This is a genomic window from Brevibacterium sp. MGP-B1, assembly GCF_057766545.1.
In genome coordinates, this window is record NZ_CM173407.1 from 1,717,689 (window position 1) to 1,775,359 (window position 57,671).

Sequence of the window (57,671 nt, forward strand, 5' to 3'; positions counted from 1 at the left end):
TGGTTAGCTGGCAAGATGCCTTCGTGTGATCTTACGGTTTCGCCTTAACTCACTTTGTGATGGCGTTGAAGCCCGACTTCTCTGCCCACAGTTATTTCCACCTTGCGATCTCGTGATCGGTTGGAATGGGTACACTCGGACCCTCCCCGGGTGCCTCGTATCTGTAGGCATATGAGTCGTCTCGTCTGCGAAATGAGAGCCTCAGCCCGTCCTGTTGAGGATTCTGCTCGTCGGCGGATAAGTTGATTCTCGATCTTTTGTCTCGTGACCGAGCAAGCAGACTAGGTGCACATTACTAGTCATGAGACGCCCGTATCGCCCCTTTATAAAGTAGGATAGTTGGCCTCGTTGGGCGTCCTCGAAACTGCTCCAAAAGCGTCTTGAAGCTGTGTCCCTCCACGTAGACATGAGCTGGTCCTATTCCGACACCCGCTTTACCGTGCCGACGAGGAACACGTACGACAGCACGCCGACGATCGTGACTGCAGCCATGTAGACGAACGCAGGAGCGAAGTCGATGTCGGTGACGAGGAAGCCGATGACGATCGGTGTCGCGATTGACGAGAGGTTGCCGATGAAGTTGAACATTCCTCCGGTCAGGCCCAGCAGTCGTTCTGGTGCCAACGCAGACACCAGTGACCAAGTGATCGACGCGAAACCGTTGCCGAAGAACGCAATCGACATGAACACGATGACCCAAGCTGACGAATCCGTGTAGTTCGCACCGAGCATGAACACGGTCATTGCCATCCCGATGATGATCGGCAACTTCCGTGCCATACCCAGAGACAGGCCCTTCTTAACCATGAGGTCCGAAACCGTTCCGGAAAGAAGCACCCCAACTAGGGCGGCGATAAATGGCAACGAGGCCATGAAGCCCGACTCGATGTAGTCCATTCCTCGGTAGTCGACGAGGTAGGTCGGGAACCAAGTAAGGAAGAACCACAAGGTCGAGGTCAGACAGAACTGGCCGAGGTAGATGCCCCACAGTTTCCGACGAGTCAGTACGACCTTGACGTCGGACCATTTGAGCTTCGGCTTTGCCTCCTTCTTCACCCCGCTCGCGACATCGACGAGTCCCCCGCCTGAGGCGATGAGGTCGATCTCGGCCTGATTGACGCCGGCCTTGTCACGCGGCTCCCGGTAGACGAACCACCAGATCGCGGCCCAGATGATGCCGACGACACCGGTGAGGATGAACACCCAGTGCCAGGTGAGCACCGTCTGCAGCCAGGAGAGCACCGGAGTGAGCAGCGCTAAGCCAATGAACTGACCGGACGTATAGAAGGCGATGACTCGACCACGCTCACGCTCCGGGAACCAGGCGGTCGCGACCTTGTTGTTGATCGGGTACGCGGGTGCTTCAAAGCCGCCGACCATGAGCCGCAGAATGATGAGTGCGACGAAGCCTCCAGACATTCCCATGAATAGAGTTGCGAGCGACCACAGCACGAGGCACGACGCATAGAGCACTCGCGGTCGGACTCGATCGACGAGCCATCCACCAGGCAGCTGCATCGCAGCGTAGGTCCAACCGAACGCCGAGAGCAGCAGCCCCTGCTGCCCCGTGGTGAGATCGAATTCCTGAGACAGCGCCGGCATCGCGATGGACAGGTTCGCCCGGTCCATGTAGTTGATGACGACGGTGATGAAAAGGAGAACCGCGATGATGTAGCGGATTCGGGTCGGCTTGGTGACCGCTAGATTGTCGAGCTTCGTCATTATTCTCTCCTCACCATTCCGCGAAGGAGCCGTCGGCGTGTCGCCAGATCGGGTTGCGCCACCGGTGGCCCTCAGCCGAGCGTTCGATGACGTATTCCTCGTTGACCTCGATGCCCAGGCCAGGTCCGGTCGGGATCGTGATCATGCCGTCGTCGTAGTCGAAGACCGAGGCATCGGTGACGTAGTCGAGCAGATCGTTGCTCGTGTTGTAGTGGATGCCCAGGCTCTGCTCCTGAATGAAGGCGTTGTAGCTGCCAGCGTCGACCTGTAGGCAGGCGGCAAGCGCAATTGGGCCCAGCGGGCAGTGCAGCGCGAGAGCCACATCGTAGGCTTCGGCCATCATCGCGATCTTCCGCGTCTCGGTGATGCCACCGGCGTGGGAAACATCGGGCTGGATGATGTCCACGGCACCGGAGGCGATGACTTCGCGGAAGTCCCACCGGGAGAACAGTCGCTCCCCCAGTGCGATCGGCGTCGGCGTGTTCGCCATGACGTCTCGCAGCGAACCGAAGTGTTCGGACAGCACGGGTTCTTCGATGAAGAGGAGTCGATACGGCTCGAGTTCCTTGATGAGGACCTTCGCCATTGGTTTGTGCACGCGTCCGTGGAAGTCGATGCCGATGCCGAAGTGAGCACCCGTGGTTTCGCGAACCGCCTGGACGTTCTCGAGGACCTGATCGACCTTGGTGTAGGAGTCGATGAACTGCAGCTCCTCGGTCGCGTTCATCTTCACGGCAGTGAAGCCGCGGTTCTTCGTCTCCAGCGCAGCCGCCGCCGTATCGCCGGGACGGTCACCGCCGATCCATGAATACGTGCGGATCCGGTCGCGGACCTTTCCGCCGAGCAGCTGATGAACCGGCTCGCCAAGCGCCTTGCCCTTGATGTCCCACAGCGCCTGATCGATGCCGGAGATCGCGCTCATGAGAATCGGCCCGCCACGGTAGAAGCCACCGCGGTACATGATCGTCCACAGGTCCTCGATGTTCGCAGGATCCTTGCCGATGAGCAGGTCGGAGAGCTCGTCGACGGCGGCGGCCACGGTGGCGGCCTTGCCCTCGATGATCGGCTCTCCCCAACCGACGATCCCCTCATCGGTTTCGATCTTGAGGAACAGCCACCTCGGCGGCACGGTAAACGTCGTCATCGACGTGATCTTCATTGTTCTTACCTTTCGTTCGGTGATCGTCGTTGATGTCAGAAGGATTGAGCCCACGCCGAGGCGATCGCTTGGGCCCGGGTGCGGACGTCGTCGGAGCGGTCGCCTCGGCGATAAAGGGAGGAGCCGAGTCCCAGGCCGGCTGCGCCAGCCATTCGCCACTCGGCTGCATTGTCGGCGCCGACTCCCCCGACGGGGAAGAGTTCGGTGCCGCTGGGAAGAACTTCGCGCCAAGCTTTCATTCCGCCGATACCCACCGCCGAGGATGGGAAGAGCTTCACCTTGGTGGCGCCGGCTTTGACTGCGGCGAACGCTTCGGTCGGGGTCGCTGCACCTGGGTATGGGGTGAGCCCAAGCTCGAGTGCGGTCGTGATGACGTCGCGGTCGGTGTCGGGGGCGACGATGATGCGGGCACCGGCCTGTTCGCACTCGTGGACCTGGTCGGCGGTGAGCACCGTGCCGGCTCCGATCTCCACTGTGTCTCCGAACTGCTCGACCAGCGCTGTAATCGAGGCGAGTGGGTCGGGCGAGTTGAGTGGCACCTCGATGGCGGAGAAACCTGCGTCGACGATGCCTTCGGCGATGTCGAGGACTTCGTCGGAGCGGACCCCGCGGAGGATGCCGATGAGGCCGGCGGGAACTGAGTCAGGCATGGGAGTTCTCCTTAATCGGCACGAGGCCGGAGTGTTCAGCGATGCGGAAGAGTCCGGTGGCTGCCGCGCGTGGATCCGCGACGACAGTTTCCCGGCCCAGTCGGTTGAGTGCGCGTGAGTAGCGGTGGGTGAGGTTTGTCGATCCGCAGATGATGATGGGCTCCGCGGATTCCGTGTTCGGTGTCAGCTGGCTGGCGACCTCCGAGCCGATGAGCATTCCTGACAGGTAGTCGTTGACCTCATCGGCGAGCAGGCGCCCGTCGAGGGCCCAGGTGCGGGCGGAGAAGAGCGACGAAGTGAGGGCGGCGGGGTCATCAGCACCGATCTGATTTCCCCAGTCAAAGGCCTCGAGGTGAAAGTCCTCGGTGGGTTCAGCCAATCGAGCGAGGATCGATGAGGAGCTCAGCAGGCCGAAGATTTCGCCGCTCATCGAGGTGGAGAAGTCAGTGACACGGGTTCCTTCACAGGCCACCCATTTGGTGTGGGTACCAGGCAGGACAACCGTGCGCTGTTCTGTGAGTTCGGGAGTGAGCAGTCCGAGCAGCTGGGTCTCTTCACCGCGGATGACATCGGGAGCCTCATTCTCGCTCGCGGTCTTCTGCAGGCCGGGGACGATGCGGAGGTCGAAGGTGTCGAGTTCAACTGTCGTGAGGTGCTTGCCGAGATCTCCCAGATCGGTCGGCAGGTCGAGGTAGCCCGCCTCGGCGATTCCTTGGGTTGAACCGATCATGCCGCTGGCCAGGACCGGGAGTTGGCCGAATTCTGCGAGCCAGTCACCGATGGTGGATTGTGCGATGCGGGAGAAGTCGGCGCGCGGGTCGGTGGAATCGGGACCGACGGCCATGATCCCGTCCGGTCCCTTACGTTCGGCGAGGATCTCTCCGCCGTTGCCGATGAGGAACGCTCGTAGTGAGCTTGTCCCCCAGTCGAGGCCGATCATCTGCGGGGCCTCGGGTGGTGCCAGTTTTGCCATAGAAGTCACTATGGAGAGTCGTTCCACCTTGTGCCACCAATGTCCCTATATGTGGGATTAGTGACATACTGGTGGAATGACCGAGAACCTTGCCACACGCTCGAGTGAACCCATCCCCCAGGGCACGCAGACCCTGGCGAGAGGACTGCAGATCATCAGCGCGGTGGCACATGGCTCGACGACTTTGAAAGCCGTAGTCGATACGACGGGTCTCGGCAGGTCGAGTGCGCACCGCATGATTCAGCTGTTGGTGCAGATGGGCTATCTGCGTCATGGGTCGCCTGGGGAATTTCGGCTGGGACCCACTCTCATCGAGTATGGGTTTACCGCTCTCAACCAAGACCCGCTGCCGGTGGTCGCCAGAGAAAGTCTCGAGGCTCTGGCCGAACGGACGCAGGACACCATCCATCTCTCGGTCGAGGATGGAGAGTCGGTGCTCTACCTCCACAAGATTCCGGGCACGCGTGGGGCGGAGATGCGGTCGCGCATCGGCCACCGGATGCCCTTGACCCGGACTGGCGTCGGGAAGGCGTTGTTGCTGGGACAGGAGGATCGGTGGGAGCGGCTGTTCATTGCGGAGAATCCTGAGGCAGATTCAGCGGCGGTGGAGTCGTTCGTCAAACGGATGAACGGCTATACGCGCGATGGAGCCTCGTTCGACCTGGAAGAGAATGAACCAGGCATACGGTGCGTGGCTGCACCAATCCGGGACGGCAGCGGGGAGATCGTCGCCGGCATCTCGCTGTCGGCGACGCGTCCGTTCATGCCGAAGGATCGGATGCAGGCGTTGGTTCCGGTGATGAAGTCTGCGGCGAGGGAAATCTCGGTGAAGCTGGGGTATCGGCAGGGCTAGTTGACAGTTGATCTGAATCCCAGTTGTGGTGCTCGTGCCACACCATTCTCTCGAGCTTGGTCGATCAGCCTTCATCCAGCGAGGCGAGGATACGCTCAGCCGGTCGAAGATGCTCAGAGAGAATCCGTTTGAACTCACCTTCGTCGAAACTGCGCCACGCATCTATCATTGCGACGTGGTGCTCGTCGTACTTCCTTATGAGGTCTGGAAAACGCATCCCGGTCTCGATGCTCACCCGTTGTTGCCTCGATCTGAGAAACTCATAAGTCTCAGACAGAACCGAGTTTCCTGCGGCGCTGACGATTGAATAGTGGAACATCCAATCCGTCTGAGAAGCAGCTACTCGCAGTTCTGGGTCGAGAGGCGACTCATGTTGGGCAGCAGTAGTTCGCAACCGGTCTTCCAACGCGGATAGGGCTTCGTCAGTCACCGAAATCTTGGTCTCGCAAAGTAGTTCAATACTTCGCCCTTCAATCAGTCGGCGCACTTCATAGACCTCGAGAAGTTCTTGGGCCCCGATGCCTCTGACCTGTGCTCCATGGCGAGGGGTAAGAGTGATGTACTTCTCTGCCGCGAGTTGGTTGAAAGCCTCTCGCACCGGAGTCCGAGAGACACCGACAGCTTCGCATACCGTCGATTCCTCGATGTAATCATGACCGTGGTACACACCAGAAACGATGGCATTTCGGACCCAGTCGAATGCAAGCGAACGCGCCAGCGGCCTCTTTGCCTCCACCAGGTTCTCCCTTCATTCCCGTCATCTCGCAGCTAGTCTTGATAGATTCTAAGCCCTAGAATGAACTCGCTGTTATCGCGAGTTCACCTCAGCAAACTCTTGTCTCCTCTTCTTCTGTGCTACCGGGTCCGGTACTGGCGCAGACAGCACAAGTCGACGGGTGTACTCATGCTCGGACCGGTTAAGGACATCCGACGCGCTTCCGAATTCAACCAGACGACCGGCTCTGAGTACCGCGATGCGGTCGGCGAGTTCTTCCACTACGCCAAGGTCATGAGTGATGAACAGACACGAGAACCCGAGTTCATTCTGCAGTTCTTTGAAGAGATCGAGAACCGTCGCCTGTACCGAAACATCGAGTGCTGAAGTCGGCTCGTCCGCAATGAGCAGACGTGGCGAGAGGATGAGAGCCCGGGCGATGCCGATGCGTTGGCGTTGCCCACCCGACAGCTCGTGTGGGTACCGTTCCACCCATGAGCTGGGAACCCGGACTCTTTCAAGCATTTCCTCCACCCGTCGACGAATCTCCACTGAGCTCATTTGCTTGTGCAGCTTCAACGGTTTCGCGACGATTTCTCCAAGAGTCTGTCTCGGGTTCAGCGACGAAGCAGGATCTTGGAAGACCATGCTGAACTCACGTCGTTTTGGCCTGAGCTTCCGTGAAGACAATGAGGTGATATCAGTTCCGCACACCGACACGCTCCCGGAACTTGGCTTCAGCAACCCCATGGCACAACGGCCGAGTGTGGACTTTCCGGAGCCTGATTCACCGACCAATCCGACGACTTCACCTTGCATCACATCGATCGAGACATCCTCGACAGCTTTGAAGTCTTCGGCTCCCGCTCTGCCAGGGTAGGTGATCTCGACCTTGTCGAAACGCAACACACTCGATTCTGGGGACGCTTCTGCGGAGCTGCTTACGTCTGCAGATTGAGATGTTTCCTCATGTTGACCTTTTCCTAAGTGAGGTACTGACCTGAGGAGGTTCTGAGTGTATTCCGCTTTCGGAGCACCAAAGAGGTCCCCCACCAACGCCTCCTCCACAATTCGTCCGTCGCGCATGACAATCACGCGATCCGCAAGGTCGGCGACCACACCCATATCGTGGGTAATGAACAGAACCGATGCGTTCAACCTTGCGCCGAGATCTCGGAGCAGTTCAAGGATTTCGGCCTGCACAGTGACATCGAGCGCGGTAGTCGGCTCGTCCGCGATGAGTAGATCCGGATCGCAACTGACTGCCATAGCAATGACTATTCGTTGCAACTGACCACCAGATAGTTGGTGAGGATAGTGATGGATCCGACGCTCGGGTTCGGGAAGCCGCACCAGATGAAGAAGTTCGAGCGCTCGGCGCTGGGCGTCGTTCTTACTCATTCGACTGTGAGCACGAATGGCCTCAACGATCTGTTCGCCGATCGTGTACACCGGGTCCAGCGCGGTCATCGGTTCCTGAAAGATCATCGCGATCTTCCGGCCACGCAGCTGTCGCAATTGGTCGGAACTGAGTTCGAGAAGGTTCACTCCGTCGAACTCAATTCTCCCGTGCACCCGAGCATTGGGAGGAAGCAGACCCAGAATAGCCATCGAGGACACCGACTTTCCGGAACCGGATTCGCCGACGATCGCGAGTACCTCACCTCGCTTGATCGCGTACGACACGTTGTCGACGGCTGCCGACCCCTTACCTGACATCTCGAAGCTAACTGAGAGATCGTCCACCTTCAGCAGAGGTTCAAGTTCCGACACTTCATTCGCCTCAGGCATCTTGTCTCCGTGGGATCACTTCGAACCTGCGGTTATGAAGACCAGGATTGAGCGAACGAGTGCGGGAGACGAGATCGATATCGATGTCCACCGTCCCGAAGGAGTTCCCTGTACCCAAGTCGGTTAATTGCAGGCCCATCGGGTCAAAGGCGGCGGAACGACCAATGGAACGTTCTCCGGCTTCCCCGCTGCCGACGATGAAGAAGCTGTTCTCGATGGCTCTTGCTCTTAGCAGGGTCAACCAATGCTCTTCTTTGAGAGCACCTTTGACCCATGCCGTGGGAACCGTCACCAGCAGACTTCCCTTATCCGCCAAAACTCGGAAAATCTCAGGAAATCGCAAGTCATAACAGGTTGCCAAACCGATCCGCACACCGTCGACATCAATGGTGACCGGCTCGACAGGGCCGGCGATCACCTTGTCCGACTCCTTGTCGGAAAAGGCATCATAAAGATGGATCTTGTCATAGGTGGCAACGATTTCGCCCCCGGACGCGACGAATAGCGTGTTCTTTACCTTAGTCTCGTCTCCAGGGGTAAACGCACCGGCGACGATTGTCACTCCGGTCTCAGATGAAGCTTTCGCCAGCGCGCTTCCGAAACTTCCGTCTGGATCTTCGACTCGTCCAACCAATGATTCGTGTTTGTCTGGAAGCCGGATCATCGCCGCCTCGGGGCAGACCATGAGCGTCGCTCCTTCGGCCGCTGCGCGGTGAGCATCGGCGACAATATGCGCGGTGTTCTCAGCAATCGTGGGACTGGCTGCAAATTGTGAAATTGCGACCTTCATGTCATATCTCCTTCAGTTCGTCGCCGTATTACGGTCATATTCCCGGACGTACTCGGCACAGAAGCCCATCACTCTGCGAATCCATTCAGCTCCGGTAGCCTTGTCGGCAACGCTGACATCTCCGGTGACTCCGTTCTTACTGACTTCAGAGAAGTCCCAGTAGACAGTGCCCGGTACGGTATAGTCTCCGATCTTCGCGTCGGCATAGCTCAACGGTGTCCAACCCGACTCGCTGTTCAAACCGCCGGATTCCGCCTTCGACATGTCGACCTGCTCGGGGAATATCGCAAGCATCGCAGACAGCTCAGGCTCAGCACCGTGCCCATAGACCGCTGCTGCATCGTCGTAGACGTCTCGCATCAAGCCGTAGCCCAATTGCCATGGGTAGACGTGACCGATGAGTACACCAAGGTCCCTCCGACAATCAACCGCCGCCCCCGAAACTGGGCCGACGTTTCCACCGTTGTTATCGACGAGAACGATTCGTTTGAAACCTGACTGCACAAGCGATTCGATGATGTCTCGGACTACCGCTTTCAGCGTCTCGGCGCTAAGGGAAAGATTTCCCGCGAACCCGCGAAACGTCGGTGAATGGCCGTAATGCAAGGCCGGCGCCACTAAGGTGTCGACTTGACCATCAGTGAGCTCCGCAATCTTGTAGGCGGCCCATTCTGCAACTATGGAGTCTTCGTGCACCGGAAGATGCGGCCCATGCTGTTCGATGGCTCCAATGGGTACGAGTATGACCGGATTACGATCTGCAGCTTCTGCGACCTCGGTCCAGCTCAAGCGGCCCAAGCTCTTGGAGTTGTCAATCATATGAGTTCCTTTCAATTGGTTATCGTGAGTGGGTATTGAAGGTCAGCGAGCGAAAGCGCGCCGAGGATCGAGAACGTCCCTGAGCCCGTCACCAAGAACATTGACTGCGAGGACGATTGCGATGAGCAGCAATGATGGATAGATCAGCATCGTGGGCTGTACTTCGAGGAAGTCTCGGCCGGAAGCAATCATCGTGCCCAAGGAAGCGAGAGGCGGTTGAGCCCCCAATCCAAGGAAGCTCAGTCCCGCTTCGACCTGAATTGCGAAGCTGAGGCTCAAACTCGCTTGGACAATCACGGTTGACATCACGTTCGGCAGGACCGTCCGGGTGATGATGCTTGCAGTCGTCGTGCCGTTGACGCGTTCCGCGTCGACGTACTGCGCGGATCTGATCGCTACGGATTGCGCATAGACGACCCGAGTGAATCGGGGAACATAGAGAACGCCGATGACGATGACAACGTTGATGAGATCCGGACCGAGGATGGCGACAGCTGCGATCGCCAAGATGACGGCCGGAAAGCTGAGAAGAATGTCCGACCCTCTCATAATGATCGTCGACGTCCATCCACCGAGGAATCCTGCCAACAGACCCAGTCCGACCCCCGCCACCAGGGCGATGACGACCGCTCCGACGGCGACAAGCATTGATGTGCGCGTTGCGATAATCAACCGCGCGAGAACGTCTCGTCCGAAGTCGTCAGTGCCGAGCAGGCCGTCCTGAGACAGAGGAATGCCGACCTGCTCCCGATAGGTGATCGGATAGATCAATGGCCCGAGGAGAACGACGAGCACGACGAGGATGAAGAAGACTCCGCTGATGCATGTGCGGGGGTTCTTAATGAGCCGGCGGACGATTCCGCGGGAGACCGGGCCGGTCTTCTCCACAAACTCTGTTGAGGCGAGGGCGAGATTATCGGCCATTTCAGAAGCTCTCCGTTCTCGGATCGAGAAGACGAATGACAATGTCAGCGACCAGGTTGACCACGATGACGAAGACCGATGCGCTGAGTACGACAGCTTGTATGACCGGATAGTCGCGGTCGGTCACCGCCTGCATGAGCATGGAGCTCATCCCTGGCCAACCAAATATGGTTTCGATGAGAACCGTCGACCCGATAAGCGTTGCCAACTCGACGCTGGTGATCGACACGACAGGCACCAGCGCATTTCTCAAGGCGTGATTGGTGATGACTTTTCGTTCGATCACGCCTTTCGCCCTGACTGTGCGTACAAAGTCCGCGCTGAGGGTCTCCAGCATCGCCGATCGAGTCATGCGCATAATCACCGCCGTCGACGTCGCTGCGAGCGCAACGACAGGAAGGATGATGAGCTGGAGGTGACCAACTGGGTCCGCGAAAAAGCCCACATATCTCTGAGGGGGCAGAATCGGCAGCCACACCGAGAACACAAGCAGCAACAACGTACCGGTGACGAATACCGGCAGCGATATGCCGAGAACCGATCCGCCGGTGATGATGTGATCTAGTGCACGGTCATTGCGAATGGCCGCAATCCGGCCGAGAACCACTCCGACAATGATGGAAACAAGAATCGCGAGGACAATGATTTCAAGTGAGTTGCCGAATCGAACGATCAGGTCTGGGGCAACGGGCCGACCGCTGATCAGCGACACTCCTAAGTCACCTGTCAGAAGATTCTTCCAGTAGTTGAGGAACTGAATAGGGAACGCTTCGTCCAGGCCCATGGTCGACCGCATAGCCGCTACTTGATCATCTGTGGCGTTCTCACCGAGCACAGCCCGAGCCGCGTCACCCGGAATCAGTCGAATGAGCAGGAACACGATCGTCGCGACGATCACGAGCTGGATTACGGCGAGTCCGATTCTTCTGACTACGAAATTGGTCATCGCTCTTCCTCCAGCCAAACTCCACGCAAGCTGACCTGGGTCCATGCCCCCTTGGGCGGATGAGAGAAGCCACGCACGTATTTGTGGGAAGCTTCGCCTTGGATCCGACGGAGCGTATACGTCAGAGGCATCTCATCGAGCACTCGTTTCTCGACCTCCATGAAGAGTTCATTGGAGAGGCTCGTGTTCTTGGAACGCCTTGCTTCCGCAAGGAGGTCGTCGGTGCGCTTGTCATTGAAGTCCATGAACTTCGCCCACCGGCTGCCTGAAGCTACAACCTCGCTCAATGCAGCGGGATGCCCGAATTTCAGCGAGGTTCCCCAGGCGAAACTCGGATACTTCTTCGCTTCCACCGTCTCTTGGAAGGAGAGCCATTCTTGGCGAGTCAGCCGAGGGTTGACTACAGATTCTTGGAGAGATGGCAGCATCGCTTCAGCCGGCCTCGAAATGACTGAGTAGCTGCTTGTAGTGATGATGCTCAGATCGAGGTCATCTCGACCAGCCTTTCGAAGGAGGTGTGAAGCACGTTCAGGGTCGTATTCGACCGCGCCTTCGAGCTGTGAGGCATATGGTGCAACTTCGTCAGGAACAAGGCCACCGGTGATCGGTCGACCGTGCCCTAAGAAAGCGGTTTCTAGCGCAGCTTCACGATCAATACTGCATGCGACTGCCTGCCGCACTCGTTTGTCGTCGAACGGTGGCCTTGACGTGACGAACCCGAGAACTCCAAAGCCGAAGACGCTATCCGAATAGACCTCGAGCTGTGAATTGTTCTCTATCACATCGACGTGAGTCGAGGGGATGTAGTCGACCATGTCTACAGTCGCGGTGCGCAGTGCAGTCACTCGCGCGTAGTCGTCTTCCATCGGCGTGAACTCGATAGCGTTGAGATAAGGCAACTCGGGGACGAAGTAGTCGTCGAATCGTTCAATGACGATGCTCACGCCAGGAACCCTCTCGACAAAGGTAAAGGGACCTGTCCCCATCACCTCCAGGAGTGGATCAGCGCCCGATTCGATCCATTGTTTGGAGATCACGTTGGCGCAGGGGTCAGCTAATGCGAACGGGAACGCCCTGTCAGGTTCTTTGAGAGTGAAGACGATCGTGTCCGAGCTCGATGCATCTACACGTTCAACGGAGCGAAACAACGGTGCGGCAGTTGACGAGGTATCAGGATCGATGATCCTACGCATGGAGAAGACCACGTCACTCGCCGTCATCTTCGATCCATCGTGAAATCGGACATCCGTCCGGATCTTCACTCGATATGCGGTGTCCCCTGCCCAGCCATGTTCAAGAGCGAGATCCGGAACGATCTCTCCATCAGGGTCGTATTGGAGCAGTCCGTTATAGAGCATCTGCCGAATCACATCGGAAGCCGCGCCCGAGCTTACGTGCGGCTCGAAGTTCACCGGTTCCGTTGATAGGCCGTAGTGGAGGACTCCGCCTCGATTTGGCTCACCGTTTCCGGTGGAGATGTCGTTCCACGAGTCTGGATAGTTGGCGACTGCGCCGCAACCGGCAAGGGCAAATCCCATACCCGCTGTTCCCGCTGCGGTGAGCACGCTTCTTCTTGTAAGGAATTCTCTGATCATTGAGACTCCGTCGTATGCGTCGTTGCACTGCGAATACGTCGAGTATACATGGCGCATTCTTAGCGAAACAAGACCCCGCCGACATCTCTTGCTCTGGAGGCATCGCCACCAGCCCAGTCAGAGCACATACCCGCAGACCAGACGCTCACCCGCGTTGACTCCGACACCTGGTTTTCCGAAAGTCTGGCTCTGTGAAACTATGAAAGCCTGGAAAGCGGACACGGAGTAGTGGTGTTATGACAGACGAACCTGGGCCTAAAAAGTCCAAAGCTCGCCCCAGCATCAAAGACGTTGCTGCGCTGGCCGGAGTGTCATGGCGGACAGTTTCCAACGTCATCAATGGGCATCGGTACCTGAGGCCTGAGACCAAGGCCAAAGTTGAAGAGGCGATCGCCGAACTGGGCTACAAGCCGCAGACAGCAGCACGACAGCTGCGGACAGGACGCAGCAACCTCATCACACTCGCGATCCCATACATCGATCACCCTTACTTCGCCAGCCTGGCACACGCCGTTGTCGAAGCGGCCAAGTCGTATGACTACACCGTGCTGATAGACGAAACTCGCGGGCTGCCGGAGAAGGAAGAACAGGTAGCGCAAGGGTATAAGAACAGCCACGCGGACGGCATCATCTTCAGCCCCCTGACCCTGCCTGTCGACTCGATCCTGGCCGCCCGTGACGAAACGCCACTCGTCTTGCTCGGCGAGCACACACTCGACCCTCGAATCGACCATGTCACCGCGGACAACGTCGAATCGACCCGTGAAGCCACCGAACACCTCATCTCACTCGGTCATCGCCGAATCGCCTTCCTCGGATACCTCACTGAAGGCACGCTCGGCACCGGCGATCTCCGCATCGAAGGCTACCGTCGAGCCCTGGCAGCTGCCGGGATCGACGAAGACCCGGATCTCATCATCGGCGCCGCCCCACAGTCCGATCCCACCCAAACGGTCAGCGCGGAGCGCGACTACTCGCGCGAAGAGGGTTACGCCCGCGCACGGCAGATTCTTCTGCTGCGGAAGACGGCGCCGATCGATGCAGTTGTATGCGCCAACGACCTACTGGCAATCGGCCTGCTCCGAGCATTCAGAGAAGCCAGTGTGCAGGTGCCTGACGACATTGCTGTCACGGGATGGGACAACACCCCGGAAGGCGGATTCTCGGCACCGAGACTCACCACAATTGCCCCCGATATGAATGCGATCGCGCGGTTCGCTGTCGAGGCGGTACATCAACGCATCCTGGGCTCGACAGAAGCTCCTGCAGGACGTGTAGCCCCGCACCGCTTAATGATCCGCGAGTCAACAGTGGGCGACCGGCCCTAACCACCCCCACCGAGCTTCTGCTCATTGTCTCCAGTCTTCGTGGCTTCACTATTGCAACGTTGCAATACGGGCGACGATCTGCTTTGATTTCTCTACAGAGCACCTTCGGAAGTCCGCACTATCGCCGAATCTGCTCACACCTGCCTGCTTGTCATCTCAACTGACGACGCCCTCAGATGGACCGGCAAGCAGCACCACCGCCAAATAGGCCGTAGACAGCGAGAGCTGCGACGCCTGGAATGATCAAGGAAGCTCATACCTGTGAACACCACCGCAAATCCGGTCACACATCGGGACCCCGAGAAGCCGGGACGCATCGAAAAGCTCGGCTATGGAATGGCAGGCGGCGCCAATAACGTCGTCTGGACCGGAATATCGACCTTCCTCGTCTACTTCTATACCGACGTCGTCGGCATCGCCGCCGGCCTGATCGGCACGATCTTCCTCTTCTCCCGCATCGTCGACGGCGCCAGCGACGTGGTCATGGGCGTCGTCCTCGACAAGACCCGGACTCGCTTCGGCAAGGCTCGGCCGTGGCTGCTCTGGCTGGCGCTGCCATTCGCAGTGGTTGCGACCGCGCTCTTCGCGGTCCCCGACGCCAACAGCACCACCCAGATCATCTACATCATTGTCACCTACAACATCGCACTGCTCGTCTACACCGCGGTCGAGATCCCACACGGCACCCTCGGTGCCCTCATGACCTACGACCAGCACCAGCGTTCGGTGCTCAACGTGGCGAAGATGATCGGTGCCTATGTCGCCATCATCGCCATCACAAACATCACCCTGCCGATCGTCGACTTCTTCGGCGGCGGCCAGTCCGGCTGGATCTACACTTTCGTGATCTTCGGACTCGTCGCAGCCGCCATCTACTTCTTCACCTTCTGGTCGACGAAAGAACGCACTGACCCTGTCGGAACAAAGCAGGACAAGGACCGTCCGAGCGTCAAGGCCAGTCTGATCTCGCTCGCGCGCAACAAGTACTGGTTCATCGCGACCCTGGTCCTGCTGCTCATGTACATCTACAACGCCATCACCGCCGGCGTCGCAATCTACTACTCCGAGTACGTGCTCGGCTCACCAGCCTTGGTCGGCGTGGTCGCGACGGCTCTCACACTCGCAACCTTGGGCGGAATGCTCCTCGTCGTACCCATCACTCGACGCTTTGGAAAGCGCAACACAGCAATCGTCGGCTGCCTGATCGCGGTCGTCGGCTCACTCATCATCTTCGCTGTTCCCGACAGCACCGCAGTCGTGGTCATCGGACAGGTCGTCCGCGGAATCGGCAAGGCCGCAATCATGGGAGTCATCTTCGCCATGCTCGCCGACACCATGGAATACGGGGAATGGAAAACGGGCATCCGCATCGAAGGTCTCATCTACAGCGGCGCCAGCATGGGGATCAAAATCGGCACCGGACTCGGCAGTGCACTCATCGGGTGGGGTTTGGCGGCCAGCGGGTACCTCGGCGGTCAGGAGACTCAATCAGCAGAATCCATCTCAATGATCTCGAACCTCTTCATCTGGGTCCCAACGCTCGTCAGCGTCCTCATGGCAGTGCTCCTGTACTTCTTCAAACTCGACAAACAGTATCCGCAGATCCTCGAGGAGCTGCGGGCCATGAAAGAACGTCAGGCCTGACCGCCGAGAGCACGCCGGCCCCCGTTGAGGACCCCATCGACTCAGCACACCAAACCACGAAATCAAAGGAACCAAATGGAGAAAGAACTTCACCAGCCCGTCGACATGTGCCTCAAGAACGGGACACTCAACGAAGCTGCAATCGGGTGGAGTCGGTTCCCGGTGCACAACGCCAACCTCAAGGGCTGGGGCCGCAGGAAGCGGTTCGACTACTGGTGCATCGTGTCACCGGAGATGATTCTCGCATTCTCCATCTCAGACACGGACTATAAGGCCGCTACCTCTCTGTTCTTCTTCGACAGAAAGACCCAGACCGAGACAACCGCGAGCTCAATGGACTGGTTCAGGTCCAATCCGTCCTCGCGCGCACCGTGGGGCTCACAGCAGATTCGCTCCGGGGACAAAGACGTCGATATCTCGATTACCTTCGGCGATCAGATCATCGCGCTGAATGTCGCCACTGCGAACGTCAACGCCGAGGTGGAAGTCATCGTTCCAGACGACCACCAGTCGATGGGCGTCCTTGTTCCATGGAACAGTCGACGCTTCCAATACACACGCAAGGACAACTGCCTGAGCGCCAGGGGGCGAGTTCGGGCCAACGGAGTCACCTATCGCCTCGATGAGTCCACAACAACAGCGACCATGGACCATGGCCGCGGCAAATGGCCCTACGACACCCTATGGAACTGGGCCTCCGGCAGCGGCACGACATACGGGGAAGAGATCGGGCTGCAGTTCGGCGCCAAATGGACTGCCGGAACTCCGTCGACCGAAAATGCGCTGCGGCTGGGCGGCCAGATCGAAAAGATGAGCGAAGAGCTCGAGTGGACTTACAACACCGGCGACTGGATGGCCCCGTGGACGATCAAGGGCGAACGAGTCGACCTCACCTTCATCCCCGAATACCATCGGCACTCGGAATTCGACAAGAAGGTCGTCAGCAGTCGCGAGGAACAGGTATTCGGCCATTTCTCCGGCACGGTCTGGTCCCTGGCGGGACGTGAGTATCGGGTGGAGAACATCTTCGGATGGGCCGAGGAGGTCCATAGGCGGTGGTGATGTTGGGCCCTCTACGCTGAGTTCTGTACCCCGAGGAACTCTCGCAGCATCGGCAGCTCACGCCTCGCCTGCGACAGCCCCATCCGGTGAGCCGCAGCGAGTCGTGAGAGGTCGCGCGTACTGTTGTCAACGGGCATACGGTCCGGAGCGAAAACGTGCGCCTTCCCCTCCGCTTCGAGTTCGAAGATGCGTTCGCGAGTCTCGTTGTACCGCTTCCAGCGAGTCAGCAACGCGTCGGCCAGTGCAGGATACTTCCGGAAGATGCCCCGGAACACCGCAGGGAATCGTTGCGGTGCTTTCTTGTACCTGCGCTCCTGCGTGAGGACGATGACGAACTTCTCAAAGCCCTCGCGCCGAGCTTGACTCAACGCGATTCCGCCGTCCTCCCCCATCGCTCCATCGACGTACACGCGCCCATCAAGGTGTACTGGTGGCATAACAATCGGCATCGTCGATGACGCCTGCACGCGGATCATCAGATCGTCGATGTTTGGGGTGTCTTTCTTCGACCACACCGCTTCCTCGCCGGTCACCGCATCGAACGCGATGATCCGCATGTCGCCGGTGCTTGCCTCGTAGGTGCCCCAATCGAACGGCAGTGCTTCGTCGGGTGCACCGGCACGTTGGTAGATGTACTCGCCATGGAACATCCCTTTGCCGCGAGCGAAGTACCGCCACCCGCCGAATTCTTCTTCCTTGGCGAACTCGACGAACGATCGACGCACTCTCCACTTATCGCCGGACAGGTAGTTCACTGCAGTGGATGCTCCGGCACTGATGCCAGCGACCCAATCAAACGACAGGCCTTCGTTGAGCAAGGTGACTGCCATGGCGCTGGTGAGCGACGCTCGCATCCCACCGCCTTCGAAGATGAGTGCGGTATCGCTGATTTGCTTAGTTGCGCAGTTGCGCGCTGCTGGAGTGGAACCTCTCATTTTCCCATCTTATCCAGGAGACTACTAGCCAACCTAGCTTCAGCGCATCGCCCCATCAAGAAGTTGCGCCGCAGTCTCCACTGACCCGTGCTCAATTGGCAACAACTATCAATCAATCCCGGCACGAACGGCGGACGCGGCAAGATTCACTTCACAACCCGGCTGGCAAGAAGTATTGTGAGAGCGAGATGATTAGGATGCAATACACGACACAAAGGTGTACAAATGACAGCTGAAGCCTTTCTCAATTTTCTTGATAAGAATATAGTCACAATACTCTTTGCTATCGCCTGGTTCGTCTTAGGCATACTGGGCCAAAAGCTCGGCGATAAAATTAGCCGCCCGCCCAACTTCGACCATAAAGCCTAGGACAATCAATGGATGCCATTTGGACTGAGATCGTAATCGGCCTTCCGGGCTTGCTTGCAGGAGTTTTCATCGCTCCTGCCTTTGGGCGCATTTCAGGCTCACCCGGCCAATCAGCCAGCTCACTTCCAAGCATCGTACGGAACGCAAAGAGCAAGTATCCCGCCAAAATCAGACGCAAGCAAGTGCGGGCCAACCGCACCACTACAGGTAGCGGATCCGACACTCTTATAGCGTGGATAATTGGCACCGCAATCGTTGTATCATTGTATATTGAGCACCGCGAGCGAGTCTTAATCGTTCTCTTTGCGATAGCAACTGCAATTTCGGCAATCGCAGCCATATCAATTTTACTCATGTCGAGAAAGAGAGTAGTCGCAGGAAACCGCGGGGTCTATCTGGCTCTACTTGCCCTCTTCCTCGCAACAGGTGTCGGATTCTTGCTCGTCGTATTACTATGGAACCCACCCTTCGCCACCGAGCAATATATTAAGTTCCTAGAAACTGGCAAGGACGGCGGGATCGAAGGACTTCTTTTTGTTGCATATCAAATACTTGGCGGACTTTCATATTTAATAGTTGCCTTCTTCTGCATTTCATTTTCAATATGCCTAGTCAGCTCAGTGAATCTTCATGTTCGCGCCGCTGGAATGTGGCTTTGGAGTATATCGTTCCGGGCAACGTCGGGAGCCTGGTCACCGGTGGTCGCATTCATAACAATAATTTGCTCGCTTATTTCAATTGCCATGTCGAGCGGATTTGCTTTTACCATGCTGCAAAATCTTACAAAATAAATTTGGTGTGCTTTATGGCAAATACTGCTCAAGCGAAACGACACGCCCCCAGGAGGGCCATAGACGCAAGAATAACTATCCCAACCCTTCCCACGTCATCCTCTGTCGAAGCGCCGGGGCGAGGACCAGGGCAGCGATGACGCTACCGGCCAAGAGCATCCATGCGCCGAAGTACGTGAAGAGTTTGAGTTCTGGCGCCAGCGCCGGGCCGAAGTCCGCGGCCATGAGAATGACCCCACCAAGGATGAGCGCGGTCGAGACGATGACCTGGATGAACTGTTCGACGGTGGAAACAAGCAGATTCTTGATAGTCGCAATGTTCAGTCCGCTCGTTCCGACGTCGAGCGTGCCGTCCTGCAGGTGGCCGGCGATGCGGGAGATCTGTCCGGGCAGCTCGGCGATCTGTGGTGCGGTCGCTGCCGCGTAGAGCGTCATCTCGTGTCGGTCTACTCCCAGTCCCCCGACCTCTCGCAGCAGTGTCTTGCCGTTCTGAGTCACGAGCGCCAGCAGGTTGAGTTCGGGCACCAGCCGGGTGATCGATCCTTCGAGGGTGCTGATGGCACGGAATGCCGTCGCCACGGAGGCCGGCATCGGGAAACCGAAGTCGACGACGAAATCGATGAGTTCGCCGAACAGCGCCGCCGAGGTCGAGCCCGGTGCCCCGTCTCCGTATTTGAGCATGATCTGCCCGATCTCACGTTGCAGTTCCCGCAGGTTCACCTCGCTCGGTGTGCCGAGCAGCTCGAGGATGGCCGCGGTCGCGGCCTGCGAGTTCTGCGAGTCGAAGGCCATGAGCAGCAGTGCGATTGCTCGGCGATCGCGTTTGTCGATGCGACCGACCGCACCGAAATCGACGAGGCCGGCACGACCCGCGCTCGAAACGACGATGTTTCCAGGGTGGAGGTCGGCGTGGAAGATGCCCTTCCCGAGCACCTGGCGGACGACCATGAGGAAGAGGTCCTGGGCGATCTCTCTGCGCGCGATCTCGGAGAGGTGGTCGACCACCTCGGCGCCGTGGGACAGAGGGGAACCCTCAACGAGGTCCATGACGATGACGAATTCTCCGGAGAGCTCCTTGTACACGTGAGGGATGTGGACGACGGAATCGGTCTTCGTCGTCGATCGACCGGTCTCGTCGGCGAGACGGAGGGCTTTGATGTGGGCGAGCTCGCCGCGGTAGTCGAGCTCGCCCTGCAGGGAATCGACGAAGCTGCGCGCGAGTTTCGCGATGCCGATCTTCTTCGCCCAGTCGGTGGTGCGATCGAGGCGGTCGGCCAGAGTGAGGACGATGTCGCAGTCGGCTCGGACCTGTTTGCGGATCTTCGGCCGCTGCACTTTCACCGCGACCACGCGACCTTCCCAGGTCACGGCGCGGTGGACCTGGGCGACGGAGGCACCGGCGAACGGTCTCTCATCGAACTCGGCGAACACCTCGGCGACGGGACGTCCCCATTCGGTCTCGAGCTGGTCCTTCACCTCGGCGAATGGGACGGGCTTGACCCCGGCCTGGAGGGTGGAGAACTCCTCGACGAATTCGTGCGGGATCATGTCGCCACGGGTGGCGATGAACTGGCCCAGCTTGATGAACGTGACCCCCGAGGCGGCCAGGGCGTCACGGGTGGTGGCGGCGATCTCTCGGAGGGAAACTCGCAGGGTGGGAATTCGCGGTCGGAGATAGCGGGAGAGGCCGAATTTGATGAGGATCTTCTGGATCTGTGCCAGGCGGTTGACGCGGCGGTACCAGGTGGGGATCTTCGGCGCGTTGCGGATGAGTGAGCTCAGGGTGCCCGACGGCATGATGAGTTCGATCGCGAGGAGGACGAACATCTGGATGACGATGAACCAGGCGAAGAGCAGCAGGAAGACCATGATGGCGGGGAAGCTCATCGACAGGCTCGGATACTGTTCGGATTCGGAGATGCCGAGGAGTTTGTACGCCTGGAGGGTGATGGGCCAGATCGAGAGGCCCATGACGAGGGAGACGATCGTGTTGCGGGCGGCTCCGGTGCCGGTGAGCATCATCCGCCGGACGAGGAATCCGACGATGAGCGCGCTGAGGACGCCCAGTCCGATGGTGTAGAGGATCGTCACCCGTCAGCCCTTTCACGTCGCGGCACATTCCAGAACCAGCCTAATTGAACTGGTGCCACCTCACTCGGGAATCGGCAGACTCATTGAGTTCTGTCATCTTGCGGCAAGTTCTCATCCAATCGGAAGCATTCGCTTGTTCGACCTCAACCAAGAGTCCGAACCGCACCCTAACCCCTGATCAGAGCCTCAGCGCACGCCAGGTCGGTCACCAGGTAGTTGATGAGTCCGGAGCGTGCCGCAGCCCGCACTGCCTCCACCTTGGCCAGACCTCCTGCAATTGCCATCCGATTGGGGATCTGCCGCATCTCATCAAGTGACAGACCCACCACTCGGCGGTCTAGGTCTTCTGTCAGGGCATGCCCTTCGGCGTCGAAGAATCGTGCTGAGATATCACCCACCGCTGCCGAACGAGCTATCTCGTCAAGATCCGACTGGCTGACCTGTTGTCGAAATACCGGAGCTACATCATGAGCCACGCCCACTCCGACGATCAGAAGATCCGCTTGAGCAGCTTCCTCCAACACCGTTGCGCAACCGGCGCGGTTCATCAGTGCTTCATACACTCGGGAATCCGCTGCTATCAATGGAGCGGGAAGCTGAAAACTCTGACCACCTGTCGCCCTCGCCACCGAGGTCACCAGCTCCTGCGGATTCGAGCCGATCGCCCGTCCCGCCCGTCCGCCGGCCAGTGGAAATATCTCAAGCTCGGGAGCTGCGAACTCCTGAAGGCTTCCAGCACTCGCACTCACAGCGGCACTGAACCCCATGACCACCCGCTTCGCACGACGAAGCATCGTCTGCATCGCCTCCGCACCGGTGACACCGAGAAGGCGATTGTCGATCGGGTGGTCGCTGGTGACGTTCGATTCGATGGGAGGAGAGACCCATACGCCCTTGAGCGCGAACTGATCCGCAAGAGTCTTCTCGATCTCGAAGAATGGGCGTTCATCGGAATGCACCCTGATCTCCACGATTCCCGCCTGCCTCGCTTCAGCCAACAATCGTGTGACCTTCACACGAGAAAGGCTAAAGAGCGTGGCGATCTCCTGGTGAGTGAGACCATTCTCGAAATGCAACCGTGCCACTCTTCCGAGTGTCCGCCTATCGGTCATCTGCCAGTCACTCCTTCGTGAAAACGCAACAAGATCTTGACATCGTGCAACCAGTGCCTATCCTACATTTATCATTGTTCATTCACGTGAACAAATGTTCACACTCAAAGGAGAGACGATGTCCGGACTCACCGCCGCAGCCCAGCCAAGCGGCTTCTCGCGATTTCTCACCAGTCAGGGAATCTCAGCCAAGCTCGCCTGGGGTTTCCTCGCTCTGATGCTCTTCATGGTCGGCGACGGCATCGAGCTCAGCTTCTTGTCGAACCACCTCACCGACCAGGGGTTTGGGGCAGGAAGCATCGCCACTCTGTTCTCTGTGTACGGTTTTGTCGTCGCTATCGCCGCATGGTTGGCCGGTGCCTTGGCCGAGTCGTGGGGGCCTCGCCGAGTAATGATCATCGGCGGCGTAATCTGGATCGCTCTCGAAGTCGTCTTCCTCGTCGGCGGCGTCATTCCGGGCAACTACACGATCATGGTCATCGCCTACGCGATCAGAGCGATCGGCTACCCATTCTTCGCCTATGGCTTCCTCGTCTGGGTAACCATGGAGACACCGAATGAGGTGATGGGAAAGGCAGTCGGCTGGTACTGGTTCTTCAACGCCATGGGCCTCGGAGTCATCAGCGGTTACTTCGTCTCTGCCGTCGTCGAGCCCTTCGGTGCTCTCGGCACACTGTGGTCAGCCATCGTTTTCGTCATCGTAGCGACCGTCATGGTGGCGGTCCTCGTCAAGTCTCAGAAGGGTGCACGCCGGCCGACCAAGAAGGAAACCATCGACGGACTCGTGAAGTCCGTGTCGATCATGGCGGAGAAGCCTAAGGTTGCCGTCGGTGGCCTCCTGCGACTGATCAACACGATGTCGTACTACTCGTTCGCTGTGTTCCTCAATGTCTATATGGTTCAGACCATCGGCTTCAGTCAGTCCGAATGGTCATCCATCTGGGGCACCATGCTCTTCGCCAACGTTCTCGCCAACCTCATCTCCGGCTACGCCTCCGACATCTTCGGTCGGCTCAACGTCATAGCGTGGGGTGGGGGTCTCGCGACCGCAATCACCATCCTCGGCTTCTACTACGTTCCGCAGGGCGTAGGAGCGAACTACCTGGTCGTCATGATCATCGGCATCATCTACGGTCTCGCCCTCGGTATGTACGTTCCGCTGTCGGCCGTCGTGCCTCTCCTTGCCAAAGAGCACAAAGCGGCGGCCGTTGCCGTACTCAATCTCGGTGCCGGGGCCTCGAACTTCGTAGGCCCGGTGATCGCTGGTTTGGTCCCCATCATGGGAGTCGCACCGGTGATCTGGGTGCTCGCCGCCATTTACATCATCGGACTGTTCCTCACCTACCTGCTTCGCGCGCCGGGTATTGAACCCGAGAAGATCGAAGCGCGCAGAGCCGCACGCGCCAAGCGGCAGACGGAACTCAGTGTTGCGTCGATGACCGAGGAAGGCTGAGCTGAGTGAACAGACAGGCAATACTCGGCATCGACGCGGGCACCACTGCGGTGAAGTCAGTGGTCCTCACGACCTCGGGCACAGTGCTGGGGTCGGCGCGGACCGAACTCTCAGTCCAACGTCCCTCACACACGCACGCCGAGCAGGACATGCTCGGAGTCTGGGACGCAGTGTGTCGCACGACGAAAAACGCACTTGAACAGGCATCAGCTGCTGATATCATCGCCGTCTCGGTCACCGGGCAGGGAGACGGGGCCTGGCTGATCGACAGCGACGGCAGTCCGACCGGTCCTGCGCTGCTGTGGTTGGACGGGCGTGCAGGGAATCGAGTCGACCGATGGCAGCTCAGCGGTCGCGCCGACTCAGTTCGCTCAATCACCGGATCGGCACTCTTCCCCGGCGCGTTGCCCGTCCTGCTCGAGGAGATCGAAGAAGCAGACCCGGACAGGCTCGACGCTTCCGCATACCATCTCAACTGCAAAGATTGGATCCGCTTCAAGCTGACAGGCAATATCGCCACGGATCCGACCGAAGCCAGCCGCACCTATCTCGACGTCTGCAGCGGCGACTACTCAACCGATCTCTTCAGAGAGCTGGAACACGAGCGATTTCGACGACTTCTCGCCCCGGTTCGGCCATCGTCCGAAATTGCAGGGTCAGTCACATCGCAGGCTGCAACAGTCACCGGTCTACCGGTCGGGCTCCCCGTGGTCACCGGGATGGTAGATACTCCGCTCGGCGGCATCGGACTCGACGCAGCGAGGACCGGCCGAGCCTACGCAATCATGGGCACCACGAGTTTCGTCGGTGCAGTGCACGACCGTAGGACGGCAACGAGCGACCAACCAGTCATCACTTTGTCATTCGACGGCAAGGGCAAAGTGCTTGAATGTTTTGCCCCGATGAATGGAACTCCCAACCTCGACTGGGCTCGCAAGTCGCTCGGCTTGAGCAACCTCGAATGGAGCGATATCGAAGACCTCGCTCAGACGGCGCGTCCAGGATCCGGGGGCGTCATCTATCTTCCGTATACCAGCACCAGTGGAGAACGCGCCCCCTTCGTCGATACAGCCGCCTCGGCGAGCTGGATGAACCTCTCGGTGAGCACAACGGCTGCTGAAATGGTGCGTGCCGTCTATGAAGGGCTGGCTCAATCGCTGCGCGAATGCATGGATGAGCTCGACATCGGGTCGTCCACCGTCATCCGATTGAGTGGCGGCGGCGCTCAATCGGACACCATCTGCCAGATCGTCGCCGATGTCTCCGGACGAGTTATCGAAAGATCAGACGATATCGAGCTCGGAGCACGCGGATGTGCAGCGTTGGCACTCGTCGCCACGGGCAGAGTCGAGAGCATCGATGAAGCAATGACCGTGCTCTCGACTTCAGTTCGACGCTTCGAACCTCATGCTCACCTCGGCGAATTCTACGCAGCTCAGGCAACGACTTTCAGACGGGTGCGAGACGCAATGCGCCCGCACTGGACGGAACTTCGCCACCTGCGGGCCGACTCTCACCATGACACCTCGGCCCCTGCCTCGTCGACGTGACAGCTACCCGACTACATAGCGCCCCTTTCAGAAAGGACACCATGAGCACCAAACCCGACCTCGTCATCACAGCAGCATTCGACCCTGTTCAGGTCGATGGACTCCGCAGCCAGTTCACCGTCCATACGGTTGAACCTTCGATCGCCGGAAGTTCCCTGAGCACGCGCGGAATCGACGAGCTCCTGGCGAATGCCCAAGTCGTCATCACAGAACTTGACCGGGTCGATGAGGATTCACTGACCAAAGCACCCCACCTGCGAGCAGTGGTCTCTTGCCGGGCGAATCCGGTCAACGTCGACATTGCCGCATGCACGGCCAGAGGAATCCCCGTGCTGACCACCCCTGCGAGAAACGCGGAAGTCACAGCCGACCTTGCATTCACACTTCTCCTCATGACTGTGCGTCACGCCAGTCAGGCGGAAAGATGGCTGCGCGGAGGAAACTGGGTATCTGACGATGTGTTCGCACCTTATTCACTCTTCAGAGGGATCCAGCTCTCAGGCCGCACACTCGGCATTCTGGGTGGCGGTGCGGTAGGGAGAGGAGTTCTCCGACGCGCACGCGGATTCGGTATGGATGTCATCGTCTACGACCCCTTCCTACCGGAAGATGCGTTCGGCAAGGAGGCCCGGATTGCTCCACTCGACGAGGTACTCACCAGTTCCGACATCATCACCCTCCACGTCCCACTCATGGAAGAGACCATCGGGCTTCTCGGCGCGCGCGAGTTATCACTCATTCGGCCGGGATCTTTCCTCATCAATGCCGCCCGTGCCGCGCTGATCGACGAGGAAGCACTAGTCAACGCCGTGACCGAACGTCGACTGGCCGGACTCGGGCTTGACGTCTTCTGGCAGGAGCCGACACCCACTGATCATCCGCTTTTCGAATCGGACATCGTCACCATGACTCCACATATCGCGGGAGCATCCGACGACGTCATCCGCGAGCATTCTCGGATCGCCGTGGACGGGCTCACCGAGTGGAGAGAGGGACGGCACCCGAGAACTGTGAAGAACCCCCAAGTCTTCTCCGCCTGACACAGAATCCCGCCGATCAACAAACAGAAGGACCACACATGAACGATCAGCTGCTTGAGCTCGTCGACGAACTCAGTCACGTCGGTGCGGATGCCGTGCAAAGAGGTCTCGCACTCGCCAGCGGAGGAAACCTATCGGTGCGCGTTCCGGGAGCCGACGAATTCGCTATCACCGGAGCCGGAACCTTCCTCCATCGGCTGGCTGCCGACACTTACGCTGTCGTCGATCTCGAAGGAAGAATCACCGACACTACCTCGTCAGTGCGCCCATCCTCCGAATGGAAGCTCCACCAGCGCACGTATCGAGCCCGGCCGGACGTCAATTGCATCATCCACCTCCACCCGCAGTACGCCGTGCTGCTCGACGCATTGGGACACAGAGTCCGACTTTTCACCCTTGACCATGCGTTCTACGTCAAATCCATCGGCCGGACGGATTTCTACCCAAATGGTTCTGACGAACTCGCCGACACCGCAGCCATCGAGGCCGGAAACCACAACTGCATCATCATGGGCAATCACGGATCCTCAGCTATCGGACCGGACATCGAAATGGCCTATCGCAGGGCCGTGAACATGGAGCAGGCAGCTGAGGCGACATACAGAGCCCTGCTGCTGGGAGACACCGACAGCGAATTTCCACCCGAGCAGTGGGCGAAACTCCACCATGCCTGAGTTGACCCCGGACTCCTCGACTTTGACAAGGAGCACCTGAATGACACGTGTCCTCACCGTCGGAATGCATCTCGCTGATGTGCTCGGGCGATATGTCGACGCCATTCCCGAAGGGCAGGGAATTCAGCTGCTGGAAGAGATCCGCCTGACCGTCGCCGGCACCGCGGCCGCAACCGCTGTCAACCTTGCACACCTCGGCGAAACTGTGTCGACGGTGGGTGTGATCGGCGACGACGCACTCGGTGCGTTCATCGCGACCCGCATGCACGATGTCGGTGTATCGACAAAGCACCTGCGCGTCGATGAGTCTCTCCCCACCTCGGCGACGATACTGCCGGTCCGTCGAGACGGCAGCCGCCCCGCACTACACGTTGTCAGCACCAATGGCCGACTCAACGAACAAGACCTGCAGCCTGACCTGCTCAACGGCACGTCACTTGTCCACCTTGGGGGCACCTGTCTCCTGCCCGGAATCGACGGTGGGCCCAGCGCAGACTTCCTTCGAATGGCCAAGGACCGTGGAGCCATCGTGACGATGGATTTCATTCCCAGCCGAACATCGCACTTACGTGACCGCCACGCGATCGAGCACTGCCTCCCGTTCGTCGACTACCTTCTACCGAGCGACGACGATGCCTACTACATCGCCGAGGCCGATGGGGATCGACTGCGAGCCATCGACTACTACCTCGGTGCTGGTGTTAAGAACGTGCTCATCACTATGGGCGAGCACGGAGTGAGCATCAGCAACAACGGTCAACGGGATCTCCGACTTCCCGCATTCAACGTCCATGTTGTCGACACGACGGGATGCGGTGATGCCTTCTCGGCGGGATTCATCGCAGAGCTGCTGCGTACGGATGACATTGTCGCAGCAGCTGAGTTCGCCCTGGCCTGCGGCAGTCTCATGGCAACCGGTCTGGGGTCCGATGCTGTCGATCTCACTCGATCGCAAGTTGAGGACTTCCGGACTACCACGTCTCGAAGCGCGCCCTAGCGCCTGCACCGAAGGATTCCAGTTCCACAAACACTGTGTCGGCCCACTGTCTTACCACCGATGAATCTGAGAACAGAAGGGAACCATCATGAAGAGCTCGTTCAATCTCGAGGGAAAGACCGGCCTGATCACCGGCGCAGGTCAAGGAATCGGCCAAGCTGTCGCGAAAGCGTGGGCTCAGGCCGGGGCAGACGTGGCGATCCTCGACGCGAATGGGGAAAATGCCGCACGCACCGCCGCTGAGCTGGGTTCCATCGGTGTGCGGAGTCTGGCAATCACCGTCGATGTCACCGACGAAAGCGCCGTCCACGACGCTGTGCAGCGCGTGGACTTTGAGCTCGGAGAATTGGACATCGCCTTCAACAATGCCGGAATCGCGCGCGGCGAGGTGCCTTCGGTCGAGATGCCAGCGGAGTGGTGGAAAAGCGTCATCGATGTCAACCTCTCCGGAGTTTTCTACTGCGCCCAGGCCGAGGCCAGAGTCATGTTGCCACGCGGACGCGGTGCCATTCTCAACATGGCATCAATGTCAGGCGTCATCGCCAACAAGGGACTTCTCCAGCCCAACTACAACGCGTCGAAGGCTGGCGTCGCCCATCTGACCCGGTCATTGGCCGTTGAGTGGGCGCCGCAGGGAGTACGTGTGAATTCGCTATCTCCCGGATACATCCTCACTCCTCTGACAGAACGAGATGAAGTCGCCGACAAGCGCGCAGAATGGATCTCTGGAATCCCCATGGGACGCATGGGCACGGTAGACGATCTCACCGGTCCGGCGACATTCGCGGTCAGCGACGCGTCAGCATATATGAACGGCCATGATCTCGTCGTCGACGGGGGCTTTGTCTGCTGGTGACCCGCACCAGTCACTGAACCAACGGCACGGCTTCATCGATTCGACCCAATCACTCCGGTCGATGCTCGGCCATGACCTTCGCGAACAGATCGTCGCCGAGCTTGTCGTAAGAGGCGTCCTCCGGGTACCACTCGTCGAGTGAGGCGAAATCGCCCTTGTCGTCGTATCCGAGCGCAGACACGGACTTCGCCCACTCGGTTCCAGCATCGCTCAGCGTCTTCGGCGCACCGGTGACGCCCGCCTTCTCCGCGGTCTTGTCCGACAGGGTCTTCGCGTACTTGGCCACCTGCTTCTGTACTTCATCGTCAAAAGCCTGCACCGAACCGTCGTTGTCCTTCGCCTGCTCAACTGCCTGAGCTTTCGCTCCGATGACGACCTCCATCATCGTGGCAAAAGTCGTCGACATCGAGTCGAAGATGACCTGCTGGTAGGCGACCGGCAGACCGTTGAACTTGTTCCCGGCGACGATCGCACCGGCCGACCGTGCAATGCCCGCGTCCGAGGCCACACCGATGTTCGGGGCCACCTCGAAGGTGCCGGCCTCAACGTTCGGTGCCAACTGCCCTAGGTCGCAGTCGACGGTTCCGCGCTGCAGCGCCTCGTAGGTCTCCGGGAACGACAGTGACACCGGAGTCGCGCCCAGGTCGGTCACCTGCTTGCCGGCCGCGGCCGAACCGACACGCACCTGCTTGCCCTTCCAGTCATCGAGTGAGGTCATCGGCTTCGAGCACATTGTCGAATACCCACCGGCGGCGAGCATCGGAATGAGCGGAACGAGGTTCTTCTTCTCGAACTCCTCGAGCACCTCGGGCGTCTCCCACGCGGCCTGGACGCCGGCCGCATTCGCCGCCAGGTCACTGGCCACCGGCGAGGACGGCAGCGTCGACATGGCCGTGCCGATCGCGTCGAAGGCCGGGTACTCGGCCGGGGTGTACGACGGCAGAGTGAACGCGAGGTCGACGCGTCCATCGGCCAGGGCATCATCGACGTCTTCATAGCTGGCGATCGCCTGGCCCCACACGATATCGACGGTGATCTTGCCGCCCGAGCGTTCTTCGATAGCCTTCTTCACATCGAGGCCGTTCGGCGCAAGGATCGACTTCTCCGACATCGCCGACGGCTGGAACTTCAGTGTCACCGGGTCAAGATCGGCCAGAGCCTCATCGATCTCGTCCTGGGAGGCGTCATAGGCGAAGCCATTCCCCGCGGAGTCTCCCGAACCCGTTCCGTCGCCGCCGACGGATCCGGCGCATCCGGCCAACAGTGCCAGCGATGCGGCCGCCGCAATGACCTGAGCAGGACGTGCTGCCGTGCGGATGCGCTTCATGGGACTCCTTTGAACGAAGGCTGAGAATTCCCTCCAATCATATGCCCGAATGAGGTGACCCTAACCATGAGTCCGCTCACACCCTGCGGCAGCCATCGAAACGACACGGGATACGGGTGGGCAGGGCCGCCTCGGCGAGGGTTATCCGGACATTCCCCCGCTCGTGCGGCTGATGAGATCGGGCAGCCATTCGGTCATTCCGGGAACAGCGACCATGAGAATGAGGAAGATGACGCCGACGGGCAGGAACCACAGCAGGGAGATGAAAATATCACGCAGCGTGACCGTGACACCGAGGTTGACCTCGGGGTTCTTCGCGATCGAGTGGACGATATAGGGGATGATGCCGACCGGCGGGGTGACCATCGCGAACTCGCCGAGGAGGACGACGAAGACCCCGAACCACAGCGGGCTCACGCCCATCGTCTCGAGGGTGGGCAGGAGGATCGGGATGGTCAGCAGCATCATCGACAGGGTGTCGAAGAACATGCCCATGACGATGTAGAGGACGATGAGGACGAGCAGGAATCCGATCCGCGAAAGCCCGAGATCCGTGATGAAGCCGGTGAGAATGGGCGCGAGCCCGGTGATGGCGAGCAGGCTGGTGAGCATGGTCGCACCGATCATGATGAAGAAGATCGCCGAGGTGGCCGCCACCGTATCCATGGCCGATTCCGCGATCTTTCGCCACGGCCCGTCGCCTCGCTTCTCCCACAGGCACAGCAGCAGGGAGCAGAGTGCGGCGGCGGCTCCCGCCTCGGTGGGAGTGAAGATGCCTGAGAACATGCCGCCGAAGAGAACGACGAGGATGACGGCGAAACCCCACACGCTGGTCAGGGAGGTGAAGCGGTCGCGCCAGGTCGTCGTGGGGCGAGTGGTGTTTGCGTCTGTTGCGGTCTTGGCGCTTTGGCCGCGGCCGACGAGCCTCGAAACGACGACGCCGATGGCGAAGATGAAGGCAGCGAAGCACACGGCGAGCAGGATCCCGGGGACGGCTCCGGCCATGAGTGCGGGACCGACTGGCACGGAGGCGATGCCGGCGTAGACGACCATGAGGATCGAAGGTGGGATGAGGTTGCCGGTCATGCCGGAGACCATGATCGTGCCGACGGCCATGCGGCGGTCGTAGCCGGCCTTGAGCATCTCGGGGATGCCGGCGCGTCCCAGGGCGTAGGTCATACCGATGGTCGACCCGGTGACGGCAGACAGGCCGGCTCCGGCGAAGGTGGTGCCGATGCCGATGCCGCCGGGCAGCCAGGAGAACCAGTGATCGGCGACGCGGTAGATCTTGCCGGAGAGTCCGGATTGGGTGAGCAGCATGCCCATGAAGATGAACAGGGGAAGCACGCTCATTGACCAGTCCGAGACGGCACTGAACGGTGCGGTGGAGAGGATGTTCATCGTCGCCGGGATGCCGGACACGGCGTAGACGCCGATGATCGACGGCACGGATAAGGCAATGGCCACTGGGACGGAAAGGAAAAGGAGGACGAGCATCATGCCGATGCACCAGGCCCCGCCAATCGCTGCGCTCGGACTGGTGAAGAGGCCGACGAGGCAGACGGCGACGAGCCCGAACCCGATGGTCAGGGCGAGAGTGCCGGGCCGTTCGCGGCGGGAGCCTGAGGGGAAGAGTGCTGTGGTGTTCGGGCGTTCGGTGCCGGTAATGTTCGCGCTCTTTGAGTCTTCTGGCGGCAGGGGTGCGCCGGTGAGGTCGGTGTTCGCGTTCACTGCTGCTCCCCCACCTGGCTGCGGCGGCGAAGCGTGGCGATGGCGTCGAGGACGTAGAGCACGGCGAGGAGCACGAACACGATCGGCACAAGGTAGTACACGGGCCAGGTGATGACGGCGGAGACGTCGGCGGTGGACCCGATCGCTGTGTTCTCCAGCGCCTTCATCAGCCCGAACCAGGCGAAGGCGATCGATACGAGTGCACCGAGGATGCACGCGAACACCGTGAACACTGCGGCGGTGGCGGGCTTCGCCCTCTCGACGGCCATGGTCACGGTGATGTGTTCCTTCTGCAGCTGCGCGGCCGGGATTCCGAGGAGGGCGACGATGGGCAGGTACCAGTATTCGACGATCTCGTTGGTGCCGTAGAGCGGGGCGTGGAAGATCGACCGCGCGAGGGCGTGGGTGACGATGTGGAGCATCATCACGATGATCGCCGCGGCCGTGGTGACCGTCAGCCATCTGTCGAGAACTTTAGTGAACGTGCTCATCAGGAGTCACCAGCTTGGAGAGCGTCGAGGAGGTCGACAACTTCGGAGGCGTCTGCCAGTCCGTCGGGGATCATCGCGGTGACGCGACGGGCGCCGGCCTCAGCAAGGGCGATGGGGTCGATTCCTGGGATTTGTGAGTAGCGGCGGGCGCTGCGAGGCAGCAGCGCGACACCAAGTCCGTTGGAGACAAGAGATTGGATGGCGCCGGGGTTGTCCGTGATGTGCCGGCTGCGGGGTTCAAAACCTGCGGTGCGGCACAGGCGTTCAGCAGTGGATCGGCACCGCACGCATCCCATGATCCACGGCAGTTCGGCAACATCGTTGAGGTGTTGGATCTGCCCGGCACGGTTCCAGCGTTCGGGCACGAGAAGGTCGAGGTGGTCGGCGCCGAGGTCGACGGTCATGTGTCCGGCCAGCTCGGGTGGGGCTTCGTCTTCGTGATGGAAGAGGAAGGCGATGTCGATGGCACCGTCCTCGAGCAGACGCAGCGCTTCAGGTGGTTCGGCTTCGGAGACTTCGTAGGAGTGGTGAAGCGGCGAGTCCGCACTTGTGCCCGCATTGGATTCGAGCCGGCCAAGTGCTGCTGCCAGTGGGCCGATGACGAAGCTGGGGAAGCCCCCGAGGCGGACATTCCGTCCGCCGAGTCCGAAGGCTTTCGCAAGGTCGCTACGCAGCCCCGTCACCGAGGCGGCCACCTCGTTGGCGCGAATGCGAGCGAGCTGTCCCGCAGTTGTGAGACGAATGCCGCGTGGGGTCCGGTCGAAGAGGGTGACGCCGAGGTCTTTCTCGAGGGCGTTCATGTGTTGGGACAGTGCCGGTTGGGACCAACCGAGGACGCGTGCGGCGGCGCCGATGCTGCCGGATTCGGCGATTGCGCCGAAGATGAGGAGGCGTTTGGGCTCGCCGAGGTCGAGAGCCTGTTCGAAGACAGTAGCCATAAGTCCAGCTTATGCCAGAGCAGAGCGAACTGGGTCTACCGGGAGTCTCAGGTTCACGCGAGACTGGTCATAAAGGACGTCATTGCTGGAGTTGAGGAGTGGAAGTATGCGCAGAATCGGTCTGCTGGGTGGAATGAGCTGGCATTCGAGCATCGAGTACTACACGAAGATCAATGATGCCGTGGCAAAGCAGCTCGGTGGTCATCACTCGGCGCAGATCCTCCTCGATTCGTGCGATTTCGCGGATATCCGGGAGCTGCAGGAGGCCAACGATTGGGCTGGCAGTGATGCATCGCTCGTCTCGACGGCGCAGCGTTTGGTCGATGGCGGTGCCGAGGCAGTTGCGATTGCCACGAATCTCATGCACAAGTGCGCGCCGGCCATCGAGGCTCAGGTCGATGCGCCTCTCATTCACATGGTTGATTCGATCGCCACGATGGCGAAGCGTCGTGGCCATTCGACGCTGGCTGTGCTGGGCACCCGGTGGACGATGCTCGAGGACTTCTACACGGGCCGGCTCGAGGCACAGGGCATCAAAACGCTGGTTCCCGATGAGGCGACGTGCCTCGAGGTCGATCAGATCATCTGGGATGAGCTCACCCAGGGTATCTTCACCGAGGCTTCCCGCGCCCGATACGTCGAGATCATGAACGACCTCAAGGATCGCGGAGCCGAGGCGGTCACGCTGTCGTGCACGGAGATCGGACTGCTGGTTCCCCCGGAGACCGCTCCACTGCCAGCCATCGATTCCGTTGATGCCCACGTCGCCGCGATCGTCGAGTGGATGGTGAATCGACAAACAGCCGCTAGTTAGATCTCCAGTGCGAGCTAGCTTTCGACGCCGCGGCCGTAGTTAAACCATAGGGGGATGCTCAAAACCTCCCCGACCTTGACCCAGAACCATCTGCGACACTCTACTTATTCGACTCCGTCGAGAGGCACACATACCGAGGCGATCGAAACAACTACTTACTATCAACTCAATTCAGTCTCAAGACCGCCAAAAACTAGAAGCCATGTCTGCGTGTTGCCGAGCAAGCGACGGATGCAAAAGCGACAATGTCACCCATGAGCAAAAGTGCCCCAGACACAGAGCAGCTGGACTGGGATTCAATCCTGGGCGCCACTGGTGAAACGCACCTAAGAGATTCACTTCTCGATAGTTTGAGCAAACACAACGCCCTGCCATTTCTGTTCATCGGCAGCGGGATGTCTAGAAGGTACCTAGATTTACCTGATTGGATTGGTATTCTACGTAAATTCTCTGACGAAATAGACAGAAACGTAGACTACTACGTCGCCACGTCTAACGGAGACCTCCCGCGAGCGGCATCATTGCTCGCAAAAGATTATCACAATGCCTGGTTCAATCGCGAGGATTTTCAACAGAGAAGAGAAGCAAATCAAGGCGTCATTCATGACGATGAAGCAGCCCTAAAACTAGCAATGGCGCAGTTTGTACAGAACTCTTCAGATCTCTCAGAAGGCACTCCGGGAGTCGCAGAACATGCTCTCAGGCTTGAAATTGAGCGATTAAGTCAAGCGGTAATTGACGGCGTCATCACAACAAACTACGATAACCTGCCAGAACAAATTTTCAAAGACTTTGAAACTTACATTGGTCAGGATGAATTGCTACTAAGCAACGCGCAGTTTATAGCGGAAATTTACAAAATTCATGGTTCCTGCAGTCAATATGAATCCATCGTTGCTACCGAACGCGATTACGAGAACTTCACCGAACGCAATTCGTATTTAGCTGCCAAGCTTCTGACAATCTTCGCAGAGCATCCAGTCATATTCCTTGGATACAGCTTGTCTGACAAATATATTAGAGAAATAATAAATAGCATCTCACGGGCGGTTGGGCCTAACAACCTTAAAGCACTCGAAAAACGCATATATTTCGTGGAATGGGACGACGATCCCACATCCAGGTCCAGCATAAGTCAATATTTTATGGAAGTTTCGGCCGGACAAGCTCTTCCGATTACAAGAGTCGCCACAAACTCATTTCTGCCAATATTCGACAGCCTTGCACGTCTAGCCCGACCATTCCCCGCGAAAGTCTTACGTGAACTTCGCAAACACGTCTTTGATCTTGTCACACAGCAAGATTCCGAACATGGTCGCGATACATTGCACGTTGCACCAATTGACTCAGACGATGCAGACGGGCTCCGCGTGGTATTCGGTGTAGGCAACTTTTCCGAGGAGCAGACTAGCTTGATCTCGGATGTTGGATTCCGGGCATTGACACGCGAAGACCTAGCACGTGATGTCTTAGGAGTCAGGGAACGAGACCTTGATGCTAACAACGTCCTGAGACTCACGCTACCCGAGCTGACTAGAAACGCACCCTCTAGTTATCTCCCGATCTGGAAGTACATTCACAGCGACCCTTCGCTGACGAGTAAGTCACAGCTAGACCTGTCTGGGCTAGATTTCAGTGTTCAAACATTGGCCGAGCGAGTCCCTGTTCCATCGGATCAAAACAAGAGGCGATTTGACGGACAGCATCGTAGTACGTTGACTACACCTCGTGATATCTTCGACGCCGATCTCGCTTTATATTATAAGTTTGAGGCACTTCTCTGCCTAGAACCCGACTTGTTCGAGTTAAGCGAGCTTCGCGTCGTATTAATAGAACAGCTTGAGAATCCTGACAATGAAAAGCAGAATAATCGATCATCCTTATTCAAAGCAATAGCATACTACGACCGGCTCAAATGGGGGCCCCGCGACAACAGAGAAGACACTTTGTGATCTCCTGTGCCTCATCTTCGTACGGACAATCAGAATTAGCTAGTCCTGTTTTTAGCTCAATCAATTCAACGTGGCCACAGGAGTACAGATACGTACACTAGATTACTTTGGGTCTCATTCTTCGACACCAGAGATCGCATTTTCGGACGCGCCGTCCATCAGTGCAAAGTCATCTAGCGAAATAAATTGGTTGGACAGGTGCAGCTCTTTCACTGCAAGGATTGGCTGTCTACGCAGAACTGGCGATCGCGCTTTCACCGAATACGTGGGTGCAACAACCTTCAGCTATGAACGTACCCTAAGATTGCGTAACTGCAGGGCAGACAAAGACACTCTGTAGTCGAAATATTCAACGTTTTAAGATCAGCCCTTGAGGACATTTAGCTCCCGGTATATAGTTGAAGCAGACTTCTAATACTGCGATGCAGAAAATCCACAGATTCAACGTCGATTACGCCGCGCACCCGTAGTTATTTCACTATTTCCGGCTCCAGGGCTGGTAGATACATTACGATACAGACAACCACATACCAATCAATTCCTTATAAAGGGTAGTATTTTCCGCCTCCAAACTCAATCTTCAAAAATCCGGAGCCCAATCATGGGAGTCGAATCTATAATTGGCCTATACCTCGTTAGTAAACATGATATTTGGCACAAGTAATCCCCTGGGTTAGTGAATCCATTTTTGAGCCAGTTGGACCCAACTCAACGCGTCGATAGTTTCTAGCGCCTATTACCCCAGACTCTCCATACTTGCACACTCCAGTTTGGTGGAGAGAGGTGAGATGGCTTGTACAAATGCGAACGAATACGAGGAGCAACTGATGGCAAACGTCTCGATATCTTCAAAAACCTCGATTTGCTTAAAACTGAAGACTCGCCAATTCCGTCACTTAAAGGATAGTTGTTATTTTTGCCATCGTAAGGATAGCGTAGTAGTCGCTTTGGTTTATGCCTGCTCCCGTGCGGCGAAAACAGGCCCTTACTAAGTCTTTTCTCGATCGCGCTCTTCCCACCGGCAAATATAAAAAGGCACACAGTGCTCGGTGATTCATAGTTGATAGTCGCAAGTCGCGCAAGATCAATTAAGATGTTCTCTTCCGACGCATGACTAGATCCAGACCATTTCGCTTCAATACATACCGTTGATTGCTTGGACTCCCGGTCAAGAATTGCGAAATCTACCTCACGATTTCGTCCAGCCTTTTTCCCAGTCCTATCCTGCAATTCCGGGATAGCGAACCCCGGCCGAATATCGTGAGTTCGCGCGAGGACATTTGCCGCCAGAATGTCCATAATCGCTCCATGAAGATGCGCTTCACTAAAGGCATGACCTCGATTGCACGCGAAGTCATACTCCAGCCGACCATAAATCCCAGATGTTAACCTCTGGCCTAAGTCAATTGTCGAAGCCATATTTGTTCATCCTCATTTAGCCGGTGAGTATTCAACGTTCATCGAGTGAGATGCACTACGTTTGTTCATCTTACATAAGATTACTCGACTTTTGACAAGTAGTCTCTCGGAGAGATTGATCGTGCGAGAACAGTACTCGCTGATTTTCGGCTAAGGGAAACAAGCAGAGTTCAGCCATGCACGATACGGCGGGCCCAGTCTTCCAGTCCTGCAGCCGCCTCAGGAATCAGCGAATACTCCGTATTCGCACCGGAGCGAACATACCGCCCTGTGAACGAATCCAATCGTCCCGAAGCAGAAGCCAATCCGAGATTTGTGACCTGCTCGGGTGAGGTCCAGTCATCTCCCTGACGGAAATGGTGGACGGGCATCGACTCCGTCAGTGCTGTCTCGACGATGCCGGGAGCCATCTCGAAGATCCGCAGGCCCTTGTCGTGACCGAAGTGGACCACTGATTCGGCGATACGGAACAACGACGCTGTCGATGCTGAATAATCGGCGTAAGCAGAAGTGCCCTTGGCTCCCGACCCCGGGTTCAGGTCGATGATACGGCTCGGTCGGCCGGTCGCCTCGGCCCCCGCCATTAGCACCGGCGCGAACATGAGCGCAACACCGAGCACATTCGCCTCGACAACGCCCTTGAGGCGCTCCGGGGCGGCATCCTGCAGCGTCCCGTCAGTCGACTTAATGCGCCCTGCATTGTTGATGAGGACCTGCAGACGCTCGCCCGTCTCAGCCTCAAGCACGACCACGGACTCACGCAGCGCCGTCACCGCGGCGATGTCGTCAGTGCGCAGCCCGACTCCGGTCACCGCTCCACCAGTCGCCTCACCGAACTCATCGGCCGCGGCCTCCGCATTGTTCGCCGAAGTGGCCGAAGCGAATATGTGATATCCGGTCCTCGCGAACGCCTCCGACAGATGGCGTCCGATTCAACGAGCACTGCCGTTGATGATGGCGCTCGTCTCGGACGGGTCCGCGATCGCTACGGTGGTGGGCACTGGTCAGTCATACTGTTTGTTTCTCGTGGTTTGCTTCCCCAACGCAAAGGATACGAATGGACCCATCCGGAAAAGCACACGTTCCGACCGGGTCTCTATTCAGCCCAGTCTCAGCCGAGGCAACTGGCTCATCACCTCACCCATAGGTCCGCTCATCAGTGATGTCACTGCGTGAGCGGTCCTTGAGGAACTTCAACGCAACCAACGTGATGACCGCCGAGATCAGGATGTAGACGGACACTGCATACCCAGTTCCGAACTGGTGGATCAGCCACGTCGCGATCAGAGCCGCAGGACCACCGGCGATGATCGACGAGAGCTGGTAGCCGAGGCCAGCACCCGTATACCGGAGGTTGGTCGGGAACGACTCGGCGATGATCGACGCCTGGGGCCCGTACTGCATAGCGTGAGGCACAAGGCCGAGGCACAGGGCGACGAAAGCCAGCCAGGTGATGCCGCTGTCAAGGAGTGCGAAGTAGATGAAGCCCCACACGCCCATAATCGCAGCGCCCCAGGCATAGATCTTCTTCCGCCCGATCGTGTCCGAGTAAAGGCCGAACAGGGGTACCAACACGAACTCGATTCCTGCGGCGATCAGAGTTCCGATAAGCACGAAGTTGTACGTGTAGTCGTGCCCGTTCGAACCGCTGGTCATGTAAGAGAGCACAAACGCCGTAACTACGTAGAACGGCATCTGCTCCGACATCCGCAGAAGCGCCGAGAGGATGATCTCCTTCGGGAACCGGCGGATGACCTGCATGAGCGGCGCGGTCGTCGTGGTCTGTTCCGCGACGACTTTGGAGAACTGCGGGGTCTCCATGATCTTCAGCCGGATGTAGAGGCCGATGGCCACCAAGACCAGGCTGAGGAGGAATGGGATGCGGAAGCCCCAGGTAATGAACGCGTCCTTGCCCATGATTCCGTTGGACAGAGACATCAGTCCGGTCGAGAGGATCAATCCGATGGCGACTCCGAGTTGCGGCCAGCTTCCCATCAGGCCACGCCGCTTCTGGTCGCCCCATTCCATCGACAACAGAACCGAGCCGCTCCACTCGCCGCCGACAGCGATTCCTTGGCAGACGCGGAGGAGGATAAGGATGATCGGCGCCGCATCTCCCCAGGTTGCTGAGCCTGGCAGGAGGCCGATGAGAGCGGTGGAGATTCCCATGATCAGCAGAGTGACGATGAGCATGACCTTGCGGCCGATTCGGTCACCCCAATGCCCGAAGATCGCCGCACCCACCGGTCTGGCGAGGAACCCGACGAAATACGTGGCGAATGCGGCGAGAGTTCCGATATACGGTGAGACGTCGGGGAAGAAGAGATGCGGAAACACTAACGCCGCGGCGGTTCCGTAGAGAAAGTAGTCGTACCACTCGATCGTGGTGCCGATAGTACTAGCGATGGCTGCGCGTCTGACCTGGACATGGTGTTCGTGATCAGAAGGTGCAGGATTCTTGAGTTGGGACATGACAGCACACTTAGTCGCGAAATCTTCATTGACATTTCGACGTTACGACTGCCGGAAACTGTTTAACCCTTGGCTCAGTAAACTCCCAGTAATTGAAATCGAATCTCCACTTTTGAAAAGATGAGCGGCGTCGTCGGCAATGCCGCCGAAGTCGCCACTAAGGCCCTAGAGATTTCTCGCCATTCTTGAATTCGATGAGGGGAACTCGCATTGCTTCTATCCAGTCTCTCCAACGGTCGAAACCATACAAGTTTTCTCCTGAACGACCTGCAGAACCTGTTCCACGTTGCAGCGTCGCAGGAAAAGTTTCAGCGTCGCCATCACCGAGCACATTGACGAACTGATTTGCTCGGCGAATACTATGCAAAGCGTTGACCAACCACACCTCATACCCGAGCAGATCGTCAGGCCGCACGCGACGAAATTCGACCGGGATCGACCGAGCGCGAGCCTCTTCGAGAACCACCGCAGAGGTAACTCCCGGTAGTGCACCCAGCTCCGAATCCGGCGCACAAAGTGTCTCGCCATCCCACCACAGCAGGCTCGTCGTAGCTCCTTCAACGACGTACCTGTCCTCACTGATAAGAAGCACCTCATCACAGCCAAACTGCTCACGGGCGTCCGTCCGAACACGTTCAAGCAATGCGATGTCCGGACCCTTGCGCTCGGGAGTGGTTCGCGGGTCGGAGTATGGCGGGACGAGAACCGTCAATTCCCGTGTCCGCGCAGGCGCCGACCGTAATCGGAACGCCAACACGTGCCCAGCACCCGCCGGTTCTTCAAGGACATCCACACGCGGGAACCACTCCCCCGTTGCCGGGATCTTGTCGACCACCGCTGCCCAGAACTCGCCAGCGACCGCCTCACCGATTCCCACCTGAGCTGCCGCACGAGCGAACCGCGCCCGATGACGATCGAACGCACGCACCTGCCCGTTCTCAACGAACCACGAATCGGCAGCAACCAATGTCCAGGAACTGATGTCCGACTTCGGCTCGTCGAAACGCTGCTCCAGTGGATTCCACAGCCACACGTTCATCGTTCAACTCCACCCGAGTATTCGGTCGCGGTGAGATCGGCCGTTCCAGCCTCCTCGGCGAGGATCAAGATGCGGAAATCGCCATCACCAACTTGCTCTTCTGCATGAGCGCGCGTCGTAACTGCGGTTGGCCCAGCCTCAGCAAGATCACCCTCGCCAGGAAACTCCACCTGGCCGAGCAACCTCAGCACCGGTGCCGCCTTCACCACGGTCTCCGCATATTCCTCCTCCGAATCGGAGAGCGCGACGATCGCCCCGCCGACGCCATACCGCAGCTCCTCGCCGCAGACGACGAGCGTGCGAATGACGACGCTGAGGTCGACGGCACCGCCGAGCGAGAAGTACCCGACCGCGCCGCTGTACACCCCACGCGCGCCGGCCTCGAGCTCATCGATGATCGCCATCGTCCGCAGCTTCGGCGCCCCGGTCATCGACCCCGGTGGGAACGCCGCCCGCACACACGCCACCGGACTGGCATCCTCGGCCAAGCGTGAACTCACCGTCGAGACCATCTGATGCACCGTCGCATAGGACTCGATCCCGAACAGCGTATCCACCTGCACCGACCTCAGCTCGGCCGTGCGCCCGAGGTCGTGCCGCACGAGATCGACGATCATGAGATTCTCCGACCGGTCCTTCACCGAGGCGGCCAACTCAGCCTTGATCGCCTCGTCCTCGGCCAGGTTCGCTCCCCTGGGCCGAGTACCCTTGATCGGCTTAGACTCCACTCGGCCGTCTGCGCCAATCCTCAGAAATCGCTCAGGTGAGGTGCTGAGAATCGCCGCCTCACGCGTGCGGATGAACGCCCCGAACGGCGTCGGGTTGTCCGCGCGCAGCCGCAGGTACATTTCTAGCGGAGTTTCGTGCGGGCCGGCGGTGCCTTCGAGCATGTTCGTCAGGCAGACTTCGTAGGTCTCGCCATCGGTGATCTTCCCTTGCACTTGGTCGATGAGGTCGAGGTACTCGTCCCGACTGTGCCGTGCCACGAGCTTTGGATTGCGGCGTTTCGGCGGGTCTGTGGTGTCCACCTTCGCCGAGGCGGTGTTCGATTGTTGAGCGCCAGTGACCTCATCGGCGGGGACCGATGCGATCCGTGTGCGTGTGTGGTCGAGCCAGACCTGGTTAGCTGCTTGGCCGTCTGAGTCATCGGCGCGACGCAGCGCCAGAAGGTGGATGCGCTCGGTGTCGTGGTCGATGACCAACGCGCGGTCCAAGAACATCATGACGGCGTCAGGCAAGTCGGATTCGTGCCGATTCGGTGAGCCGACCTCGGCCTTGAGCTCGTAGCCGAGGTAACCGACCCACCCAAGCCGGAACTCGAACGGCAGGTCTTGGCTGTCCGCGCGCATGTCGGGGATTTCGGATCCGGCGCTGGGCGGTTCAACTCCTGTGCCTGACACTGAGACAGTCGTGCCAGCGAGCTCACCATCGAGCCAGTCGAAGAACCCGGACGACTGAATGATGTTCTCTGATTCGCCACTGGCCGAGCGACCTTCGACATTCCCTTCCGACACCGAGGCGGTCGCCACTCTGCTCCGTGGCCCAGTCGGCGCACCCATGATTGAGAACCGGGACGAGTCGTTGCCAGGTAAGTTTCCGTCGAGCCAAACGGCCTCAGTTTCTTCACCGAAGAGTTCGATGAACAGTTGCTCGTCGGAGACTGTCCGAGGGAGCACATCGGTGTCGAGAATGTAGTGGTGCCGAGAGTCAAAGAGATCGGTAGTCGATTGGGACGGATCGAGTCCAGCGCACGACCCCGCGGGGACGTCGTCATCGGAAACGACGTCTTTCCCAGCCCAATCTTCACTAGCCAGTAGGTCATTCTCTTGCCGATCCCGCCGCTTCCACGCCACAGTCAGCTCGACGAAGTTTCGCAGCAGCGTCCGTGCTTCCTCGGAGGCGATCGATTCCGGATGGAACTGAACTCCCCACTGCGGCTTGGTCCGATGCCGCAGCGCCTGGATGACCTCATCTTCGGACCACGCGGTCGCTTCCAAACAGTCGGGCAAGTACGTCGCTGCGAGCGAGTGATACCGCACCGCAGAGAATGGCGAAGGGAGCCCTGCGAAGAGCTCGGTCTCGGTGTGACGGATCTGGGAGATCCGACCGTGTCGAGGCTCTGGAGCATGCGCCACGACTCCCCCGTGCACGTGAGCAATCCCCTGGTGGCCGAGGCACACTCCGAGCACAGGGATCGGAGACTGCTCGATCACCTCGGCGCAGATGCCGAAATCAGCCAGCCGTTCCGGAGTTCCCGGTCCCGGGGAGATGACGACATTGTCGAACTCGTCGAGCACGCTCAGCTCGAATTCTTCCCAGTCGTTGGGCACGAACGTCGGCGCACACTCATTCACCTCGACGAGGAGATGGAAGAGATTGAGGGTGAACGAATCGGCATTGTCGATGAGCAGCGTCCGGATCACGCCTGCCTCCTCATACGCAGCGGTCTAGCACCTCAACGAATCCAATCGTCCGTGCGTCGTGGAAGTGAGGCAGGAACAATCGTATTCGACAGACAAGCGCAGCTGGTAGCGTCGCTCACGATCACACCCAAGGAGACAGGAAGACGTCAGTGTTCACAGCTTTGAAATTGACTGCGTGGATTCTTCTCGGCATCGGGTTGATCGTGAACGTGGCTTTCCTGGCCGACCCGAACAGCGGCCGGTACCCGCTGTGGGCACTGCTGCCCATCCTCGGCGCACTCGTTCTGATGATTCCGATTCTCCGCAACCGCCAGAGGCAGGACCGACGATGAACTGGCTTTGATCATCACGCAGCTCAATCGAGAACCTCGCTTAAGCCGCATAATCGTCAGCTCCTCGCGGCGCGGTCAGCCAAGCACCATCCGTCGTGTCGTATCCGACAAACCACCGGCAGCCTCGGCGAGCAACGACTCCTCCGAATTCGCACCTGCACGCACGAAACGCCCAATGAACGCGTCCAATGTCCCCGACGCCAGTGCCAACGCAGATGACTCCGTCGCCTAAATGAAGATTTTGATAGTGCTTACCGAAGCTTAATTAAACTAGTTGAATCACTGCGCCAATTAGAGTCCCAGTTGCGCCCATTGCCGAGACTCCAATTACCAATTTATGCCCGGTTGCCTCAGACACCTTATTGATCAACTTTGATCCCAACAACAGTCCGAGCATACATCCAGCAACAGCCACCAACGCGATGTCGCCACCCACCACGAATCCACTTTGAGTGTCTTGAAACATAAATTTTGCGCCAAGAACTGCCAAGTCTGAAACTATAAAGAATGGTTGCGCGGTAGCTACAAAGATTCGGTGCGACCAACCTACAGAGGCCGAAAACACCCCTAGCAAGGGCCCCGCAACACCCGCAGTCGCATTCAAGAAACCGGATACTAGTCCTGCTGCAGCCGGGCCGTAGCCACCGCCCAATTGCCGCACCTTGACGTTGAGCACTAAACCAATTGTGCAGCTCAACAATAACCCACCAACAACCAAGCTTATGACGGTCTCCGGTACGTGGTTCAAGAGCAAAATTACCGGAAACGCCACAACTACGCTCGGCACAGACAGTGCGACGAGGTGCTTCCACTCAATTTCTCGAAATGATCGAATCGTCATTATCAAACTTGTCACAGCACTGTTGATGACTATGAGTGTCACACCGTCCAACGGCCCAACCAGCGGAATCAACAAAGGAAGTGCCACCAGCGAGAATCCGATACCTGTCATTCCTTGCACTGCTGCCGAAATAATAAAAATCGCAGCAACTGACGACAATATAAGCAATCAAACCACCTCAATGGGAAAGCAAATGATGATATAGCAATCACGGAATGAGGCTAAGGTATATAGTTCGATCCTTTTTCAGCTGTAATACGCAGTGGACAAAGACTCCAGGAGAGGCAGCAACCGACTAAAGCGAAACACCATTCGGTGACAATCGTCAAAGTCGCCCGCCCGGAATTGGGCTTTACTGACGTCAGAGCCAGATGATCAGCCTGTAAAAATTCCAGTCAGCTCGTCAAGGCTTTCAATCAGGTGAAATTCGAGTCGATCCAGTGCTAGAGGAGCATCAAAATCACGAATCGCCTCTGCGATTTTTGCGTGCTGATGGATAGCCTTACACGGTCGTCCTTCAACTGCATTAAACATGGCTACTCCAATGCGAACCTGGCGGTCGTGCAATGTATTGTACAGCTGCGAGAATTCGGTATTTCCGATAGCTTTAACTAACGACCAGTGAAACTCTTTGTCGATTAATACCATCTCAAGTACTTGCGTGGGATCGCGACGGTACACAGCCTCTTGCTCTTCAATGATCCTGAACAAATCGTTTGCGACTGGGATCTTTCTGTTGCAGATTGACTCGACGCCATAGCCTTCAAGTACAAGTCTGGTCTGGGCCTGTTCGGTAATCCCTCGAAGAGTAATTTCGGGAACAGCTGCCCCCCGCCTCGGAATAATTTCAAGCAGCCGCTCACCCTGTAGCCGGAAGAACGCTTCGCGGACAGGTGTTCTGGATATGTCTGTCGCACTAGCCACTTCCTTCTCTGTGATGATTGCGCGTGGCGGCAGTTCCAGGGTGACTATAAGGTCCTTCAGATACCTATATGCATATTCCGCCGCCTTTATTGACGGATCCCTCTTACCCGGCGGCAGATCTACCGAAGCGGTCCATCCACCAAACCGGGCAAGAGAGGTATCGTGTAAACGGTTCATCTAGCCATTATGGGTTACTGCGCTGGTACAACGTCGAACCGACGATTGTTCAGGCTTGGGTTGGCCTTGCGAACAGCAGCAACTCGCTCACTCGTAACAGTTGCGGTCGCTACTGCGCCTCCAGCCTCGCCCGCGTTGGCCAGAACAACTCCCATAGGATCCACGATCTGGCTGAGTCCTGTACACGACGGTCCAGTTTGCCCGGCGCCTGCGAAATAAACTGTGTTTTCAATAGCCCGAGCACGGATTAGTGCCTCCCAATGGAACTCTTTGAGAGGGCCAGCCGCCCAAGCCGCGGGGAGCGCGATCATGTCGACGTCTCGAAGAGCGACCCACCGCACTACTTCGGGGAATCGCAGATCGTAACAGGTCAGAGCTCCGACCTTGACTCCGTTGATCGAGAAGACCAAAGGATTCGTGATTGGGGCAGGTGTAACTTTGTCCGACTCCCGGTGGCCAAACGCGTCATACAGGTGGATTTTTCGGTAAACGCCAGCCAGCTCACCTTCAGGAGTCACTTGAACCAAGGTATTGAACGGCCGATTCGCATCGTCCCCGTTGGTTTCGGTGATACCCGCGAGTATGTTTGTTTCGTACTTGGCAGCCAGCTCTCTAAGCGCAGATGTGAACTCTCCGTCCAGCGACTCCGAGTAGCGAACGTCTGGCGCCTCCTTACTCGGATCGGAATACATACAATTCTCCGGAAGAATCACAAGGTCGGATTTCTCAGCCGAGACTGAAACGATCGTTTCGACTTCGGAAAAGTTGGAATCCACATCGCGTTGAGCTTCAAACTGGCCCACGGAAACCCTCAGCTGTGTCATTTCATCGCTCCGCTCATGGTGAAGTACTTAGCTGCTCCGGAATTTTCTGACAACTTGGCACCTGCGCTGATCTGCTCCTTCAATGCAGGCTCGGCTGCTTCCTTTTCTTGGAGTATTCCGACGACTTCAGCAATCTCATCTGGTTTGAGGACCGCGATGCCGTCCGAGTCCGCAAGGATGGCGTCACCGGGTTCGACGACGGCGCCTCCAACCGTCACTGGGACATTGATGCTTCCTTCAATCCCCAGAATTCGTGTGGTCCGGGCTGAAACGCCGCGCGAATAGACAGGAAGTCCAAGCTCGAGCACTTCGTCAAAATCATTCGTTGCACCGGAGAGAATTGCTCCTACAGCTCCGCGTGACTTTGCAGTGAATGCGCACATTCCCCCGAAGCTTGAGCGATCATCACCGGATTGCTCTACAACGAGAACGTCGTTTGGCCGAAGTCTGTCGACTGCAACGTGCAACGCCGACGAATCGAGGTGCGGTAGACGCACAGTGACCGCTGTTCCGGCAAAAGCCAAGGGCCGGCGGTTTGGAGTCAATCCCCGAATGAAGCCATAGTCGCGGAGATGACCCAAAGTCGAAGTTTGGACAGTCAATAGAGCTTCGCGCTGCGCTTCGGTGATCTGATGAGGCATTACATTTTCCGTGAACATCAGTGTCCTTTCGGATTGGAGTCGTTGAGTGATCCTTGAGACGAAACTTCTTCGGAGGTATTGCAATCTCGAAGCGTTCGTAGTTCTATGTATACACGACGTATGTACAAGTTATACACACCTTGAGACAGACTGCAAGCATCGATCGTGATTGAGCTCAGGTCGTTAGGATGTTCAGCTCTTAGGCGGTTCGAACAAGCAATTGCCTATGCGCTCGGTGGTTGCAGATCGTAGGTTTGATCGCGAAGTAACCACTCAAGCCAAGAAATTCTTGGACATGACGCCAAAGCATTTTGGCTGTCTAGTTGATCGAAGGAGATCAAAATGGCCCATACGAAGATGTCACGGCTGCCCAAACTGGCAATCGCAGTTACCGGGTGTATTTCCCTGTTTGCTCTCACTGCATGTGGTGGTCCTGCACAGCAGGAAGACTCCAAGACTTCAGGAACCGTCACCTTACTCGGCTATTCAGCCGTCGTGCAGGACAACTATCAGAAGGCCGTCATCGAACCCTTCGAGGAAAAGTATCCGGACATCACTGTCGAGTATGTTCCCGGTGACAACGCTGCCAAAATGCTCGGAACTCTACGCAGCGAGAAGGATAGTCCACGAACTGATGTCGTCATCATGGATACCTCGGTGGCCGAGACTGGTGTAAAGGAAGGGCTATTCGACGAACTCACGCCAGAAAAGATTCCCAACGTGGATAACGTAGTCGATCAAGGCGTAACCAAGGGTGGTTATGCTGCTACGTTCGACAGCTACGTAATGCTTTATAACAAGGAGAAGGTAGACAAGGATCCGACGAGCTGGAAGGCCCTCTGGGAAGCACCCGACCAATCGGTTGCGCTCGATGCGGCTCCGGACATTCAAGGCATCTCGCTCCAAAGAATCGTCTCCGAAATGCAGAATAAGGATTACAAGACTGGTTCAAAAGATGCCGTCAAGGAACTGAGCAAACTCGCTCCAAAGGTGAGCTCCTGGGCGCCGTCACCAAGCTCGTACCAAGCAATCACTGATGGCGGAGTGTCCTACGCCACTGGGTGGAACGCGCGAGCCCAGTTGTTCTCAAATGAGTCTCCGGACGCTCTCGGAGTCGCGACTCCCGATGAAGGAACCGTATTCCAAATCAACACCGTCAATATGACCAAGAACTCTAAGCATAAGGAAGCTACCCAAACGTTTATCGACTACGCGTTGTCCACCGATGCTCAGAAGGCATTCTCGGAGCAGATGTATTACGCCCCGACGGTGAAGGACGTAAAGCTCAACGACGACGCCTCGAAGCGGGTTGTGCAACCCGACTCCGACGCTTTGCTCGAAATGGACTGGAGCTGGATTGCAGAGCATCGCGATGCTTGGACTGAAGACTGGAAGCGGGAGGTCATCCAGTGACGGCAGCTACACTCACAGATAGGGCAGTCATGACTGACACTCCGGCGCCAAAATCCGGCGCATTGCAAGTAGAAAATCTTCGTAAGACCTACGGAGCAGAGAGCTCACCGGCAGTAGCAGATCTGAGCCTTCGGGTAGATCCAGGCGATTTCGTTGCATTTCTTGGACCGTCCGGTTGCGGCAAGACGACTACGCTGCGAATGATTGCCGGCTTGTTGGAACCTACTAGTGGGCGCATACGAGTCAACGACAATGACATCACCCACGTGCCTGTTCACAAGCGCCAGATGGGGATGGTGTTCCAATCATATGCATTGTTCCCTCACATGACAGTCGCGCAAAATGTCGGCTTCGGCCTTGAAATGCGCAATGTTGAAAAGAGCGAACGTAACCGGCGAATTCAAACAGCCTTAGACATGGTCGAACTCGGGCACTTAGGCCGGAGAAAGGTTCAAGCGCTCTCAGGCGGTCAGCAACAACGCATCGCCCTTGCACGAGCGTTGGTCGTCGAACCGACTCTGCTCCTACTTGACGAGCCACTTTCGAATCTGGATGCCAAGCTTCGCGACACAATGCGTACGGAAATCAAACGCATCCAGGAAGAACTTCGAATCACGACCCTGTTCGTCACACATGACCAAGATGAGGCGCTCTACATGGCTGACCGCATCGCGATCATGTATAACGGCGTAGTTGAGCAATTCGGAACTCCATATGAGGTGTACGAACGACCAGAATCAGAATTCGTAGCTTCGTTCGTAGGCCGCGCCAACCTGCTAGAGGTCGAAGTAACAGCCGGGTCTTCTACGATCAACAACGAATCGACATACGAGTACTCTTCACCGTTGATAGGAACAGGAAAGTCAGTCGGCCCTGCTGCGCTAAGCCCAGGCAGAAACAAACTGCTGATTCGGCCCCATCGACTGACTATCGGACCGGAGGACGCTCGCACTGGATCGCCCGGCCACCATTCAGTTCGTGGCAGCGTTAAGCTCCGCGGGTACACCGGCGATATGCTCATGCTCGAACTGGACGTTGCCGGCGAAACCCTGACTGCTGAGGTTCCAACGACCGAGACCTGGCTACCACGTGTTGGCGACGCGGTGTCCATTTCGTGGCGGCCAGAACAGACCTATCTGATACCGCGAGGTGACGAGTCAAGTGTCTAACTCAGTCGCGGTACAAGAACGACCGCCTCAACAACTGAAGAATGCAAATCGAACATTCCGGAGACGGTTTATACCTCTGTGGTTGCTGATACCTGCTCTTGTTGCAATCCTGATCAGCTTCATTATTCCTCTGATCGTTCTGGTCAGAATGTCATTCAATGAAACGGGCCCAGGCACCACGCTTATCTCCGCGTGGAGTCTGGAAACCTATATCCAAGCAGTAGGTGACCCCTATTATTGGGAAATCATTCTCAACACCCTCAAACTCGGTATTGTAGTCAGCGTCATCACGATAATTCTGAGCTACCCCATCGCGTTATTCCTCACTAAAACGACAAGTAAATGGAAAGGTTTCCTATTCGCGCTAGCGATCGGCCCTCTCCTTACTTCACAAATCGCGCGAACATTCGGATGGATTGCCCTCCTCGGAAACGAAGGGGCAGTGAATTCAGCTCTGCTGAAAATTGGGCTCATTGATACACCGCTGCAGATGTCCAACAATTTCACAGGCACCGTGGTGGCACTGGTCGAAGTTCTGATGCCTTACGCCTTGCTTGGAATGGTTTCTGGTTTCAGTCGAGTTAGCACTGAGCTTGAGCTTGCCGCTGGTGTCCTGGGAGCAAGCCCGTTGGTTAGGTTCTGGAGAATAACGTTGCCCCTCAGCCTGCCTGGGGTGTTCACGGGCTTCCTGTTGGTTTTCGTTCTGACCATTAGCTCTTTTGTGACACCACACCTGCTTGGCGGAGGACGAGTTCACGTCTTAGCTACAGAGATCTACGATGAGGCAACTCAAACACTGAACTGGCCTCTGGCCGCTTCTCTGGCTGTCATCTTGCTGATACTCTTCGGAGTTCTTGTGAGCGTATACCAAAGCCTCACCAAGAAGTTGGGTTCATAAATGTCTAACACTATTCAAATGGCTTCACCGCAAAAGCGGCCGTTAAACAGCCGCGTGGTTTTCAATATTTGCCATAAATTACTACTTATTATTCTGTATCTCTTTTTGCTGTCACCGCTGTTCATAATCGCAATCCTCTCGTTCAATTCAGGATCGTCTTTGAACCTTCCGCTTGAGGGATTTTCGCTTCGGTGGTATGGCGAGCTGTTCAGCAACGGTCCACTGATGGACGGGTTCAAAGTCAGTTTGATCGTTGGTGTGATCATTGCAATAGTTGATCTCTTAATCGGCGTTTCCGTCGCATTTGTCATTGACCGATTCGAGTTTCCGGGCCGTGCCGCACTTTCAGGTTTGTTCCTGGCGCCGCTCATGGTTCCGACAGTTGTTCTCGGACTCGCACTGCTATTGGTTTTATCTCCGTTGTTCCTGACCGGGACCTATCTTGGTATCGCCATTGCACATTTTGCAGTGACAGTCCCTTATGTGGTGCGCACTACGTTGATCAATCTGCAGACTGCGGACACTTCCTGCGAAGAAGCTGCCCGAGTACTGGGAGCTGGTCCCATAACAGTGTTTCGACGGGTAACACTCCCCATCATCATGCCTGGTGTACTCGCGGGAGCCGTGATGGCATTCATCATCTCTTTCGACGAGGCAGTCATTTCGCTGTTCGTCGCTTCTTCTGGAAGAGTCACGCTACCAGTCGAAATGTTCCGTTACGTTGAATTCCGAGCTGATCCCTTGGTTGCCGCTCTTTCGTTCCTGCTTATCCTGCTGGCTCTTGGAGCTGTGCTTATCGTGGAACGTGTTGTGGGTTTGAGGGGTGCGCTCAAATAGAACAACCTACTTTCGCGGCCCCCGGATACTCTCCGGGGGCCGCAACTAGTCGATTTTCGGAGTGTGCAGTTTAATTCACTTTGTTCGTCCCACCGCAAGTGGACTTGGCATTCAAGCTAGCCAAGCACCATCCGGCGGGTCGAATCCGACAGCCCACCGGCCGCCTCGGCGAGAAGCGATTCTTCCGAATCCGCACCCGCACGAACGTACCTGCCAGTGAACCCGTCTAAGGTCCCCGATGCCAGGGCTAAGGCCAGGTCGGTGACCTGACCGGGTGAGGTCCAATCATCTCCCTGACGGAAATCGTGAACAGGCATCGATTTCGTCATCGCGGTCTCGACGACACCGGGTGCCATCTCGAAGATCCGCAGACCCTTCTCGTGACCGAAGTGAACGACCGAATCGGCGATGCGGAACAGTGATGCCTTGGAGGCCGAGTACACGGCATACGCAGGCGTGCCCTTCGCCCCCGATCCGGAGTTGAGGTCGATGATGCGGCTGGGACGGCCGGTCGCCTCGGCACCCGCCATCAGCACCGGCGCGAAGACGTTGACCATGAGAGCCACCCCGAGCACGTTTGCCTCGATAACCCCCTTGAGGCTCTCCGGGTCGGCGTCCCACAGCGGACCCTCGGTCGACTCAATCCGCCCGGCATTGTTGATGAGCACCTGCAGATGCTTCCCCGTCGACTTCTCGAGCTCGGCGACAGAGTCACGCAGCTGGTTCACCGCAGTAATGTCATCAGTGCGCAGGCCGACACCGGTCACCGCTCCCTCGGCTGCCTCAGCTGCCTCAGCGATCTCATCAGCCGCAGCTTCCGCTTTCTCCGCCGAAGTTGCCGTCACGATCACGTCGTAACCAGCCTTCGCGAATGCTTCCGACAGATGGCGCCCGATTCCGCGGGCGCCGCCGGTGATGAGCGCGATCGTCTCGGACGGGACCGCGGTCGTCTCGGGTGCTCCGTCGGTCGTCGGCATATTGGTTCCGTAGGGCAGCTTCTCGGACATGGTCGGAACTCCTCGGTGTTCGTCGGATGCGGGTGTTGGTCGGATACGAAAGAACCCGGTCGAACCACTCTAACGGTCGACCGGGCTCTGTTACGCACTGTTCTCAGCTGCGGACTTCGGCGCCATGACGTTCGGCAGCCAATGCCGTTGCTGCCTCACGCATCGCCGACGCCTCATCGGCCTTGAGCGTGCGATCCGGGGCGCGGAAGGTCAACCTGAACGCCAGAGACTTCTTGCCCTCGGGCAGCTGGTCGCCGGTGTAGAGGTCGAAGGTCTCGAGCAGTTCGAGCTCGTCCCCCGCACCTTCGCGCAGCGTCGCGGCCAGAGACTGAGTCGGCAGCTCGTCATCGACGATGAGCGCCACATCCTGACGCGACACCGGATAGGTCGACAGCGCACCGTCCCAGGCACGCAGGTCCTCCTGGGCCAGCAGTGCGTCGAGGTCGATCTCGAAGCCGACGGTCCTGGCCGGCAGTCCGAGGTTCTCGCACACCTTCGGGTGCAGCTCACCGGCATGGCCGAGAGTCTGCCCGTCGGCGAGGACGAACTTCGCCGCCCGTCCCGGATGCCACGGAGCGATCTGATCGGCCTCGACGGTGACCTCGAGTCCGTTCGTTTCCGCAATCCGGCGGACGGTGTCGATGACGTCGGCGGCCTCGGCCTTGCGGCCCTTGCCCCAAACACCGGGCATCTCCGCATTCCCGGAGATGATGCCCGCGTAGTGGTAGGGCTGGTGCGGCACCGAAGCGTAGATCTTTTCCAGCTCGTCATCGCTCGGGTGGTATCCGGGCAGGTGACGCGGTCCGGGCCCCTCAGGCAGGCCCGCCGAGGTGGACACAAGCCCGGCCTCGAACAGTGCGACGTCCTTCGCCCCGCGGCCCTGGTTGCGAACCACGAGGTCGACGAGCGTCGAGAGCAGGTTGGTGCGCATGAGCGGCAGGTCTTCGGACATCGGATTGGCCAGACGCACGTGCTTGCGGCGCAGGTCATCGGCCTCGAGCCGCAGCTGGTCATCGCGCTTGTCGTTCGTGAACGGGTAGGACAGCACCTCGGTGAACCCGTCGGCAGCCAACAGGTTCGAGATCCGACGGCGCGTCTTCTGCGCGACAGTCAGTCCGTTGCCGGCCCGAGCGGCGGGCTGAACGGAGGGGATGCGGTCGTAGCCGCCGGTGCGGGCGACTTCCTCGATGAGGTCGACGTCATCGGTGATGTCCGTGCGCCAGCTGGGCACGGTCACGGACACCGTCTCCTCGTCCTTGGCCGTTACGGTTGCGCCGATGCCCTCAAGAAGTGAGGTCACCTCGTCGATCGAGTAATCGATGCCGACCAGCGAGGCCACACGGGCGACCTTGAGGTCGAGCACCATCGGCTCGGGAGCCTGTCCGACCTGGGTGGTGGCAGGGCTGAGCGTGCCGCCGCCGAGTTCGACGAGCAGATCCGCGCAACGTCGGGCCGCCACGGGAGCGAGTTTCGGGTCGACTCCGCGTTCGAAACGACGCGAGGCCTCCGAGGACAGCTTGTGGCGACGCGAGGTGCGGGCAATCGAGATCGGATCGAAGTGAGCGGCCTCGATGACGACGTCGGTCGTCTGGTCGTTGACCTCGACGTCGGCGCCGCCCATGACGCCGGCCAGACCGATGATCTTCCCGCCCTTGCCAGTCGCACCAGCGCCGCGGTCGGTGATGAGCAGATCCTCGGGATCGAGCTTGCGCTCGACATCGTCGAGAGTCGTGAATTTCTCCCCCGCACTCGCACGGCGCACGACGATCTCGTCGCCGAGCAGCGAAGTGTCGTAGGCATGCAGAGGCTGGCCGAGTTCGAGCATGACGTAGTTCGTGACGTCCACGGTCAGGCTGATCGGACGCATTCCCGCCTGTTGCAGACGACGCTGCATCCAGAACGGGGTTGTCGCCTGAGGATCCAGCCCGGTGACCTGAAGGGCCGTGAACTGGTCACAGCCGGCCACCTCGTTGATGGGGTTGTTGTCCTCGATCGATACCGGGAAACCATCGTCGGTGGCCGCGTTGGTGGGGGCCACCTCGGCGGATCCGATATCGGCGAAGGTCTGCCCCTTCATCTGCGCGTATTCGCGTCCGATGCCGCGCATCGACAGCTGGTAGCCGCGGTCGGGGGTGACGTTGACGTCGAGGGTGACCTGGTCGAGGCCGAGCAGCTTGATCGCGTCGTCGCCGGGCTCACCGGTCAGCCCAAGGTCGGAAAGGACGATGATGCCGGAGTGATCCTCGCCGAGGCCGAGCTCCTTGGCCGAGCAGATCATGCCGTCGGACTTGTGACCGTAGGTCTTGCGCGCGGCGATGGCGAAGTCGCCGGGCAGGACGGCTCCGGGCAGGCAGGCGACGATGAGGTCGCCGGGCACGAAGTTGTGCGCACCGCAGATGATGCCGCGGCTGGGCACCTCGGGTCCGGGCTGCGGGTCCTTCGGGTCGTCGAGGTCCTCGTTGTGTTCGGGGCCGACGTCGACGCGGCACCAGTTGACGGTCTTGCCGTTCGAGTGCTCTTCCTTGACGAGTTCGAGCACCCGTCCAACGACGAGGGGGCCGGTGATCTCGGGTCCGAAGAAGTCTTCTTCCTCGAGACCGACGGCCGCGAATTCGGCGGCGAGGGCATGGGGATCGGTCTCGGCTGGGAGATCGACATAGTCGGCCAGCCAGTTCAGTGGGACGCGCATATCAAGCCTTCATTCCGAAACGGGCCGAGAAGCGCACATCGCCTTCGACCATGTCGTGCATATCGTTGATTCCCTCGCGCAGCATCAGGGTGCGCTCGATGCCCATGCCGAAGGCGAAGCCCTGGTAGACGTCGGGGTCGATGCCGGCGGCGCGCAGCACGTTGGGGTGGACCATTCCGCAGCCGCCCCATTCGATCCAGCCGGGGCCGCCGACCTTGTTGGGGAACCAGAAGTCCATCTCGGCGCTCGGTTCGGTGAAGGGGAAGAAGCTCGGGCGCAGGCGGGTCTTCGACTCCGGGCCGAACATTTCGCGGGCGAAGCCGTCGAGGGTGCCCTGCAGGTTGGCCATGGTCAGGCCCTTGTCGATGGCGATGCCTTCGATCTGGTGGAAGACCGGGGTGTGGGTGGCGTCGAGCTCATCGGTGCGGAAGGTCTTGCCCGGGCACACGACGTAGAGCGGAACGCCGCGCTGCAGCAGGGAGCGAGACTGCACCGGTGAGGTGTGGGTGCGCAGGACGAGGCCGGCATCGGCAGGGTCGACGAAGAACGTGTCCTGCATCTGGCGGGCCGGATGGTCGGGGCCGAAGTTGAGCGCATCGAAGTTCAGCCACTCGGATTCGATCTCGGGGCCTTCGGCGACCTCCCAGCCGAGGCCGACGAAGTAGTCCGCGGCCTGTTCCTGGATGAGGCTCAGCGGGTGGCGGGCGCCGAGGCGGCGACGATCGGTGGGCAGGGTGACGTCGATGGCCTCTTCGATGAGCACGGCCGCATCGCGTTCGGCTTCGAGCTCGGCCAGGCGCGCGTCGTGGGCCTGCTTGACCTGTCCCCTGGACTTGCCGACGATCTTGCCGGCGGCGGCCTTATCGGCCTTCTCCAGTGAGCCGATGGCTCGGTTGGCGAGCGCCAGCGGGGCTTTGTCGCCGGTGTGGTCGATCTTCGCCTGCTTGAGCTCGTCGAGAGTCGTCGCATCCGCGAAAGCCTTGAGTGCCGCGTCGACGGCCTGCTTCACGGCCGACTCGTCCAAGGGGTCGAGTTGGTCTGTCATCAATGTCCTTTTGTCCGTACTTGCCCGTAGCTGTGGGGACGTCATTCTTCTTCGCGTGCCAGTCTATCGTCTCCCCTGCCGGGGCCTGGGGCGGCGTCCGCTGGGTGGGTGGGCCACCTCGGTGGGCGTTCCCTTCGCCGAGGCGGCCCCACGGTTGCGTACGTCCGCTGGTCAGGTGGGCGGCCTCGGTGCGGGTGGGATCTCACCTGGGTGCGAGGGTGTGTTCTGGATCATTGGGATCGAATCGTGAGAAGCGTAGGGTCGGGCACATGACGACACAACGTGCATCAGATGTCATGGTCAGAGCCCTGGAGAACGAGGGCGTCGAGCGGATCTTCGGCATTCCCGGTGAGGAGAACCTCGACTTCGTCGACTCCCTGCGGAACTCATCGATCGAACTCATCCTCACCCGCCACGAGCAGGCAGCCGCGTTCATGGCAGCCACCTACGGCCGGCTGACGGGCAAGCCCGGTGTGGTGCTCACGACCTTGGGGCCGGGGGCACTCAACCTGGCGACCGGGGCTGCGTACGCCCACCTCGGCGGGATGCCGGTCATCATGATCACCGGCCAGAAGGGCATCCGCACGGCCGAGCAGGCGGCGTTCCAGATGGTCAATACGGTCGCGACGATGGATCCGCTGACGAAGGTGAGCAAGCAGATCACCTCGGCGGCGATGATCCCGACGATGGTCAGGGAGGCGTTCCGCGCCGCTCAGGCCGAGCGTCCGGGACCGGTGCACCTTGAGCTGCCCGAGGACATCGCCGGGATGCCGGTCGACGGATTCGAGCTCATCGAACCACATACGAACACTCGGCCCGTCGCCGGGGATACGGCGATTGCGAACGCCGCGAACGTCATCAAAGAGGCGAAGAACCCGCTGCTCATGCTCGGTGCGGATGCCTCCCGTGCTTCCTGCAGTGAGGCGCTGTCGCGTTTCGTCGCCGAGATGCGCATCCCCTATGTCACCACGCAGATGGGCAAAGGCTCGGTGACAGGGGCGTCGGATCTGTACATGGGCACGGCGGCGCTGACGTCCGGTGACTACGTCCACGACGCGATCGATGCCGCCGATGTCATCGTCACCATCGGTCACGATACGACGGAGAAGCCGCCGTTCACGATGGATGAGGACGGGCCGACCGTCGTGCACATCGGGTACCGTCCTGCGATCGTCGAGCAGGTGTATTTCCCGCAGTTCGAGGTCATCGGTGACCTGGGTCCGTCCTTGGACAAGCTCGCCGAGGCGCTCGGTGGTCCCGTGCCCACCGCCGAGGCGCTCCTGCCGATGCGCGATGAGATCCTCATCAAGATCCACGAGGGAGCCGATGAGGATCGGTTCATCCCGCAGCGCATCGTCCAGGAGGTCCGCGATGTCGTGCCGACCGATGGGATCGTGGCCCTGGACAACGGAATGTACAAGATCTGGTT

48 protein-coding genes (1 of these 48 only partly in view) are annotated in these 57,671 nt (G+C 58.6%); 19 read left to right on the forward strand and 29 right to left on the reverse strand.

Going from position 1 to position 57,671, the window contains the following annotated elements; genetic code table 11:
• Window positions 1-417 precede the first annotated feature (417 nt).
• The 4 genes from AC3CD9_RS07845 to AC3CD9_RS07860 are packed head-to-tail and all read right to left on the reverse strand — an operon-like array spanning window position 418 to window position 4,504.
• Complete coding sequence (locus tag AC3CD9_RS07845; protein WP_488367113.1) at window positions 418-1,722, reverse strand: MFS transporter; 1,305 nt, start codon at window positions 1,720-1,722, stop codon at window positions 418-420.
• Between the two features lie 10 nt (window positions 1,723-1,732).
• Window positions 1,733-2,881, reverse strand: coding sequence for a galactonate dehydratase (gene dgoD / locus AC3CD9_RS07850; protein WP_488367114.1), 1,149 nt, complete (start codon window positions 2,879-2,881; stop codon window positions 1,733-1,735).
• A 35-nt stretch (window positions 2,882-2,916) separates the two neighbouring features.
• Window positions 2,917-3,531, reverse strand: a complete 615-nt coding sequence (locus AC3CD9_RS07855; protein ID WP_488367115.1) for a 2-dehydro-3-deoxy-6-phosphogalactonate aldolase — start codon at window positions 3,529-3,531, stop codon at window positions 2,917-2,919.
• On the reverse strand, window positions 3,524-4,504 hold the full coding sequence (locus tag AC3CD9_RS07860) for a 2-dehydro-3-deoxygalactonokinase (protein ID WP_488367116.1): 981 nt from the start codon (window positions 4,502-4,504) through the stop codon (window positions 3,524-3,526). The genes AC3CD9_RS07855 and AC3CD9_RS07860 overlap by 8 nt, the downstream gene beginning before the upstream one ends.
• Window positions 4,505-4,580: 76 nt before the next feature.
• On the opposite strand from AC3CD9_RS07860, the gene AC3CD9_RS07865 reads away from it, so the two are divergent.
• On the forward strand, window positions 4,581-5,357 hold the full coding sequence (locus AC3CD9_RS07865; RefSeq protein ID WP_488367117.1) for an IclR family transcriptional regulator: 777 nt from the start codon (window positions 4,581-4,583) through the stop codon (window positions 5,355-5,357).
• Window positions 5,358-5,421: 64 nt separating this feature from the next.
• Here the strand turns inward: AC3CD9_RS07865 and AC3CD9_RS07870 are convergent, their stop codons facing one another.
• The 7 genes from AC3CD9_RS07870 to AC3CD9_RS07900 form a co-directional block, all read right to left on the reverse strand.
• Window positions 5,422-6,093, reverse strand: a complete 672-nt coding sequence (locus tag AC3CD9_RS07870) for a GntR family transcriptional regulator (RefSeq protein ID WP_410711320.1) — start codon at window positions 6,091-6,093, stop codon at window positions 5,422-5,424.
• 72 nt (window positions 6,094-6,165) lie between these two features.
• Window positions 6,166-7,863, reverse strand: a complete 1,698-nt coding sequence (locus AC3CD9_RS07875; RefSeq protein WP_488367118.1) for an ABC transporter ATP-binding protein — start codon at window positions 7,861-7,863, stop codon at window positions 6,166-6,168.
• Entirely contained in the window at window positions 7,856-8,653 is a 798-nt protein-coding gene (locus AC3CD9_RS07880) for a carbon-nitrogen hydrolase family protein (protein WP_488367119.1), read from the reverse strand. The genes AC3CD9_RS07875 and AC3CD9_RS07880 overlap by 8 nt, the downstream gene beginning before the upstream one ends.
• Window positions 8,654-8,665: 12 nt before the next feature.
• Window positions 8,666-9,472 (reverse strand): creatininase family protein, encoded by an 807-nt coding sequence (locus AC3CD9_RS07885; protein ID WP_488367120.1) that lies wholly within the window; start codon window positions 9,470-9,472, stop codon window positions 8,666-8,668.
• A gap of 42 nt (window positions 9,473-9,514) precedes the next feature.
• Window positions 9,515-10,396: an ABC transporter permease gene (locus AC3CD9_RS07890; RefSeq protein ID WP_410711316.1), complete on the reverse strand. Its 882-nt coding sequence runs from the start codon at window positions 10,394-10,396 to the stop codon at window positions 9,515-9,517.
• Window position 10,397: 1 nt separating this feature from the next.
• A complete protein-coding gene (locus AC3CD9_RS07895) occupies window positions 10,398-11,342 on the reverse strand; it encodes an ABC transporter permease (RefSeq protein WP_410711315.1) in 945 nt (314 codons plus the stop codon).
• Window positions 11,339-12,937 carry an ABC transporter substrate-binding protein gene (locus tag AC3CD9_RS07900; protein ID WP_488367121.1) on the reverse strand — a complete coding sequence of 533 codons (1,599 nt, stop codon included), beginning with the start codon at window positions 12,935-12,937 and terminating at the stop codon, window positions 11,339-11,341. Before AC3CD9_RS07900 ends, AC3CD9_RS07895 begins: the two co-directional genes overlap by 4 nt.
• Window positions 12,938-13,173: 236 nt before the next feature.
• Between AC3CD9_RS07900 and AC3CD9_RS07905 the strand changes: the two genes are divergently transcribed.
• The 3 genes from AC3CD9_RS07905 (at window position 13,174) to AC3CD9_RS07915 (ending at window position 16,971) form a co-directional block, all read left to right on the forward strand.
• On the forward strand, window positions 13,174-14,265 hold the full coding sequence (locus tag AC3CD9_RS07905) for a LacI family DNA-binding transcriptional regulator (protein ID WP_488367122.1): 1,092 nt from the start codon (window positions 13,174-13,176) through the stop codon (window positions 14,263-14,265).
• 261 nt (window positions 14,266-14,526) lie between these two features.
• Window positions 14,527-15,909: an MFS transporter gene (locus AC3CD9_RS07910; protein ID WP_488367123.1), complete on the forward strand. Its 1,383-nt coding sequence runs from the start codon at window positions 14,527-14,529 to the stop codon at window positions 15,907-15,909.
• Between the two features lie 75 nt (window positions 15,910-15,984).
• Window positions 15,985-16,971, forward strand: a complete 987-nt coding sequence (locus tag AC3CD9_RS07915; protein ID WP_488367124.1) for a DUF2804 domain-containing protein — start codon at window positions 15,985-15,987, stop codon at window positions 16,969-16,971.
• Window positions 16,972-16,982: 11 nt separating this feature from the next.
• Here the strand turns inward: AC3CD9_RS07915 and AC3CD9_RS07920 are convergent, their stop codons facing one another.
• The gene (locus AC3CD9_RS07920) at window positions 16,983-17,906 is read right to left on the reverse strand and encodes a patatin-like phospholipase family protein (protein WP_488367125.1); all 924 of its coding nucleotides are present in this window, start codon (window positions 17,904-17,906) and stop codon (window positions 16,983-16,985) included.
• A gap of 225 nt (window positions 17,907-18,131) precedes the next feature.
• Between AC3CD9_RS07920 and AC3CD9_RS07925 the strand changes: the two genes are divergently transcribed.
• A complete protein-coding gene (locus tag AC3CD9_RS07925; protein ID WP_488367126.1) occupies window positions 18,132-18,275 on the forward strand; it encodes a hypothetical protein in 144 nt (47 codons plus the stop codon).
• Window positions 18,276-18,283: 8 nt separating this feature from the next.
• Window positions 18,284-19,066 (forward strand): hypothetical protein, encoded by a 783-nt coding sequence (locus tag AC3CD9_RS07930; RefSeq protein ID WP_488367127.1) that lies wholly within the window; start codon window positions 18,284-18,286, stop codon window positions 19,064-19,066.
• A gap of 75 nt (window positions 19,067-19,141) precedes the next feature.
• On the opposite strand, the gene AC3CD9_RS07935 is transcribed toward AC3CD9_RS07930, so the two are convergent.
• Window positions 19,142-21,157: an ABC1 kinase family protein gene (locus AC3CD9_RS07935; protein ID WP_488367128.1), complete on the reverse strand. Its 2,016-nt coding sequence runs from the start codon at window positions 21,155-21,157 to the stop codon at window positions 19,142-19,144.
• A 167-nt stretch (window positions 21,158-21,324) separates the two neighbouring features.
• A complete protein-coding gene (locus AC3CD9_RS07940; protein WP_488367129.1) occupies window positions 21,325-22,242 on the reverse strand; it encodes a sugar-binding transcriptional regulator in 918 nt (305 codons plus the stop codon).
• A gap of 145 nt (window positions 22,243-22,387) precedes the next feature.
• Here AC3CD9_RS07940 and AC3CD9_RS07945 point away from each other — a divergent pair, with 145 nt between their 5' ends.
• From AC3CD9_RS07945 to AC3CD9_RS07970, 6 genes are all read left to right on the forward strand, one after another.
• On the forward strand, window positions 22,388-23,722 hold the full coding sequence (locus AC3CD9_RS07945) for an MFS transporter (RefSeq protein ID WP_488367130.1): 1,335 nt from the start codon (window positions 22,388-22,390) through the stop codon (window positions 23,720-23,722).
• 5 nt (window positions 23,723-23,727) lie between these two features.
• Window positions 23,728-25,272 (forward strand): FGGY family carbohydrate kinase, encoded by a 1,545-nt coding sequence (locus tag AC3CD9_RS07950; RefSeq protein ID WP_488367131.1) that lies wholly within the window; start codon window positions 23,728-23,730, stop codon window positions 25,270-25,272.
• Between the two features lie 41 nt (window positions 25,273-25,313).
• Window positions 25,314-26,312: an NAD(P)-dependent oxidoreductase gene (locus AC3CD9_RS07955; RefSeq protein ID WP_488367132.1), complete on the forward strand. Its 999-nt coding sequence runs from the start codon at window positions 25,314-25,316 to the stop codon at window positions 26,310-26,312.
• 38 nt (window positions 26,313-26,350) lie between these two features.
• A complete protein-coding gene (locus AC3CD9_RS07960; protein ID WP_488367133.1) occupies window positions 26,351-26,986 on the forward strand; it encodes a class II aldolase/adducin family protein in 636 nt (211 codons plus the stop codon).
• Window positions 26,987-27,026: 40 nt separating this feature from the next.
• Window positions 27,027-27,983, forward strand: a complete 957-nt coding sequence (locus AC3CD9_RS07965) for a carbohydrate kinase family protein (RefSeq protein WP_488367134.1) — start codon at window positions 27,027-27,029, stop codon at window positions 27,981-27,983.
• Between the two features lie 88 nt (window positions 27,984-28,071).
• Window positions 28,072-28,839, forward strand: coding sequence for a glucose 1-dehydrogenase (locus AC3CD9_RS07970; RefSeq protein WP_488367135.1), 768 nt, complete (start codon window positions 28,072-28,074; stop codon window positions 28,837-28,839).
• Between the two features lie 49 nt (window positions 28,840-28,888).
• Here the strand turns inward: AC3CD9_RS07970 and dctP are convergent, their stop codons facing one another.
• From dctP to AC3CD9_RS07990, 4 genes are all read right to left on the reverse strand, one after another.
• Window positions 28,889-30,166 (reverse strand): TRAP transporter substrate-binding protein DctP, encoded by a 1,278-nt coding sequence (dctP, locus tag AC3CD9_RS07975; RefSeq protein WP_488367136.1) that lies wholly within the window; start codon window positions 30,164-30,166, stop codon window positions 28,889-28,891.
• A 141-nt stretch (window positions 30,167-30,307) separates the two neighbouring features.
• Window positions 30,308-31,897, reverse strand: a complete 1,590-nt coding sequence (locus tag AC3CD9_RS07980) for a TRAP transporter large permease (protein WP_488367137.1) — start codon at window positions 31,895-31,897, stop codon at window positions 30,308-30,310.
• Window positions 31,894-32,388, reverse strand: a complete 495-nt coding sequence (locus AC3CD9_RS07985; RefSeq protein ID WP_488367138.1) for a TRAP transporter small permease — start codon at window positions 32,386-32,388, stop codon at window positions 31,894-31,896. The genes AC3CD9_RS07980 and AC3CD9_RS07985 overlap by 4 nt, the downstream gene beginning before the upstream one ends.
• Window positions 32,388-33,326: a LysR family transcriptional regulator gene (locus AC3CD9_RS07990; RefSeq protein ID WP_488367139.1), complete on the reverse strand. Its 939-nt coding sequence runs from the start codon at window positions 33,324-33,326 to the stop codon at window positions 32,388-32,390. The genes AC3CD9_RS07985 and AC3CD9_RS07990 overlap by 1 nt, the downstream gene beginning before the upstream one ends.
• Window positions 33,327-33,432: 106 nt before the next feature.
• Between AC3CD9_RS07990 and AC3CD9_RS07995 the strand changes: the two genes are divergently transcribed.
• Complete coding sequence (locus tag AC3CD9_RS07995) at window positions 33,433-34,140, forward strand: aspartate/glutamate racemase family protein (protein ID WP_488367140.1); 708 nt, start codon at window positions 33,433-33,435, stop codon at window positions 34,138-34,140.
• A 254-nt stretch (window positions 34,141-34,394) separates the two neighbouring features.
• Window positions 34,395-36,092: an SIR2 family protein gene (locus AC3CD9_RS08000; RefSeq protein ID WP_488367141.1), complete on the forward strand. Its 1,698-nt coding sequence runs from the start codon at window positions 34,395-34,397 to the stop codon at window positions 36,090-36,092.
• A gap of 1,589 nt (window positions 36,093-37,681) precedes the next feature.
• Here AC3CD9_RS08000 and AC3CD9_RS08005 read toward each other — a convergent pair.
• From AC3CD9_RS08005 to AC3CD9_RS08040, 8 genes are all read right to left on the reverse strand, one after another.
• Window positions 37,682-38,443: an SDR family NAD(P)-dependent oxidoreductase gene (locus AC3CD9_RS08005; protein ID WP_488367524.1), complete on the reverse strand. Its 762-nt coding sequence runs from the start codon at window positions 38,441-38,443 to the stop codon at window positions 37,682-37,684.
• A 205-nt stretch (window positions 38,444-38,648) separates the two neighbouring features.
• A complete protein-coding gene (locus AC3CD9_RS08010) occupies window positions 38,649-39,983 on the reverse strand; it encodes an MFS transporter (protein WP_488367142.1) in 1,335 nt (444 codons plus the stop codon).
• Window positions 39,984-40,140: 157 nt separating this feature from the next.
• Window positions 40,141-41,022, reverse strand: coding sequence for an aminotransferase class IV (locus tag AC3CD9_RS08015; RefSeq protein WP_488367143.1), 882 nt, complete (start codon window positions 41,020-41,022; stop codon window positions 40,141-40,143).
• Entirely contained in the window at window positions 41,019-43,445 is a 2,427-nt protein-coding gene (gene pabB, locus AC3CD9_RS08020; protein ID WP_488367144.1) for an aminodeoxychorismate synthase component I, read from the reverse strand. Before pabB ends, AC3CD9_RS08015 begins: the two co-directional genes overlap by 4 nt.
• A 597-nt stretch (window positions 43,446-44,042) precedes the next feature.
• On the reverse strand, window positions 44,043-44,786 hold the full coding sequence (locus AC3CD9_RS08025) for a sulfite exporter TauE/SafE family protein (protein ID WP_488367146.1): 744 nt from the start codon (window positions 44,784-44,786) through the stop codon (window positions 44,043-44,045).
• Between the two features lie 207 nt (window positions 44,787-44,993).
• Entirely contained in the window at window positions 44,994-45,719 is a 726-nt protein-coding gene (locus AC3CD9_RS08030) for a GntR family transcriptional regulator (protein ID WP_488367147.1), read from the reverse strand.
• Between the two features lie 14 nt (window positions 45,720-45,733).
• Entirely contained in the window at window positions 45,734-46,543 is an 810-nt protein-coding gene (locus AC3CD9_RS08035; RefSeq protein WP_488367148.1) for a carbon-nitrogen hydrolase family protein, read from the reverse strand.
• A complete protein-coding gene (locus AC3CD9_RS08040) occupies window positions 46,540-47,202 on the reverse strand; it encodes an RraA family protein (RefSeq protein WP_488367149.1) in 663 nt (220 codons plus the stop codon). Before AC3CD9_RS08040 ends, AC3CD9_RS08035 begins: the two co-directional genes overlap by 4 nt.
• 324 nt (window positions 47,203-47,526) lie before the next feature.
• Here AC3CD9_RS08040 and AC3CD9_RS08045 point away from each other — a divergent pair, with 324 nt between their 5' ends.
• From AC3CD9_RS08045 to AC3CD9_RS08060, 4 genes are read left to right on the forward strand one after another with little or no spacing between them, the layout of a single operon-like run.
• On the forward strand, window positions 47,527-48,597 hold the full coding sequence (locus AC3CD9_RS08045; protein WP_488367150.1) for an extracellular solute-binding protein: 1,071 nt from the start codon (window positions 47,527-47,529) through the stop codon (window positions 48,595-48,597).
• A gap of 29 nt (window positions 48,598-48,626) precedes the next feature.
• Window positions 48,627-49,766 (forward strand): ABC transporter ATP-binding protein, encoded by a 1,140-nt coding sequence (locus AC3CD9_RS08050; protein WP_488367151.1) that lies wholly within the window; start codon window positions 48,627-48,629, stop codon window positions 49,764-49,766.
• Window positions 49,759-50,664 carry an ABC transporter permease gene (locus tag AC3CD9_RS08055; RefSeq protein ID WP_488367152.1) on the forward strand — a complete coding sequence of 302 codons (906 nt, stop codon included), beginning with the start codon at window positions 49,759-49,761 and terminating at the stop codon, window positions 50,662-50,664. The genes AC3CD9_RS08050 and AC3CD9_RS08055 overlap by 8 nt, the downstream gene beginning before the upstream one ends.
• 18 nt (window positions 50,665-50,682) lie before the next feature.
• A complete protein-coding gene (locus AC3CD9_RS08060; protein WP_488367153.1) occupies window positions 50,683-51,501 on the forward strand; it encodes an ABC transporter permease in 819 nt (272 codons plus the stop codon).
• A gap of 116 nt (window positions 51,502-51,617) precedes the next feature.
• On the opposite strand, the gene AC3CD9_RS08065 is transcribed toward AC3CD9_RS08060, so the two are convergent.
• The 3 genes from AC3CD9_RS08065 to pheS all read right to left on the reverse strand — a co-directional run bounded on the left by AC3CD9_RS08065 (window position 51,618) and on the right by pheS (window position 56,242).
• Window positions 51,618-52,508 (reverse strand): SDR family oxidoreductase, encoded by an 891-nt coding sequence (locus AC3CD9_RS08065; RefSeq protein WP_488367154.1) that lies wholly within the window; start codon window positions 52,506-52,508, stop codon window positions 51,618-51,620.
• Between the two features lie 103 nt (window positions 52,509-52,611).
• Window positions 52,612-55,197: a phenylalanine--tRNA ligase subunit beta gene (gene pheT / locus AC3CD9_RS08070; RefSeq protein WP_488367155.1), complete on the reverse strand. Its 2,586-nt coding sequence runs from the start codon at window positions 55,195-55,197 to the stop codon at window positions 52,612-52,614.
• A gap of 1 nt (window position 55,198) precedes the next feature.
• Window positions 55,199-56,242 (reverse strand): phenylalanine--tRNA ligase subunit alpha, encoded by a 1,044-nt coding sequence (pheS, locus tag AC3CD9_RS08075; RefSeq protein WP_488367156.1) that lies wholly within the window; start codon window positions 56,240-56,242, stop codon window positions 55,199-55,201.
• A gap of 269 nt (window positions 56,243-56,511) precedes the next feature.
• Here pheS and AC3CD9_RS08080 point away from each other — a divergent pair, with 269 nt between their 5' ends.
• A protein-coding gene (locus AC3CD9_RS08080) for an acetolactate synthase large subunit (protein WP_488367157.1) crosses the window boundary here: on the forward strand, window positions 56,512-57,671 show its 5' portion. It continues 472 nt past the right edge of the window; the window shows 1,160 of its 1,632 coding nt (coding positions 1-1,160); it begins with the start codon at window positions 56,512-56,514; its stop codon lies beyond the right edge, outside the window.

Bases quoted from the DNA above. Each gene is read 5' to 3' on its own strand.
- pheS (WP_488367156.1), bottom strand. From the start codon at position 56,242: ATGACAGACCAACTCGACCCCTTGGACGAGTCGGCCGTGAAGCAGGCC.
- dctP (WP_488367136.1), bottom strand. From the start codon at position 30,166: ATGAAGCGCATCCGCACGGCAGCACGTCCTGCTCAGGTCATTGCGGCG.
- AC3CD9_RS07965 (WP_488367134.1), top strand. From the start codon at position 27,027: ATGACACGTGTCCTCACCGTCGGAATGCATCTCGCTGATGTGCTCGGG.
- AC3CD9_RS07960 (WP_488367133.1), top strand. From the start codon at position 26,351: ATGAACGATCAGCTGCTTGAGCTCGTCGACGAACTCAGTCACGTCGGT.
- AC3CD9_RS07855 (WP_488367115.1), bottom strand. From the start codon at position 3,531: ATGCCTGACTCAGTTCCCGCCGGCCTCATCGGCATCCTCCGCGGGGTC.
- AC3CD9_RS07865 (WP_488367117.1), top strand. From the start codon at position 4,581: ATGACCGAGAACCTTGCCACACGCTCGAGTGAACCCATCCCCCAGGGC.
- AC3CD9_RS07860 (WP_488367116.1), bottom strand. From the start codon at position 4,504: ATGGCAAAACTGGCACCACCCGAGGCCCCGCAGATGATCGGCCTCGAC.
- AC3CD9_RS07925 (WP_488367126.1), top strand. From the start codon at position 18,132: ATGACAGCTGAAGCCTTTCTCAATTTTCTTGATAAGAATATAGTCACA.
- AC3CD9_RS08065 (WP_488367154.1), bottom strand. From the start codon at position 52,508: ATGTCCGAGAAGCTGCCCTACGGAACCAATATGCCGACGACCGACGGA.
- AC3CD9_RS07845 (WP_488367113.1), bottom strand. From the start codon at position 1,722: ATGACGAAGCTCGACAATCTAGCGGTCACCAAGCCGACCCGAATCCGC.
- AC3CD9_RS07985 (WP_488367138.1), bottom strand. From the start codon at position 32,388: ATGAGCACGTTCACTAAAGTTCTCGACAGATGGCTGACGGTCACCACG.
- AC3CD9_RS08000 (WP_488367141.1), top strand. From the start codon at position 34,395: ATGAGCAAAAGTGCCCCAGACACAGAGCAGCTGGACTGGGATTCAATC.
- AC3CD9_RS07995 (WP_488367140.1), top strand. From the start codon at position 33,433: ATGCGCAGAATCGGTCTGCTGGGTGGAATGAGCTGGCATTCGAGCATC.
- AC3CD9_RS07875 (WP_488367118.1), bottom strand. From the start codon at position 7,863: ATGCCTGAGGCGAATGAAGTGTCGGAACTTGAACCTCTGCTGAAGGTG.
- AC3CD9_RS07930 (WP_488367127.1), top strand. From the start codon at position 18,284: ATGGATGCCATTTGGACTGAGATCGTAATCGGCCTTCCGGGCTTGCTT.
- AC3CD9_RS08030 (WP_488367147.1), bottom strand. From the start codon at position 45,719: ATGAACCGTTTACACGATACCTCTCTTGCCCGGTTTGGTGGATGGACC.
- AC3CD9_RS07915 (WP_488367124.1), top strand. From the start codon at position 15,985: ATGGAGAAAGAACTTCACCAGCCCGTCGACATGTGCCTCAAGAACGGG.
- AC3CD9_RS07990 (WP_488367139.1), bottom strand. From the start codon at position 33,326: ATGGCTACTGTCTTCGAACAGGCTCTCGACCTCGGCGAGCCCAAACGC.
- AC3CD9_RS08050 (WP_488367151.1), top strand. From the start codon at position 48,627: ATGACTGACACTCCGGCGCCAAAATCCGGCGCATTGCAAGTAGAAAAT.
- AC3CD9_RS08015 (WP_488367143.1), bottom strand. From the start codon at position 41,022: ATGAACGTGTGGCTGTGGAATCCACTGGAGCAGCGTTTCGACGAGCCG.
- AC3CD9_RS07885 (WP_488367120.1), bottom strand. From the start codon at position 9,472: ATGATTGACAACTCCAAGAGCTTGGGCCGCTTGAGCTGGACCGAGGTC.
- AC3CD9_RS08035 (WP_488367148.1), bottom strand. From the start codon at position 46,543: ATGACACAGCTGAGGGTTTCCGTGGGCCAGTTTGAAGCTCAACGCGAT.
- AC3CD9_RS07945 (WP_488367130.1), top strand. From the start codon at position 22,388: ATGTCCGGACTCACCGCCGCAGCCCAGCCAAGCGGCTTCTCGCGATTT.
- AC3CD9_RS08045 (WP_488367150.1), top strand. From the start codon at position 47,527: ATGGCCCATACGAAGATGTCACGGCTGCCCAAACTGGCAATCGCAGTT.
- AC3CD9_RS07900 (WP_488367121.1), bottom strand. From the start codon at position 12,937: ATGATCAGAGAATTCCTTACAAGAAGAAGCGTGCTCACCGCAGCGGGA.
- AC3CD9_RS08060 (WP_488367153.1), top strand. From the start codon at position 50,683: ATGGCTTCACCGCAAAAGCGGCCGTTAAACAGCCGCGTGGTTTTCAAT.
- AC3CD9_RS07880 (WP_488367119.1), bottom strand. From the start codon at position 8,653: ATGAAGGTCGCAATTTCACAATTTGCAGCCAGTCCCACGATTGCTGAG.
- pheT (WP_488367155.1), bottom strand. From the start codon at position 55,197: ATGCGCGTCCCACTGAACTGGCTGGCCGACTATGTCGATCTCCCAGCC.
- AC3CD9_RS07955 (WP_488367132.1), top strand. From the start codon at position 25,314: ATGAGCACCAAACCCGACCTCGTCATCACAGCAGCATTCGACCCTGTT.
- AC3CD9_RS08040 (WP_488367149.1), bottom strand. From the start codon at position 47,202: ATGTTCACGGAAAATGTAATGCCTCATCAGATCACCGAAGCGCAGCGC.
- AC3CD9_RS07895 (WP_410711315.1), bottom strand. From the start codon at position 11,342: ATGACCAATTTCGTAGTCAGAAGAATCGGACTCGCCGTAATCCAGCTC.
- AC3CD9_RS07890 (WP_410711316.1), bottom strand. From the start codon at position 10,396: ATGGCCGATAATCTCGCCCTCGCCTCAACAGAGTTTGTGGAGAAGACC.
- AC3CD9_RS07920 (WP_488367125.1), bottom strand. From the start codon at position 17,906: ATGAGAGGTTCCACTCCAGCAGCGCGCAACTGCGCAACTAAGCAAATC.
- AC3CD9_RS07905 (WP_488367122.1), top strand. From the start codon at position 13,174: ATGACAGACGAACCTGGGCCTAAAAAGTCCAAAGCTCGCCCCAGCATC.
- AC3CD9_RS08010 (WP_488367142.1), bottom strand. From the start codon at position 39,983: ATGTCCCAACTCAAGAATCCTGCACCTTCTGATCACGAACACCATGTC.
- AC3CD9_RS07970 (WP_488367135.1), top strand. From the start codon at position 28,072: ATGAAGAGCTCGTTCAATCTCGAGGGAAAGACCGGCCTGATCACCGGC.
- dgoD (WP_488367114.1), bottom strand. From the start codon at position 2,881: ATGAAGATCACGTCGATGACGACGTTTACCGTGCCGCCGAGGTGGCTG.